We start from the raw sequence: 57671 nt of genomic DNA on the forward strand, positions 1-57671 counted from the left end.
GATACCGAGCACCATGTTCGATCCTGAGCCGCCGGAAGGCCGCCTGGAGCCAAGCCTTTCGAATGATCCGAAGCGGAATGTCCTCGTACCCCGTCGCGAGGAAGGGGGGTGGCGGAGCGTCTCCGGTGATGCGTCCCGGATGTCGGAAATAGTGGAGATCGTGGCTACGACTACGGCACACGGTGAGCGCTAAGGAGAAGGCCTGGCCACGCCGGCCCGCGCGACCGACGCGCTGCTGATAGTTGAAGCGCTGCGGCGGCATGTTGGCCTGATACACGGCCTGGAGAGGCCCGATATCGATGCCGACCTCCATCGTCGTGGTGACGCTCAGCAAGTCGATCTCCTTGGCCAGGCGTGGGAGCTCGCCTGTCGGGTCGGCCCCATCCTCGACCAGGATACCCCTGAAACGACGTAGACGTTCGGCGCCGTCGCGTGTCTGCCCGGTCAGCTCCTCGCTGCGCAGCCGGAAGGGGTCGGTGGAATTGTCTCCCGCGCGCGCGATCCGGTGCGCGAGGAAATTGTGCCGCCACAGCGTCGCGACCTTGCCGGTCGGCGCTTCATCCAAAGGCGTGAAGCAACGGGTACAACGCCGCTGTCCACGATGGAGATGGACGCGGTCACAGGACCGGCAGCGCCAGAAGTCATCGTCCGCCCTGGTTAGACGAACCCCAAGCGCGAATAGGTTGATCAGTCCGCCGGTGTGACCGCGCGCGACGAGGGCCGACAGCGCCGCCTCGAGCACGGAATTCGGATCATTCGGATCGACCGCCTTGGCGAAACGGGCGACACGGTTGGTGTCGCGGACATCGCCGGGGTCGTTCCAGAGTGGCACCTCGCTCGGGTCGACCCAATGCGAGGCGGGAACGCGGTACGCGTCCGCGAACACGCGCAGCCATGCGTCGAGCCGATCGCGCTCAGCCGTTCGCTCGCCTTCGGGGAAGAGCGTCGGATAACCCAAGCCAGCTTCCTCGAAGGAGAAATAGGTCTTGTTGAAGAGCGTGTCATAGATCGCCGCTTCTTGGCCCTTCACGATCTCCTCACGCGCGTCGACCACAGCCTCGCGCGCCCGCGGGTCGGTTGGAGGCTGCCAGAGCATCGTGTCGCCATTCTTCCGGAACAGCGTCCACCAATGGTCATCGTCGGTGACGGTCGCCTCGCTGGGATGAATCCCAAGGCGTGCCATCGCGGCGATGAGCGGCGCGGCGGGTAGAGGAACATCGGTTTGGGTGCCGCGATAGCTCGGGTCGTCCGGATCCTGGCCGATAGAGCGAAGCGTCGCGACCGCCTCGCCTTGCCCGCCAGCGCGCGCGATCTCGCGCTCCAATCGGTCAGCCTCACCCCACTCGCGATTGGCGATCGCCTGCTCCAGCGCGGCGCGCAACGCCTCGAGCGCGTCGGCGCGATAGGCTTGATCCACTCTCTCGCGCAGCAAGCGAACGGTCATATCGCGAATGAGCGCGCGATGGTGGTTCGCCTCGAGATCGATCGCCGATCGAGCCGCGTCCTGCCGGCTATCCGAGAAGACGATGGCCTTGGGTGAATCCAAACCACTCGCGTGCAGCAGTTCGAACAATTCGGTCGCGAGCAACTGGGAGGTCTTTGCGAAACCAGTCCGGAAATTGCGGATCGGGCTGGACCGCCCCTTGTTGCGGAACAGATAGGATGTCCCGCAACAAGGACAGGCCGCCGGCGCGGCCGACCCCCTGTCACCCGGACCCCGACCGCGCGCGTCCTTCGCCGAATCGGTCTCCGAGCGGCGGAAGAGCAGGCCCGGCAAATCGGTTTCGCGCGGCGTGCCCACGCCCGGCGCCAGGACCCGCGCGCCAAAGGGATCCAAGCGCGCGGCGACCCAGGTCGGGACGCTGCCATCCCGCTGCCCGCTAACCTCAGGTTGAACGGCTTGCCCCTGGGTCGTCGGCCAGAAGATCGCGTATTCGCGATAGGCGAGATCCTCGAACTCGGTCCCCGCCGACGAGTACGGGAGAGCCTCCAGATTCTGGCTGCTCGGCAGAAGCTCGATCGGCGCCCCGGAATTGTCGGTCGAGCGCATACCGCCGAGCATGAGCTCGCCGCATGCCTCGCAGTAGAGCACCTCGATCATGCGTTTGGCCGGAGTGTCGGCCGCGTCCTCGCGCGGCGCGAGCCCGGTTCCGCGCTCGATCGAGAGCGCTTCATAGACCGGCGCCCCCTCGGCGTCCTGATCCATGGCCGCGAACAAGCCCTCGAGCGCGCGGAAGAAGATATGCGCTCGGAAAGAGGGGGTGGTTTGGGCGACCCGGGGACCATCGCGATCGTAAAGGCGCAAGGCGTCGCCAAGCCCTCGCGCGAGCAACATTCCGCGCACCGCGACTGGGTTGGGTGTTCCGAACAGCGCTATGCCGAGCTCCGTGATCGAGCGCGCGCGGGGGCCGTCGGCGTCGGTGGCGGCGGCGACCAATCGGCCAGCGGCCGCCTCGGCGAGCGCGCGAACGCGGTCAACCTCGGTAGCGGCATTTTCTCCCGCGAGCGCCGCTAACGCGTCGGTGATCGCCGCGTCGATTCGAGCCAAGGGCGGCGGTTCAAGCACGGCGCCGCCCTCTTCTCCGGCAGCCGCGGTCACCAGCGCCTCGAAAGGTTGAGGATCGAGAGGAGCCGCCGGGCTCGCCGGAATCACGGGATCGCCTCGGACCACGCAACCGCGCCAGAAATCCTGATTCTGGGCACCGGGCGATCCATCTTCGGCGAAAGTGCCTAGTTCACCGAAGAAATCCCAAAGATAGGCGAGCGACGCGGTCGCCGCCGCATCGTCGCCCTCGACGGGAAGCGAGGCGCTCGAGGCGAGAATACGGAGCTTGTGCCGCAGCTCCGGGCGATCCAGCCCGAGACGATTGATCAACATGCGAATCAGGCCCGCCACCTCACCGCCCGACGAGCCGCGTACGAGGTGAAGCTCGTCTATGACCAAGTGGAAATAGGCGTCGGGATCGGAAGCGAGCCAGTCGCGCGTCTGGTCGAAGATCGGCTCCTCGACCTCGCGGGCCAGCATCGCGTTCAACATCGAGGAGTTGGTCACGAGGATGTCGGGCGGCGTCGCCTGCATATCCCAGCGCGTGTTGAGTTCCGCGCCATCCACCGACGGGAACAGGAACCGCGTCTCCTCGACCATGTCCAGATCGCGGTCCCGCGCTAGCTGTTCATCGTAGCGCGTCGCCATCTCCTCGCTATCCCCAAGGCCCCGCAGATACCCCCGCGTCTTCTCGACGGCGCGTTCACGTTTGTCCCGGGTCGCCTTGTCCTGACGAACAGGATGGGTCTCGAACCCCGTGGGCGGCGTGGCACTGTTATAGCGGCCGAAGAAGATGCGGTTGCCCTGGAACCGACGATCGCACACCGCGCGCGCGGCTTCCGAATCCAGCGCCTTTCGCAGACGCGTGAGCTGATCCTCGACGAGCGCGTTCATCGGGTAGAGAATCAGGGCACGGAGCGCTTTCGGTCGGTTTGGATGCTCGAGTCTCCTGGCGAGCCGAAAATCATCGTCTCCTTCCCACCAATCCTCCGTACCGAGCGTGCCGTTCGGGGCGGGCCAGGACACCGCCTCCTCGGCGATCCGCGCGAGGATCGGCAGGAGGAAGGATTCGGTCTTTCCCGAGCCCGTGCCCGAGGTGACGATGCCGGGCTGCCCCGGCCGCACGCCTCTGGCGAGCATCTCGAATTGATGCTGGTACGGCTTGTATTCCGGGATCCGGCTCGGCGTTGCGCCCTCGCCTTGATCAACACCATCGAACAAGCCGGAGGCCGCGAGCTCCACGAAAGCGATCCGCCCCTCCCGTGAGAAAGCCGAGAGCGGCCCCGGGGCGTCGATCAGCGCCTCCAATCCGAATTCGGCGGACTCATAGCGAAGGATCGGTTCGATATAGGGTTCGGCGCACATCCGCCCCGCGGTGGCGAGCAGCGCGCGACGCGCGTCAGCGACATCGCTCCGTCTAATTTTGAAGGCGGTGTCCAAATAGGCGACGAAATAGTCCCGCATGCGCTCGAAGGCGCCGATCGGATCAAGCATTGTTATCCCCCTTACGCATCGTATCCGCGCCGATTCTGAGCGGCGCCGTCAAGCTCGCCTCCTCACTCGGTCGCGCGCCTCCCGCCTTCAGCCACCCCGCCCAAGCGGCGAACTCATTCGCCAGCCGTTCGACATCCTCGGGTCCGAAAACACGCGTCGCCGCCGCGCGGAGCGCTTCGACGCGGTCGCCGACCGCGAGGCCTGTCAGCGGAGGCTGGAGAAGATCGAGCGCCAGCTCGCGCGCCCCCCGATCGGCGATCGGCTTCGGTACGAGAGTGGCGCCGTCGAACCGCATCGGGAAGAGTTCGCCGACTCGGCCATCCGCCAACGCGAAGCGCCCCGCGTCATCCTCGACAAGCGCTACGAGCAAGAGGTTTGTTGGAAGCCGGCCACCCGACGCGCGATTGGCGCGTGCCGCCTCGGCCAGCCAGAACCCTCCGGCCGAGATATCGACATCGTCGAGAAGCGCGAGGACCAAACGATCGGGGTTGGCACGAGCACGTCCGATCGCTCCGGCCAGAGGCGCGGCCCCCGCGCGCCCGCCGCCATCGATCAGATCCGAAAGGCTTAGGATGGAAGGGTCCGAGGCCCCGACCCGCACGGCCAGCGGGCACATCCGCGCGATCCACGCCTCGACGATATCGCGCGCCTTAGGACCGATCGCCACGACCAACTCTCGCGCGCGAATGGCGCTATCCATCACCATGAACCAAGGCTCGGGCGCCTGGATTGGGCTCACCTCCATCAGCGCACGACCAAGTTCCGCTTCCCCGATCGAGACGCCAACCTCGGGAACAGCATCGACCGGCTCGGAGGCCGGGAGGTCGACGCCAGGCGACAATCCGAGCCGGGATAGCCACTCGGCGGCATAAGCCGCCGGTTCACTACGCGCGCGGGCGATCAGACCCTCGAGCGACTTGGTGAAACTCGCGGTCTCGCCACGATGCCGTCGCCTGGCATCCTCGAGCGCGCGTTCGGCCTCGGCGGTCTCCGCCCGTATAACCTCCAGCGCCTCTTGATCCGCGGTAAGCTTTCGCTGAGCCTCCGCCAACTCATCGTCGAGCCGGGCGCGCGCGGCGGACTCCAGCTCCGCGACCGACGCCAGAGCCTGCTCCTCCAACGCCGCGCGGAGACTTTCCCGCTCCGCCGCGATCTCGGCCGCGATCCTCGGCGCCGAGAGCAGCGTCTCGACCAGGCCATCCAGATCCACCCCGGAACGCTCCGCGTCCTCGATCAAGCCCTTCGCCCGATCGAGCGCGGCGCGCGTGTCCGGTGAGCGGAGCGCGGATAACCCATCCAGAACCGGTGCCAGATCCCTCAGCGCGCTCGCGGCGACGGCGGCGCGCGCCTTGTTCGGCGCATGCGGAAACCATTTGCGCAGATCGGTGGCGAGTTGCTCGACCAGCGCGGCCGGGAGGCGCCAATTACGCATCTCGGAACCATGCCCGGAATGCAGGATCGGAAGAGCCCAGCGGCCATCGGCGGTCGATATGCCGGCGATCGTCTCCGGCGTACCGCTCAACACGCGCATATGGCCGAGTTGGCGATCATTGGTGACGCGAAATCGATCGTCGGCGCCGCGCTCGAACTCCGGCGCCAACACCCATTGATTGTCCATCTCGGGAAGCAATAGGCCACCCGAGAGGGGAGCAGCCTCCAGCCCCTCGATTGTCGCCAGCCGCCGCAACGCCTCGGCGTCTTGAGGCGCCATATCGTGCAGGAAGCGCGTGGCCTGTTTGACCTGAATGGTCATGAAGGCGTCCTTGCCATCCTCGGCGACGGCCTGACGCTCATTGGGTTTGACCTGGAATGTCCAGAGGCTGCCGGAGGCGGCGTACCGCAGCTCGGGGGACAAGGAAAAGACGAGGCCCGAGGTCGGGAACCAAGCGCGCTCCACCTGGCCGTCCCAGCGCTTGCCGTCGAGCGAATAAAGAAGCGGCTTGAGGCGCGCGAAATTATGTTGCGCGTACTCGACCTCGCCTAGCAACTGGCATTTCTGAACGTCCACCACGCCTAGATCCCCTCCCGCGCGACCCGCCAGCTCGGCCGGATCTCGCGCTCCCCATTGTTCATTGTCGCCATGGTTCGCCACCGCCGCGACCTCGGAGCGGGCCCGTTGGGGCGCTCACCAGAAGCCGAGGCGAGGATCGCCGGACGCATGACGTGCACGGCCCGCTCGACCGCCGCGTTACACGCATAGCCATAGCCGCCCTCGATTGGTCCCGAGGCCGTGCCCGTGAATAACCGGATCCAGCGCGCGAACCGCATGTGAAGGCGCGCGTCCGTCGCACGCAGCCTACCCTCCGCGATCGTGAACGCTCGCTCGTCCACCTCCGCGTAGGCATCGAGGATCGCGTCCTCGCGGTCGCGCCAATGGCGAAGTCCATCGCGCCCCTCGACCTCCCACATCGAGGCGATATCGATGCGATCGAACGCCACATGCCGCAGGGGCGCGTGACGCCCGGCTAGAGGCACCGACCGGCGTTCGCCGTCCTCCCTAGCACGCCCCAAGGGTTCGCGAACCCGCCAGCGCGATAGCGGATCGGGGCTGGCGCGCAGATAGCCGACCTCAAGCTCCAACATCTCCGCCAGCTCGAACAGCGCGGGCGCTTCCGCCGCCCATACGCACTCGGTCGATGGAGACCAGCCGCTCACCCCCGGGCGCGTCTCCCGTCGCAGATCCAGCCGGGCGCTCGCGGCGTCGAGGCGGGCGAGAAAGGTCTCGCTTAATACGCCCTCCAGCGTGAGCCGCGAGGCCGCGCCCATTCGGACGATCGCGCCGCGCGGCCCCATGGGTAGGACCGACCGACCGCGAATGCCACGCGCCTCGAGCCAGCATAGCATGCCCGCGTCACCCAAGGCTCGGATGACATCCCATGGAGAGGCGTCCGCGCCACCGACCACCTGGCGGGATATCGCGAACAGGTCGGTCAGCGGCATGGCCCCCGTCTTGACCGCGAGCGCCTCGGTGAGATCGAGAAGCGCCTGGGTGGCGGCCTCGCCGCTCGGTTCCGCGCTCGTGGCGATCCCCTCACGCTCGGCGTCGCGAGGCCAGGCCGGTGTCGGAGGCGGATCGGCGTCGAACAGGCGTTCGGGCGGGCCTCGGAAAGTGGGCACCAGGACCGCGCGCCGAAGCCGAAGACGCCGGCGTAGCGGCGGCCCGGTGCGCCGCGGTTCGACGACGATGTCGAGGTCCCCCTCGAGCGGTTCGCGCGGCGTTAACAGCCACCGACCATCCCCGGCGCTCGCGACGTCCAACCGGCTGGCGAGATCGCCCTCCAATCGCAGGCTTTCGACCAAGCCTGTCACCTCAACCACGAAAGGAAGCGCTGGTCGCGCCAATATGCCGCCGTCGACGCGCCAATATTGGCTAGGTGACAGATCGAGCAGACGATCCCGGTCCACACCCTCGCCACGACCGCTCAATCCCTCCAAGTCGTGTATCAGCACCCAACCCGCGGCCCCGGTGACCGTGGCGCGCGCCCGCGTACCGAGACGGGAGCGAAACGCCCGTTCCCGGACGAGCGCCGCCTGAGGGCGTGTGCCAGCGCGCTCGCCGGCCCAGCGCAAGCGACCCCAGTCCCGCTCGACAAGGGGGATCATGTGCCCGCGTGTCGCGATACCAGTGAGGCTTGGGGAAAGGACATGATCGGCGAGCGCTTGTTCAAGGTCGAGAGACGCGCCACTCTCGGGATCGACGAGCTGGTGGACGCCCCATTCGTCGACAAGGATCTCCAAGCCTCCACTCTCGGTGACGGCTCGGAGGTGAGCCGTGACGAGCCGCCATCCTGACCAGAAACGATGGTCGACTAAGGCACGTTCGGCATCCAGCCAAGCGGACCGGAACGACGCGAACGTCTCCTCGAACGTGCCGGAGAAGCCACCGCGCGTCACCAGCGGCTCGAGCCAGTCGAGTACGGCCCGAGGCGATTCCAAATCGAAGTCCCCCGGGCCGAGCTCCGAGATCAGGCGACGCGTGTCATTGCGTGACGGGAAAGTCAGCTCGATCGCATGGCCGATCTGCGTTCGAAACCTAGGATCGGGGAGCTTGAGCGGGCAGGTCAGCGCGGTCTCCGATCGCTTCACCGTCATGCTCGCCAGCCGACGCCACAACCGCGGAAGCGCGTCGCAATGGGTGACGACCCGATTCCAACCCATCAAGTCGCGGAGTCGGCGGCGAAAGTCGTTCTCGTCGCTGTCCGCCGCTTCGCTCGCGGCAAGGCAACAAAGGATGAGCAAGGGCAGCAACGCTTCCTCGGGCTTCTCCGAGCCGGTCAGCCAACGCTGCACACGAAAGCGAGGCGGGAACACGCCGAGAAATAGCGCTCGCGCGGCCTCCGCCTCGAGCATCAAGCCTCCACGCGCGGCGCTCCGGACAAAGAGATCATCGTCGACATGCAGGATCGTCACCGGGCGGCCATCGCCCGTCTCGTCGTCGAACAACTCGCTCCACAGCCAGTCACGCCATTGGGCCATGGTCGTTGTGACCACTCCCGTCCCCCCTCACATAACCAACGTCAACAAATTAAGGCGTCCGCGACCCCCGGGTCCTATATGACTTCACATTTTTCATAAAATCGAGACGCGTATTCCCTCCGAAATGGTTCAAACGCCAGGTTAGTCGCACGAAGTTCTTCTTCGAAGCAGATAAACGCCCGAATTCTGGCATTTCTTGAACGGATTGCGTGGCGCGACCAGAGCTTCTTGAGCTAGTCGCTCCGTTTCAACACGCCCTTGACCCGCTTGCGGATTTCAATGGCGTCCGCGACGGCACGCGGCCGCAAATCGAAATCATCGGGCAGTCGCCAACGTCGTCGATATTCGATCGTTCGCATCGAATGCGTCGACGAAAGATGTTTCTGGAGGTTCCGTACTCGTTTGCCACATTCCAGGCAGCCGACCGTCTCGGGATCGTTGTGCACATGGCCAAGCGGTATGGCGGGCCCATCCGCCAAAGAGCGGCGCCCCCTTCCTTCCGAAGCCTTCTTCGGCGAGGCCATCGGCTTATGAGTTCCCGCGCGCAACTCGACCTTCAGCTGCAAAGCCAAAAGAACCGCCATGACCTTGTCGAACTGACAGGACGGTTTCCCCTTTTCGAGGTCCGCCACGAAATATCTCGACGTTCCCGCCGCATCGCTCGTCTCAACGATCGACCAGCCGAACTCCTTACGTCTTTGATGGACGATCGTACCCAGGTCGGTGATCGACGAGACGACGAAGCGTCGCGATCCAGTCTCCCCCCGACTCGCCGCCATCGAAACACCTCCAAGTTTGTTGGCGATCACCATCAACTTTTACGATTTTGAAAACAAGGAGTTCCAGTGCAAACTGGGGAATATCGAGACGGGGGTGGATGTCAGCGGAAATGATCAAGTGCGACGGCGCTGATAGCCGGCAGGATGCGCTTTTCTCGCATCTGCCGCCAAAGCTGTTCGCGCCGTTGGCATCACCCGCAAGGCGCGCTTACGCCCGTCTCATCCTCGCACTCTACCATCGCTTTTTCGATGGCGAAGCTTTCGGATCCCACCGGAAGGAAGATGTTCTTGCCTTCATCGCGCTCGAGATCGAGCGCAACGCGGATATGGCCAATGAGTTCGCGACTGAAGCGCACAATACGGATCTCAGCCAAAACCCGGCCATGGTTTATAAGAACCTCTTCGAGGCCGGCTGGATCGACGAGCACAAACAAGGCTACGTCGTCGTCGTGGACATCGATGCGTCGGTTTCGATGCTCTACGAAGCGCTCGACGGCATAAACGACGGCGAGGCGATCCACTTCGGAGGCACCCTTGCCGCAATCGAGAGCGTCATCGAGAAGCTCAAGGACGAGCCGGCTGAGCGCGCCTCCACCCTCGCCGACTGCGCCCAACGTGCCCGGCGCTTCCAGCAGCACCTCGCCGCCATAGTGGGTTCGCTTCGCCTGTACGAAAAAGCGATTACGAACCGCCCCGAGCCCGCCCACATTCTCGCGCACTTCTTCGACCAGTTCGTCGAGAAAACCCTCATCGTCGATTATCGGGCTCTCAAGACGCGGAACAACCCGTTCCGACACCGCGACGCCATCATAGCAGCCATCAGCCTTTATGAGAGTGAAGACGCAACAGTCGAAGCTCTGGCGCGCGGATATGCGGAGCAGGGATTAGCCATCACGCCCGAGGACGCGCTGACCAAGGTTCGGCAGCACCTCCATCTGGTCAAGACCATATTCTTGCGTGTGGAAGAACGGCTGGAAGATATCGACGCGTTCCGAATCCGCCTCGAACGCCGGATCGCGCGCACCATCACCTATATGAGCCAGGTTGACGCTTCGATTACTTCGCGGCTGAGCGGCATGATCCAGCACCTCGTCGCCCGTGCGCGCGACTGGTCTGACGAGATTTCGTTCGATACCGATCTGACCGACCATATCCGGTGTTGGGGACCGGACGACCTCAGCACGCCCCGGACCGCAACAACAAAGGTCTCCCCGACGATCATGCCAGTACGGGAGCCCGACCCGCTCATCACGGAATATGATCGCCTTCGCCGCGAATATCTGCTTCGCCTCACTATCACGCCCGAAAAAATCGATGAATATCTGACGAAATCGCTGGCCGGCCGGTCCGGCCTGGAGGCGGCCGATTTTGTCGTCGATGACACAGAACAGGCCCTCATTTTCCAGCGCATGCGGATGATGTCCACACTGCCGAATAGCGACATCGCCCGGCGCTGGCGTGTCACGTTCAAGGATGGCGCGCTTCTGGAAACCCGCTGGACGACCTGCTCCGACTTCACGATCGAAAGACTCGTCGCCGAGGAAGGCCGCCTTCATGCTGTTTGACTTGGAAGAGCTTCTGCAGAAGCCGCAGAATCAGGACGTCGAGGCGTCCGAATTCCGCGTCATAGCCAGTCGCATGCTGCGGCAGCAGACCCTCTACAGGGACGATTGGAATAGCAGGCCGACCTATGATTTCCTCCTGCGTTTCCGGCTCTACTTTTCCGATCTATTCGATGCGCTGGGCCTCGATCTGGTGATCTCCGAGCGCGACCTCACTATCACTTTGAAGCCGCGGGAGAGTCAGGCTCGGGCGCGTCTCTCGCTGGACGAAACGGTACTTCTGCTCTCGCTGCGGGCGGCTTTCGAACAGGGGGTCGCCAGTTTCGATGTAGGCGACCATGGTGAGGTGCGGATCACCTCAATGGAACTGCTCGAGCGTTACGAAGCGACGACTGGGCGCGCCAGGCCGGCATGGCCCCGGGTCCGCGATATCCTGAAGGAGTTTAAGCGGCGCCGCTTCATCGCGCTGGAGGAGGAATTCCCGGAAGAGAGCGGTATCCAGATCGTGGTGCGTCCGTCCATCCGGGAGCTTACCGGCGAGGGTTATCTCGCGCGCATCGACGAGTTCCTGGCCGCGCGCAGCGGGACAGAGGATGAGACTCCGCCCGCCGGCTCCGCTGCGAACGACGAAGATGCCTCCCAGTCAACGAGCCTGGATGATGACGAAGTAGCGCGATCGGAGGGCCGTCAATGATCACGCTCTCGCGCATCGTCCTGGTCAACTGGTATACCTTCTCCACCCAGGACATCGACGTTCGCGGCTCCATCGGCCTCTTCGGCCCGAACGGAGCAGGAAAGTCGTCGATCCTCGACGCTATCCAGGTCGTCCTTACCGGGAATAACAGCAACCACCTTTCCCTGAACGCGAGCAGCAACCAGAATACCGGCCGCCGCAAGACCGAGGAGAAGCGGTCCGTCCGCGACTATTGTCTTGGCAAGGTGCAGGGCGAGGTGCTTCGTCGTACCAGTATCTCCTATGTCGCTCTCGTATTCGAGCGGCCACGAGACGGGCGTGTCTGGACCATCGGCATTGGCCTCAGCGCCCGGGAGCAGGACGTGTCTGAGGAGATCCTCTGCGCGTTCATTGCGCCGGACCAATCGCTGCGAGCAACGGATTTTCTGGGCGAATCTCCCGACGGACGTTACCCACTTTCCCACGAGGATCTTCTGGTCGCGCTGAAACGCGTCGCCGGTTTCGAGAATTTTGGCCATCGGCCGACCAATTTCACCAAGCACATCCTCAGTACGTTGCGCGCCAAGACGGGCTACATCGCCGAGCCCCGGCGCTTCCTTACCGCGATCAAGAACGCGCTGCGCTTCACGGACATGGAAAGCGCCAATCAGTTTGTCCGCACCTTCCTCCTCGATGACGACAAGATAGACATCGAGACCCTTCGCAACTCGGTGGCTACCTGGCGTGGCTTTCAAGAGAAAATCGAGCAGCTCGAGGCGCAGAAGATCCGGGTTAACGCCGCCATCGGCGAATATAGCGAACTGATCGAGAAATTAGAGGACGAGAAGCGGCTTCGCTGGGTCGAAAGAAAGGCGGAGCGTGATCGGGTCGACCATCACCTTTCTTCGCTGCGACGCGAAAATTCCGCCAAGCAGGTAGAGCTAACGGAGCTGGAGGTAAGGCTCGCCAGTACGCGTGGGCGCAAACAAGCTACGAGCGATGAGATCAAGGATATTCGCCGCTCGCTGGCAACGGACCAGAGGGAGCTCGCGATCAAGAGCTTCCAGCTTGATCTCGGCGAAGCCGAGAAGCGTCTTGCTGAGGTTCGATTGCGCCATGCCAGCTACCTAGCCGTGTTGGGTGGTTCGGCCTCAATTCTTGCGCATCTCGTCGCCACCTACGGCAAGGATGAATATGCGCGGGCCAAGGCAGCCTGCGAGGCTCTCGTCTCACGCATGGATTCCGAAACATCCGTCGCTTCCCGCGACATCGACTCTGCGGTCCGCGGCACGGTTGAGCCGCTGGAGGCGTATGTTCAGCTTGTTGACGATGCCTATGTCAGGAGCGTCGGTGAGCGGGCCCAAATCCAGATCGAGCTCGAGCATACCCAAGAACAATTGCGCGACCTCATCGAGGGAAAGGCGCTCATCGGTCGGGCGACACAGTCGCTCGTTGAACGATTGGCAACGGAAGACATCGAGGCGGTCCCGCTCTCGAATCTGGTAGAGGTCATCGACGAGGACTGGCGCGATGCGGTCGAGACCTTCCTCGGTCCAGCGCGCGAAGCGCTGATCGTCGATCCTTCGGACGCGCGCGATGCCACCTCCTATCTGCGAAGGCACCGTCGCGACTTCATCGGTTGTCAGGTCGTCAACACCACCAAGACCCACGAGATCTCGGCACGTGCCCAACCGGACAGCTTGGCTGCGATCCTCGCAACCGAGGATCCTCACGTCCGTGCCTTCCTCAACCGGCGGTTGAACTCTGTCGTGCGCGTAGACACCGAGGAGGAATTGCTTCGCGTCGATCGCGGTATCACCATCGACTGCCTAATGGCAGCAGGCGGCTCAATCGAAGTCCGTCGTCACGCGGATCGACATCTGCTCGGTAAGGACACGCTTGCCCGAAACCGCCCCTTATTGGAGACGAGGATCGCGGAACTCGAGCAGCAACTCGATCACCTGAATCGCAAGGAGACGGACTATCGTAGGCTGCTCGAATCCATTCGAGGCTACCTTGCCGGAATCGCGGCCTCCGATGGGCTCTTTGCCCTGGAGAACGGCCTTAAGGACGCAAACGAGAAGTGTCTCGCTCTAGGCGACAATATCCGCACGCTCGAGTCGGAGCGACCTGCTGAGATTCGGCAGCGGCTGACTGACCTGGAGACCGACCTGAAAGGCCTCGCCGAAGATGAGGTTTCCGATGAGCGGGAGGTTCGCAAAGCCCAGTTCGCTTTGGCCCAGGTGCAAACCAGCCTGAACTCTGTCGAGGAGAATGCGCGCTCCGCCGAGGAGGCATTCGCGGCGGTAGACCATCTGACACAAGCCGAGCATGAGGACTGCGTGCGAGTCTTCGCATCTCTCCTTGGCCAGTTTGAAAACCTTGCCGCCGTCCGCAATGCCGCGCGCGATTCCGCCCTTCTGGCCGGCCGGCGCGCCCAGACGCTGGCCGGCTCCGCACCTCGCCTCGCCGAAATCTATGGCCGCGACTATGAGGTAGCCGGGTGGGATGAAGCCATGTCCCATGGGCAAGCGCTTGCTTGGCTTGCCGACAGCCGCACCGTTGTCGAGAATCATCACCTGACTCAGTATCGCGACAAGGTCGAATCCGCCCGCGTCGCCATGGAAGAAGCGCTGCGCTCCGATCTTCTCCTCAAACTTCACAGCCGGATCGAGAGTGCAAAGGTCCAGATTAAAGGGCTTAGCCGGCAGCTCCGTACCCGCGTCTTCCACCGCGAGCGTTATGAGTTTGACGTAAAGCCAAATCCGGCCTTCCACGATATCGTCCAGGTGGCGAAACGCATCTATGAAAACGCCGCGGATGTCTCCACGCTATTCAAAGCAGATGCGGATCTCGATGGAGACGTCGCGCGCGGCGTCGCCAAAATCAGGGCCATGCTCGAAAGCGGCGACGATGTTTCCGAGATCAGCGACTATCGGAACTATCTCCAGTTCGAGCTGGTCACGCGGCGGATCGAGGATGATGAGATCGCCTCGGAATATTCGAAGCGCCAGGGCACCGGATCCGGCGGGGAGAAGCAGGTCCCCTTTTACATCGCTATTTCCTGCGCGGTCTCCAATGTTTGCCACCACCGCGAAACCCAGCGGGACAATCTGGGCCTCGGCCTGGTCATGTTCGACGAGGCATTCAACAAGTTGGATGGCCCCAACACCGGTGCATGCCTCTCGCTCATGAACGAGTTCAATCTGCAGGCGCTGGTCTCAGCGCCAACGGAAAAACAGCTCACTTTCATGGAGCACATGGACACGATCATCTCGGTCAACCGTATCGGGACCCATTGTCAGATCGACGTTGAATATCCGACCGACTTCGGAAGGGACATGTTCCGACAATCGAACCCGGCCAATGTGCCGCTCGAACAGTTCTTGCTCGAGCGCTCAGGTGCCGTCTCCGATGCGGCCGAGTGATTTCCCCGACAATCCAGCGGTGCGCCTGCTCACCACGCTAAGCGGTCGTTACGATCGCCAAAAGCCGGGTTCGCGAACGCCAAGCATCCGTGTCGACTTCGGTGATGCGACCAGTACTGAAGTTCACATCGCTGAGCGACTGTTGATCGAAGCCGAACGGTTGCACGCCGTCGGTGTCGAGCGCCCGAAGCAGACGCCTCATATCTTGCATCGTATAAGGCTTAAGGATCCAGCGGCGCTCTCGGCGTTTCTTGGCCGTGAGCTCGCCGCAAACAAGGCAAATGCGGCCTTGGATCGGATTGCGCCGTTGCTCGAAGGCGCCGCGATATGGGTCCAGGATGAGCTCGAAGAAGCCTTCACGAAGTGGAACCGCGGGGAGCGTGCGTTCCGCATCGATGCCGACCAGATCGAAAAGATCGAGGACCTGACCAAACTTCTCCTCGCCATCGATCATGGTGTGGACGGTCGCGATCTGCGCACTTTCAGCAACGCAGCCGGGGTCGATAGCAAAGCTTTCGAACGCCACAAGGGGACGATCGTGCAGATCGCCCGCCGTGTTTTCGGATGGGGGCCAGCGCCTGAAGAAGAGGTTCTCTCGCTGCTCGGCTTCAAGCCATTCTTTCAGCTCGTCCAGATCGCCGGGCCAATCGCCATCCCTGCGATGCGGTTGGACGCGTCGGAAGTGTCCCCCTTTATTGGCATCCCGCCCCTTGCCGTTCATGGGATCGATCTCATGCGTGAGATCGAAGTAATCCTAACGATCGAGAACCTGACCTCGTTCAACAGGCATACGCGGGAGGCCATGCAGCCCAATGCCGTCGTACTCTATTCTGGCGGGTTTCCGGCACGCCCGGTCGTCGACACGTTATGCCGCCTTCTGGAGCAGGCGCCAAACGCATCAGTCCACCATTGGGGTGACATCGATGCGGGTGGTGTGCGCATCTTTCGCAACATCGAGGAGCGGATCAGCCGAATGATCAGGCCCCATCTTATGGATCGGCAAATCGCGGAACAACATGGCCACGAAGCATCGCCGGTGAAAGCTCTCACACGCATCGCTGAACAGAACACTGGTATTCGCGACCTCGCGCTCTACCTGGCTGCCGAAGGTGCCAAACAGCTCGAACAGGAAAACGTCTCTCCCTGTGTCGTGCGATAGCGATCACCGCTTGGACACCTCGAAGAACGCCTTTGAACGGTGATGACGGCGTCGGCATGGTCTGGATGGCGGGTTTGCCGGCATCGACAAGGGCGTATTGGCCGGTTCGCTGCCCCTGAGGGTGCCTGATCTGGCGCAAATCCGGTCAAGCAGGCGCAACTCGGGCTTCGAGCCAGGCGAGGCGGCTGAAGTTGTAGGCGAGGTTGACCATGCCGATCTTTACCTTGGCGCGGGCGATGCCGATGGTGCGCACGAACAGCTTCATGCGGTGCTTTTGCCCGGCAAAGACGTGCTCGACGGCCGAGCGGACTGGTGACCTTGCGGCGTTGGCGCGGGCATGATGCGCCGGCAGGTCCTTGTTCTTCGGCTTGCGGAAATGGACCTTCGAGACAAGCCCGCGCTTCGCCATCGCGGCTTCGTTGCGCTTCGAGCGATAGGCGGTGTCGGCCCATACCGGCGATGCGGTGTTCCTCGGATCGAGCAGCCCCTCGAACGGCCGGCTGTCGTGCGCGGCGGCACTGGTCACCTCCCATCGTCGGATCAGGCCATGGCGGCGGTCGATCCCGGCGTGGTTCTTGTAGCCGAAAACCGGCACCGCGATCTCGACACCTTTGGCCTTCATCTCGCTCGCCTCGCTGCGCTTGCGGCGGCCGCGCTTTATCGTCCAACGCGCGTCGGTGTCCTTCTGCCGGCGCTTGGCTGGCGACCAATGTCCCGGCGTGCCGCCGCCCTTGATCGTGACCTTCTCCTCGTCGCTCAGCTTCTGGCGTGGTGCCGCCACGACGGTCGCGTCGATGATCTGCCCTCCCATCGCCAGATAACCCGACCCGTGCAGCGCATCGTCGAAGCCCGCGAACAGCTTCTCGATCGCCTTCGCCTGGACGAGTTGCTCGCGGAACAACCAGATCGTCTTGGCATCGGGCACCCGGTCGCCAAGCCCAAGCCCCAGGAAGCGCATGAACGACAGCCGGTCGCGGATCTGGAACTCGCACGCATCGTCCGACAGGCTGTACAGCGCCTGCAGCACCAGCACCTTGAACATCAGTACCGCGTCATAGGGTGGCCTCCCGCCGCGACTGCGATCCGACCGCGCAAGCGCTGCATCCAGCACCGGCCGGAACAACGCGAAATCAACCACCGCGCTCAGCCGTTCCAGTGGATCCCCCGCCGCCGACAGTGCCGCAAGCCGATCATCAACATCGAAGAAACCGCGTTGTACCATCGCTGCCTCCCGTTCTCACGGGATGCAGTGAATCATCTCACGCCCTCAAACGCCATAGGTTTTTAGAGGCGTCCGCTTGGCAACTTGCGGCCGGCCGCTAATGGGAGCGGCATCTATAAAACAAACAATCAAAGTTCGAGCGACACAACAGCTCGAAGGGCCGCGTTCAGCCTGACAGCTTTCGGGTGCTGGGCGCTATGAAGCGCTCATCCGCTCATCGTCGGGACGGCGGTATTAATCCGAGCAACAGGAGTGCCGGCAGGTGAGTCCGTTGGATCCGACGATAGCTGTTGAGTGGGAGAATGTGGCCAAGCTGGGTCCCACGCATAGATCTTGTAGCCCGCGTCATCGCGCTCGTCAGTGTCCACTACGCCCGCGAAACTCAGCGGCGAGCCGGGAGCGCTCGGGTTATTCCACCGAGCTCGTATGTGGTCCTCGACCGTGCCGGTCTCGCCCGTTCGTGGTCCGAGCCTCGACCTGGAATTGAGATACCGGTCGATCGAACCAGTAGGCCGCCACTCACGCTCGAGCGCCTCAAACCTTATAGGGCCCGCTATGGAGGAGCGAACCGCGAAGCCCATCTGGAATCGGTATATGTTCTCGAATCCATCGAACTGATCCACTCCGCTGCAGCACGCGAAGCCATCGGACAGATACTGGAACTCGTTGTCGGCGCAGCCAAAAGCCAACTTGGCCGATCCGCACACCTCTCGCATCTCAAGAATTGCTCCGAGCTTGAGATGCCGCGGCAGGACATATTCTCGGCCGTCCCGAACAGCGCCTTGCTTCGCATAATCCTCACGTGCGAGCTCGATGAGCTGGTTCTCGGTGCGCTCTAAAGGAACCTTGAGGTGCTCGATCGAAAGATGGCACGCTCCCGTTGAGCGCAGCGAGCGGACATAGGGCTCAATCTCACCTGCGACGCTCGGCAAATAGGGCTGCAAGCGAAACGCGACCTTCACGCCCGCTGAAGTTAGGCGTTCTGCCGCGCGTAGCAGCCGCGACGGCGGCGTCGCGCTTGGCTCGATCAGCGATGCTGCGCGATCATCGACGCTAACCAGCGAAAACTGGACGACGGTGTTGGGATTGCCGGCGAGGATCTCGACATAGGGCTGCTCGGCTGCAAGCTCGCCCTTCGTGCTGATGACGGTCGGATAGCTGCGCCCGCTTAGAGCCCTCAGGAACGCCAGCGAGACCTGATGCCGGCGCTCGGCTGGCTGAAACGGATCGCTCATTCCGCCAAAATGCACCGGCACGCGACGTCGAAGCGCCTGTGCGACGACCGATGTACTGCCCGCCCTTGCCGCGTTGAAGGCGCGCTCGAGCGCGCCAGGATCCGCTGGCAAAACGCGACTCTCCGGAGAGTTCCCACCTCGTACCCGCGCGAAGCAGTAGGCGCAGGAGAAGCCGCAGCCCCGGTAAGAATCGAGCCGGAGCGGGAGCGAGCAATGAGCGAACTGCCCCGACCAAGACAATGGGTTAGTGTAGCGCGTCGTCACTTGGCAGTGCAGCGGGCTGACCGGTGCTTAGGTCGGTCGAATTTGGGCGGTGCTGGCGCCAGCTTTTCCCGGGGATTGATCGGCTGCTCGCATTGCGACCCGACCCGCTCGTGAATCTCGATTACCTTGACCGCCGGATCGACCGATTTACCGCCACCACCAAAGCTAGGAACGATACGCGATAGCGAGCCGTCGATCACAGCGAGCGCCAGGGTTGCGATCACCACGCCCCACCAGCTGAAGCGCCCAGGTATGGTTCTCCAAGCCGTCTTCATATAAGGCCCAACGCCAGCACCACCATGGCGCAGATCGCGCTTCCAATGAATCCGTAGAGCGCGAGATGCGTCAATTGCTGCTCATATTGATCGAGATAGCCCTGATAAACGATAAGTAGGTGGTACTGGATTAGCTCGTTTCGTAGCTCATCCTTCTTGTTTTCCGACACCGTCTCTCGCGATAGGCTGCTCAGGTTCTCGAGATATCGTTCAAGATCTTGCGATAGGCCCCGATCGCGAAATCCCGCTGGAAGATAAAAAGGCCGATAGCTCATTTTCAGGAGCGGCTCGGCGGCGTAATAAAAATATTTCGAACTGTTCCCGAGCTTGTGAAGATAGAGCCAGGGATATCGTGTTCTCGCCTGGGCAAAGAACCAGATCAAGATCAGCAGAGACACAATAGTGACGTTGGCGTACAGTGCCATCAGTGCCAACGAAAACGCACCCAAATTAGCAGGAATTTTCTCGCCGAAGGCAAGCGCGAAGCTTAGGCCCGCCGCACCAAAAGCTACGATCTGCTTGGCGATTCCGACTACCTCCGGGGTGAACTCAGGCTTTACCGTAAGGGAGCCACGCCGCTTTCGCACCTTCTCGATGAGATAGTCGAGGCGGGCCTCGGCCTTTTTCCCATATCCGATGGACACGATGAGGCTGTTGAGCTCCGCCTCGACCCGATCCTCGAGTGATCTTGTTTGCGCCGCCGGGCCCGTCACTATCGAGCCAACCTATTGAAGCGGAGGGCCCACCAGCCAAAATAAGGTCCGCGCGGCATCTATTCTATCCCCCTGACTTTCCAGCAGCCACCGAAAGGCTTTGCCTTCATACAATGGATGGAGCGGAACCCCGCCAAGCTCATAATCTACTCTCGCCTCGTAGCGAAATTCGGGGTGTTGGGCGAGCGGCGCCGCCTCGATGGTCACATTGCGTATCGCCCATGCCGCAGCCTCTGGGTCGAGAATCTCGAGCATCGACAAGATCCAGTTCCGGCGATCCGGTCCGACATTCACCAGAAGCAGGCGGCAAACGCGTCGTTCGCGCGAAAGTCCAAGGAGCACGGACAGTGCGGTCGCGCCACTTCCGCATGCGAGCACTATCGTGTTCAGATGATTGGGGAGGTTTCGAACCTGCGCGCTGCAAAGCGAGTAGAAGAGAGGGTCAGGCGCTGCGGGGCGCATACCAAAGGGCACGATCAGGTCATCAGATCTACAAAGACGCCGCGCCTCGGCGAAGAGAACGGTGTGCCGTCCGCTGGCGCAACGCTTGACCTCGGCGCCGAGCTCTTGCGCAATGCTGATTGGCCGGGTCATCATCTGGCCACCGCAGAAAACTACGCTAGGGATGCCCAGATACCGCGCCACGTCCGCCACTATGGCCGATTGGGGCGAGTGAATAGACGCGGCGGTGATAACGCGTGCCGCGCCCGAGCCGATCACCAGTGCAGCACACTGCCTAAGCTTGCCGCCACGTGTCCGGCCGGAAGGCTCAAGTGAGAACAAATCATCGCGCTTCAACCACCATTCCCCGTGCTGGCGGACAGGTGTCAGGCTCGTTAACAATCGTATGACATCGTCTGGGGGAGCAATCATTTGAGCAAGCCATTGGTTTATCTGGCGGGCCCGATAACTGGGACCGTTGAGGGCGAGGACGATTGGCGAGAGCAATGCGTCAAAGCGCTCGCGCCAACAATCGTGACGTTAAGTCCGACGCGTCAGACCGTCGAACGAATCGACGAGACGGGCGAGCTAACCGACGCGGATCGGCTTCGGCTTATGCAGCACGGGCGGAGCATCGCCGCGCGCGATCGCTTCGATGTCAACCGATGCGACGTTTTGCTTGTGAACCTGCTAGGAGCGAAGTCTGTATCGATCGGTACTGTCGGCGAAATTTTCTGGGCCGACGCGTACCGCAAGCCGATAGTCCTAGTGCGGGAAGCGGGCAACATTCATACCCACGCAATGATGGATGCTCTGGCCAGCTGGATTGTTCCTAGCTTGGATCAGGGCCTTGAGATCATCCGAACATTGCTCGCATCCGAATGAAGGTGCGAATGATCACGGCCGATGAAAAGGAAAATGCTCGACTGCGTCGCGAGAAGATCAGAGCAGCTCAGTTCAGCAGTGCCGAATAGCGCTGATGCTCCTGCGCAACATAGTTGAGCAGGCCGGTCAGGATATAGTGGTGCGTGGGTGAGCAGTCCGCGCCAAGCGCCCTGGCGCGAGCATGGGCTGCTCCCAGCGTTAACCAAGGCGTTTCGGTATAACCATGGCCGAGCATACGGCATGCGAGCTGTCGGGCTACTTCCTGCCGGCGCGGGAACGGCAGCAGTTCGGGAGCGTGATGGAAGATAAGGCGATAGCCGAGCTCGATCAGGCGGACATCCTCGAAGGTTTCGAGCATGGCGGCGCGAGATTGCCAGTCGCCCGCGTGAAAGCGGACCATGCGCGCCTTGTCAGCGTTGTTGCTGAAAGTGCCGTGCATTTGCTGCTCGACATAGGTGGAGGGCGGATAGGGCGGGCGCTCGGCGGCCCGGCAAAGCCGCGCGCAGAGGGTCGTATCAGCTCGAATGTCTTCGCCACGCGCGGCCCATTGCTCTGCAGGGATGCCGCGGAAGTCGCCTAGATCGTAGACATCATGAAGGACGGGTGCCGCATTGAGGCGAACGCGTCGGATCGGTTTGACCTTTTGGTCGAGGCGAAGTCGAAGCTGTTCGTCGGATAGCACGCGAAGCTCGGCCGGATCGACCTCTAGATCATAGCCCAGCATTGTCGCAGGCATCTGAGAGTCAACGCCGAGTTTGGTCAGCGCATATCGATAAGGCATTTCAAAATAGCATTCGGTGGCAACGAAGGCAGAGGCCTCATCTGTAAAGGCAACGGCCGTGGCCTTTTGCGCGAAGCGCAACATCGTCGACCAATGATCGGGTGCGCGGTCAAAGATGCGGCGGCAAAGCTGCACGGTGACTTCGACATCGGCAAGCGCATCGCCGGGATTGGGATGCGCGACACCATTGGCGCGCGCGACCTCGGTTAGGCCGAAGGTCAGCTGACCATAAGCGTCATAGGCTGACGAGAGCGTATCGGGCTGCAGCGCGAGCAAGGCTTGCGCGAGTTTCCTCAGATCGCAGCGACCGCTGCCTGGCGCGTTGGTGAGATAAGGCGGATGGAGGCATTGATAGAGGGCTTGGCGTAAATACTCATCGGCATCGAGCGAGCCCCAGCCGAGAAAGATCGCCGGAGACCAAGCCGTGAGTTGGGCTGCGATTTCGCAAACCACCGAATAATGGGTTGGCAGATGGCTGGCGAGGACGCGCTCCATCGGCAACCCTATGGTCGTCAGCATTTCCGGGGCGGGCACGATATGCGGAAGCAGCCGGCATTGCCGTTCGAAGCGGCCCAGGATGTTCAGATCGGCGTCGGTGTGAATCGCGGCGAACTGGAGGAGTTGGTCAAAGGACTTATCGGTTCCGGTGGTTGCGATGCCGTAAAAGACAAACCCCATCCAAAGCTCCTAATCCGCCACTAGTCTAACGCGGCAATCCTATACTGGAGCGCTGCCAGACTGACGCGGAATTTTCTAGCCAGTTCCATCATCCTAGCCTCATCATTGAAGTCGAATGATTGATCCAGAATGGAGGTAATAAGCGGCTCGGGGATGAGTAGCTCGGAGGCGAAGGTGTTGGCCTGAATCTCGATATCATCGGTGCCGCTTGCGGCCAGCATGTCACGCTTGAGCAGAATAACTTTATCGACGTGCACGCCTTGTTCAAAAATATGCGGGTGCAACACATGATGAGCGATTTCATGCGCGGCGGTAAAGCGCTGTCGATTGGGGTGGTGAAGCGCGTTGATCACGACGAAGCGCTGTCCATCCTTGATGAACGCCATGCCCGACAACTCATCCTCGAGCGGGGCGTAGCGGACCGTGATACCCAGATTTTTTGCGACACGATCGATCGGCACCGGCGCTGCCTTGACGTGCTGCGCAGCCAGCAAATCACGCGCGCGTTGTCGAAGCTGATGCTTCTGGAGCGCGGTGACGGTCATCGTCTGGCGTCCACGTCGTTAAAAATGGCTGCAACCTGCAGCCGGGCGACGTCGCTCAAACCACCCTCGGGTTCGGCAATCGGGACATCGCTCGGCGCAGGCGCTGCCGTCACAAGCAACGGCGGCAGCAAATCAGTCACAGCTGCAAGATCCAGCGCCTCGGTTAACCGATATACCTGATGCAGCGGAAGGTGTTGCTTGCCGCGCTCGATATTGGCGATGGAGGCGCGAGACATGTCAACGCGGTTCCCCAATGTGGCCTGAGTTAGCTTCATCTCGGACCGGCGGGCGGCGATCCGCCGACCAAATTCCCGGTAGAGCGCGGCGTCTTCCATGGGCGCCTTCTGAATCGATGGCCCGCCCGTGTCAATCTCACAAACATGCAAATATCATAAACATAAAATAATGCGTTTGTGAGGATTGCAGATTTTTTCGAGATTTTTTATGAGGTGAGTCGCGGTCGGACATCGGCCGCCCACGGACGCCTTCCCCTGGGCGGTCTTTGGTCCCCGAACAGCTTCAAGTCGCTCCGGCGAGGCGAAGCGGAAGAAAGGCACGAACAATGGTCGAGTATCCGACGCGTCCGATGGTCCCGGAGATTCCGCGGCCGACTCATCCCAACCCCATGCCGCAGCGGCCGTCGCATCCCACGCGGCCGCTCCGTTAATCGACACTAAGTAGAAGGATTAGGAACATGGCACGTCGTCAGGTCACCCGCACCGGCAAGGACGGTAAGGGTAACATCACCTCGTTGTGCAAGCCGGGCGAAGCATGGTCGCCCCGCAGCTCATCGCTGTGCATCAGTGACATCGAGACCGGCACGCACAGCTATTACGTATCGTGGCCCGAGAAGGAGACCGAAATCCGCGTCGTCCAAGGCTCCACGGGCAAGTATCTGCGCACCGATCGCGATACGACCACCCGCAACAATCTCGACGATCTGCCCGACTGCTAAGCCGCGCCAACGGAGTATCTCAAATGGCAAAGAACACTGGATCGAATTTCCGCCGCGGCGCCGTCACGGGCCGCACCCAGTTCCAGCGGCCGGATGGTCACTGGCAGAAGCGCGACGAGCGCAACGGCCAGCTGATGGGCGTGAAGAACGATGGCACCCCGTTCAAGGGCGTCGCCAAGGAACCGGATGGGCGCGACACGCCCAACGCGTGACCCGGCAACTCCGCTCGGGCGACTCATTCCTCAGGAAGCGCCGATTGCCCCAGGCGATCGGCGCTTTCCATTTATTAAGCGCTGCTGCACCCCTCGTTAATCAATGCGGACGGTGCCAAAAGGCAACAAACACGAAGCTACGGGGCCTGGGAATGGCCCTATCATTACTGGCGCCCTCCCCTTTGCGCGAACGATCGTTTTCGGGGTTGTCGGCGAGCGATCACATGACCTCAATCGGGAAGTGAAACCGCCGCTCGTCCCAATTAATGCTTCTTAGGCCGCGGCACTTCGCTCAAGGGCGGCGATATGCTCCTCGCAGACCACTTGCACGGTGCGGCCAAGCTCTTCCACACGCGCGCCGAGCCAAGCTAGCTCCTCCTCGCTGATACGATAGTGCTTCGAGTAGCGTGCCTTCACATAGGCTTCTTTGAGTTTCTCAAAGCGTCCGCGATCGGTGCGGGTATCACGTGGCCAGGCGTCGATCAGACGCGGATCAATGCGCTCCGCCTGCGTGCGCAGGAAACCAAGATTGTGAACGTGCGGCGTGTAGAACGTGCAGACCAGCAGAACGCAATGATACAGACGCTCGACGGTCTGATGGAGGTCGAACGCGGCGTCCTTCAAATTTCCGTGTTCAATATGAAATTTAGCACCGTCGAAGCGCTTGTTTGCCGCCGGAAGCCACTCCGCGAAATACTCCTTGGCCATCGCCAGCGCCTGCTGTGGCGTCTTGGGTTTGGGTTCGTGCAGCTCAGTGCCGTCGCTTTCGTAAAGCGCGATCCCGTCGCGAACGACGTCCATGAAGAAGTAGCGACCGTGCGCCAGCCCATCGTTCACCTCATGCAGCGTATGCACGATGAAGTTGACCGGCGTGCGCAGCGTCTGGGTGATGGCCAGCTCGCGGTTGAGTCGATCCTCGGCCGTGGACCAGAAGGCGCCGCGGTCGGTCAACTTCTCGTGATTGACGATGATCAGCAGGTCGAAATCCGACTGGTAGCCCTTGGCGGTATGCGGCTCGTCGACCCAGCCGCCACGCGCATAGCTGCCGTAGAGGATCACCTTGAGGATGCGCGCCTGACGCTTCCAGTCGACCGTGGCGGTCGCGGTTGCGTCGCGGAATTCCTCGAACAGGATCTGCACCACGCGCTCGAGCTCGCGCTGCTTGGCGGGTGGCAGGTGATCGAGATCGGTGCGCATCGGGGGAATCCTAGAGTGCCGGGGCGGCGATGCAACCGCCGGAGCGCCGATCAAGCGCCATTTCCGAGCGGTCGTCCATCAGCGTCCACCGGCGCCGAGATCGCGGCCGAGCCGCACAAGCGCGCTCGCGAGCAGTCGTTCGACCTCGTCCACGCCGATGCCGAGCCGCTCCGCGATCGCCGGATAGTCCATCCCGTCCACCGCGCACAGCCGGAACGCGGACCGCTCCAGCTCGGGTAGCGCCGCCACCGCGGCGCGCATGTCGCTCTTCAGCCTGGCTTGGTCGTTGGGCATGACTTGCTCCTTCCACCGGCCAGGAGGGGCCGGCGGAGACGCACAGCGGGTGCGAACCAGCGGCGGCCCGCACCGAAGGGCGAAGCGCAGTGGAGCACCCGGCTCGCCCGGGTTGCGGGACGCCGCGGCGCGCCCGACCGGCGGCGTCCGGCCCCGCCGGTGGGACAAGGAATTCCAGCGCCGTCCGCCAGCTGTTGCGCACATCTACGAAGTGACGCAGAGTCGTGCCGCAGCGCGGTTCGAGCCGGCATCCCGCTGCGGACTGACCGCCAGGCATCAAACGCTTCCGGCCATCACGGTCGGCGGTAATCTCCAAGGCACCGCCCGGCACGAGACAGACTCTCGTGCGATTGCTTTTCCATGCCCGCGCGGCGCGCGGCAGCCGTTCGCGGTAACGCGATGCGGCGACCGGACGACGATCCCGACCAATTGCCCGGTGGTGGCGGCACCGGGCAGGCACGTTTCGACGTGCTGTACCGCGAGCAGGCACCGCGTCTGCGCCGCTGGCTCGGTGCGCGCCTGCGCTCGAGCGAGGAAGCCAACGACCTGGTGCAGGATGCCTTTGCGCGGCTGCTCGGATCGGGCGCCCGCGAGAGCCTGCGCCAGCCCGAGGCGTTCCTCAACCGGATCGTGCGCAACCTGCTCATCGACCGATCGCGCCGCGTGTCGAACCGGACGCCGCACGTGCCGATCGACGACGCGCACGCGCCCGCGGCCCGAGCGACCCAGGAGGATGCCATCGAGCTCGCGCAGTTGCGGCAGCGCTACAGGACTGCCGTCGACGCGCTGCCGCCGCGAACCCGCCAGGTGTTCCTGCTGCACCGCAAGGACGGCCTGGGCTACAAGGAGATCGCGACTCAGCTCGGGATCAGCATCCGTACCGTCGAATGGCACGTCGGCGAGGCACTCCTGAGGATCGGCAAGGACCTGGGCCAATGAGCATCCCCGACGGACAGGCGGAAGGCGGCGAGGCGCTCGCCCGCGAGGCGGCGCACTGGTTCGCGAGGCTGCGCAGCCCCGATGCCGAGGCGAGCCGCGACGCGTTCAAAGCCTGGCTGGCCGAGGGGGCGGAGCACCGGGCAGCGTATAATCGTGCCGCCGAGATCTTCGCGATGGGCAAGCTGCTCGCCGAGGTTGACGAACCTGTACCTGTGGCAACGCGGCGGCCCGGAGCGCTGGCGGTGGCCCTTGGTCTCGCGGCTGCCCTTGTCGTCGGCATTGGGGGTTGGGTCGTTTCGCGCCCGGCCACGCCTGCCGCGGACCAGCGGGGTTCCGTGGCCGGAGCGACCGACCATCGCACCCTCTCGACGATCGCGGGTGAAGCCAGTGCAGTACGCTTGGCCGACGGCTCGACCGTCCGCCTCGACCGCGGGACGGTTCTCGATGTCGATATCGGCGGCGGGCAGCGAAACCTGAGGCTGCGGCAAGGTCAGGCGCGGTTCGAGGTCGCGCACGAGCAGCGCCCCTTCATCGTCTTCGCCGGCGGCGGAAGCGTGACCGCGCGCGGCACGATCTTCGAAGTCGCGCTGACGCGCTCGGGCAAGGTCGCTGTCAGGCTGCTCCAGGGTGCGGTCGATGTGGCGCTGCCGCGCCAGGCGCCGATGTCTCCGTCCGCCGTCCGCAAGCTGTCGGTAGGCGAAGGCATCTCGTTCGCGGCGCAGCCGCAGGCGTCGCCGTCCCCGGTCGTGCCGATTGGCGCCACAACCGCGCCTTCGTCCGGCGCACGCGACTTCGAGGCGACGCCAGTCTCGGAGCTGGTCGCCCTGGCGAATCATGGTGCGGCACGTCCGATCCGGATGGCCGGCACCTCGCTTGCAGCTCAGCGCGTCTCCGGACGGTTCCGCATCGACGATACCGAGTTGCTTGCCCGGCGGCTCGCGGCGCTGTTTGGCGGGCATGTGGATGCCAGCGACCCACATGAGCTTGTGCTGATGCCCGCAACGTCCCAGGCGTCCGTTTCCGAAGCGGTGGACGATCGCCATGCCGTGTCGGGTGGCTGACGCTAGGCGGCCTGTCGGCAACCAAGGCGGCTGCAGCCACTTAAGTCGAAAATGGCTTTATCGGCCGTGCAGGGCAGTACGACGCAATATATCTTCTGGAAACAAAGTTGCCTGATAGACGAGTCTGGCCGGGTGGCTGCCACTATGTCCAGGCCTTTTGGCTAAAGGTGGTGGCGCATGTCCAGGGCATGCTTTTCCCGCCCGGCTCGGGCGATCTGCTACACCTGCAGCAAAACAATCGAGTTATATTTGGATTATAATGTTATCATAACTGCCTGCGTGGATATATTGGTCCGGTCATGGCCATGACGTTTCTCATGAATGGAGGAATGCCATGAATCGCGAACACACCATCGAGCTCGGCGTCGTGAGCGCCGACACCAAGGGCAGCACGATCGGCTTCGCCGACGTCGAGACCGGACTGCAGCCCAAGGTCGGCCTCACCGACGACTGATCGGACCTGGCGCGTGCCTTCATCGGCGCGCGCCATTTCGCTGGTGGATTCCATCATGTCGATTATCCTGCGCGCCGGCGTTTCGTGGTGCATCTGCGCACGCCAGGCGGTCTTTCTCGACCTGACGCGCGATCGCTATTTCTGCCTGCCCGAGGCGCTGGACGACATCTTCCAGCGCTGGGTTGCGGGGGAAGCGATCGACGCGACTGCGCGCGACGCTCTGATCGCAGCCGGTGTCGCAGAGTCCGGTTCCGGAAGCCTGCCCATGGCTGCCCGCCATGCAGCGGCGATGCGCGACCTTGCGCTCGGCATGCGCGCCCGATCCATTCGAGATGTTCTCGCTGCGATTGCGGGCCAGCTGCTTGCCCGGCACCGACTGAAGCGCCGGTCACTGGCGAGCATCGTGACGAACGGAATGGCACTTCGCACTGGCCGTGCTGGCGACGTCCGGGACGAAACCGTGCTGCGAAAGGTCGCCGGTGCGTTCGTAACCAGCGGAATGCTCCTGCGCGCCGCCGACCAGTGCCTTCCGCGCGCCATCGCGGCTGGCCGTCTGTGCCGCAGGCATGGACAGGAGGTGGCGCTGATCTTCGGCGTGCGCCTCAACCCGTTCGCGGCCCATAGCTGGGTCCAGTCGGGGGATGCGGTCGTTGTCGGCGACCTCGAACAGGTACGGCTCTACACGCCGATCCTGGTGGTCCAGTGAGGCCGCGCTATCTCCTCCTGGTCGCGCAGCGTCCTGACCTCGCCGCACAAGCGCAGCGCATCGCGGACGGCACGGGTTTGCTGGTGACGCGGTGTACGCCGGCTTTCGCGGTGCTGACGAACGAGGCGTGCAGCTGCCTCGACATCGATGCCGGGGCCATGGTGATCGGCACGCTCTTCCACCGGCATGGACCGCCACGCGCGATCACGGCCTTCAGCGACGCCGAGCGCGCCACGCTGATGCGCGAGGATAGCCGGGCGCTCCTCCAGTCCTATTGGGGCGGCTATATCAGCGTGCGCTCCAGCGGCGACAGCATCGAGATACTCCGCGATCCGTCGGCGGCGCTGCCCTGCTACCGTGCCGAGACCGACTGCATGCGACTGTTCGCGTCGGACATCGCGCTACTAGAGGCGGCGGGCACCGAGAACAGGCGGGTGGCATGGGATGCGCTGGGCCGGATCCTCTATGCCGCGGGCCTTCCCACTACCGAGACCGTGCTCTCCGGCATTACCGAACTGCGCGCCGGAGAAGCAGTCGCACTGCGGGGCCGCTCCGAACGGGGCCTGGCCGGCTGGTCGCCCTGGGACTTTGTGGATCCCGGCGCAGGCAGCAATGAGGTGGCCGAGGAACTGCGGCGCACGATCGAGCAGTGCGTCGCAGCCTGGGCCTCGCGCTGCCGGCGCCCGCTGGTCAGTCTCTCCGGCGGCCTCGATTCCTCGATCGTGGCCGCCTGTCTTGCGCAGTCGCAGAGCCAGGCGGCGTGCCTGACCTTGTTCACCGACGATCTTGCGGGCGACGAGCGCGGCTTCGCGCAGATCGTCTGCGACGCGGTCGGCTTGCCGCTCAGCGAATGCCGCTACGACCTCGAAGCAGTCGATCTCGGCCGCGCGCTGGGTGCGCACCTCCCGCGCCCCGCCGGGCGGATGGAGGCCCAGCCCTATGAAGCCGCGCACCGAGCGCTGGCCGAGCGGGTCGGCGCCGATGCCTTCTTTACCGGCAATGGCGGCGACAATGTCTTCGGCTATTCGCAGTCCGCTGCCGCGCTTGCCGACCGGGCGTTGCACGAGGGACCGGGTGCCGGGGCCTTCGCGACGCTACGTGACATCTGCCACCAGACCGGGGCCGGGCCGCTGCGGGTGACACGTGCGGCGGTGCGCATCGCACGGCAACCTCCAGACTATGGTTGGAAGGCGAACCCGCTCTTTCTGCATCCGGACCTTGTCGCGTCGCTGCGGGAGATGGCCTTCTCTCATCCCTGGCTGGAAGCGCCGCGCTGGGCGCTTCCCGGCAAAGCGGCGCATATCGCCGCACTGGTCCGCGCCCAGCTCACGCTCGAGGCCGACCGCAGTCGCCTCGCGCCGCTGATCAATCCGCTCCTTTCGCAGCCGATCCTCGAAGCGTGCCTCGCAATCCCGAGTTGGCGATGGCGCGAAGGCGGTCGCGATCGCGCCATGGTCCGGACCGCTTTCGCCGGCCGGCTTCCGGACACGATCGTCGATCGCCGGGTGAAGGGCACACCCGACCCATTCTGTGGCGAGATCGTTCGGCGCAAGCGCGAGGCACTGCGCGCGCGCCTGCTGGACGGCCAACTCGCCGCGCACCGAATTCTCGATCCGGGCGCGATCGAGGAGACTCTCCGGCCGGAACGACCGACGACGGGAGAGGAGAATGTGCGCCTGCTCGAGCTGGCGAATGTCGAGGCCTGGCTGGGCGCCAGAGCATCGCATCCGTCCGGCGGCGACCCCGCCATCGGCTCGGGCGCAACTGGTACCACCGACAACACAGGAGAAGAGCAATGAGTATCGAAGACATGAAGGCGATCGAACTCGGAATCGCCAGCACCGACACCCGCGGATCGACGATGGGGTTCTCCGACGGCGAGACGGGCCTGATGTGGCACCCCGGCCTCCACGACGACTGAGCTGAAGCGAGCGGGTGCCTAGGCACCCGCTCTACCCTGCCAATCCGCGGACGCGTGCTCCCGGCCCGGATCGACGGGCCTGAACTCGCACGCAGGAGAAGAACCATGCACTATCGAGATTGGAAGGTGATCGAGCTCGGAGCAATCACCACCGCGACGCGCGGATGGACGATAGGCTTTGCCGAGAACGAATCGGCATGATGGTCCCCGGCGGTCTCTGCGAAGATTGATCCGGGATAGTCAGGGTCCGCTGCGATCCGCAATAGCGGACATCGGCGGCTCGGCCAGCGCCTGGCGCATCGCGTGCCAGCGCGCGATCTCCTCGCGGCGGCCTGGTGCCTCGATGCCGTTCAACCAGAAGTCGAACCAGTCGATCGCGCGGGTATAGGTCGCCAGCCGGTGCGCCGGCTGCCATTTGACGTGATGCTCGTCCGGGAAGACGAACATGTCGATCGGCCGGTCGTGCTCGCGAAGCGCCGTGAAGCTCTGGAGCGCCCCCCAATATTCGTCGTCCGCCACCTGCACCAAGATCGGCGCGCGGATGCTCGCGACATTGGGCGAGATGGCGATCTGGCGCCAGAAAGCCCGAGCCGCCTCGCTGTCGTCGGTCATCCTTGGATAGCCCATGTAGTAGAACAGCTTCGCCGCACCTGGCCCGACGCGGATCGGCATGCTGGTGTCCCAGCAGCAACTGCTCGACGCGAAGGCGGAAAACAGCCTGCTATGCAGCAGCGCGAACTGGACCGTGGATGAGCCATCGCTCAAGCCCGTGATGCCGATACGCGTCGGGTCGACGATGCCACGCGCGATCGCGACGCGGACGGGATCCTCGACCGCCTCGAGCACGCTCCGCCGGTCGGCGAAGTCCTTGAGGTTGATCCGGTCGCCCTCGACATAGTCGGGTGCGGCCTTCGAACCGACCGCGTCGGGCTTGTCGACGCTCAGGACCGCAAAGCCGCGATTGGCGAATGCCTGGATCGGATAGTCGTCGCCGGTCCCGCCGCGCAGGAACCCGCGCGAGACATATTGCACCACCACCAGCGGGTAGCGCCTGCCCGGCTGATACCCGACCGGGAGGACGAGGTCGGCAAAGGATGGCAGGCCGAAGCTGTTGCGCGATCGCAGGCGCTCGACGCTGCCCAAGGTCAGTCCGGCGAATTCCGGGTTCGGGTCGAAGACAATGTCGCGCCTGCCGCTCGCCACATCCAGCCGCTCCAGGCGGCGCGGCTGTAACGCGCCTTCGCGCAGGCAAAGCAGCGAGCCTCCCGAAGGTATGCAGCCCAGGAGCAGGTCCCGCGTCAGATAGAGCCGACGCGGGCGGGCGGCACCCGGCTTCCATTCGTAGATAGCGGTGTCGCTGTTTCTCCAGCCTTCGTGGCGCAGGAAGCGCACTCTGTCGCCCGCCCACCATGGGTAGCTCGCATCGGCGCATTCGGGCGCGCCACAGGATACGGCACGATTGTCGGCATCGAGCACGAGCTGGCCGCGCTCGGGATAGAGGGTTTTGGCCGCGACACGGAGCCTGACCACCGCTCCTGCGGGACCGGCCGCTTCGGTCCAGTCGCCCTCTCGCGCCGATGTCGTGTCGAGCAGCGCGGCTTCCTCCGGCCCGGCCGCGCGTGCTTGACCGCTCGTAAGGTCGAGGAGCCAGGCTTTTCGCGGTAGCGGCGCCGGCGCGAACGGGCGATTGCTCGAGGTAGGCGAGAAGCGGTCGTCATAGTGGAAGCCCGACAGGCCTTCCTTGTCGATCACAGCCAAGGCCTCGCGCATGCCAGGCTTGGTCGCATAGACGACGCCCCGCCCATCGGCGGTGATCCGGAAGTCATCGATGTCCTCGGCGCTGTCGGTGATCGCCTCGCTGCCGCTGCCATCCGCTCCGGCACGCCACAGTTGCACCGCGCCCTTGTCCCGCCTGCGATAGAATATCCATCGTCCGTCGGGCGACCAGCGCGGCGTGATCGTATCGGCGACACCGCTCGGGAAGCTCGCCTTGCCGCGAAAGTCGAAGCGGAAGCGGATGAAGTCCCCACCGCGATCGACCACCAGCGCCTTTCCATTCGGCCGAAGGTCCACCACCACCATCGCCAGGCAATAGCCATTGGCGACAGGATCGCCGTGTCGGAGCTGAAAGGCTGCGTGCGACCCGTCGGGCGACACCGAGAATAGCCCGGCATATTGCTGCATCGGGTCGACCGGCCCGATGTCGCGCAGCCGGACGAGATCGTCCGGGACCAGCCTGCGTTTGGTCTGCGGAGCCGGTGCGGCCGAAGGAACCACATCGGCACAGGCCGGCGCAGCCGCCGCTATTTCAGGCGTCGCGAGGAATATCATCCCGGCGAGGACCGCTGTGGCATTTGCGCTCACCATTGCTTGCTCACCGAGAAGCTGACGAAGCGACCGATCGCCGACTGGTTGGTCGAATCGAAGGGAACATAGGTTGGATCCGACATGCGGATGACGTCGGGCGTCTCGTTCAGCAGGTTCTGGAGACTGAGCCGCAGCTCGAGGTTGCTGAGCAGGCCATGTCCTTCACCGGTTCGGTAGGAGCCACTCAGGTCGAGCGTGGTGAAAGCCCCGATCCGTTTGGTCGCGGGAAGCCGGTTGTCGACTGTGCCGTCGAGATAGTTGAGTGAGACCGACAACTGCACGGCAGAGGTCTCCCAGCTGGCGGAGCCACGCGCACGGAACTTGGGCGGCGTGAAAATCAGGCCCGATCGACCTTCGTAAGGCAGATTGGCCGCTGATCGGCGCTTGGCGTCGAGATAGGTCGCGGCCCCCGCGATAGTGATCCGGCTGTCCGCACTGGTTCGGACGCCGTACTCGACGGCAAGGTCGACGCCGCGGATGCGCTCGCGCGCCGTATTGTGCAGGCTCGAATCGACGACCGCCGCGACCTGGGCAGGATCATAGGGTTGGCCGCTCTGGTTGGAGAGCCCCAGCGGCGCCTCCGCGATCAGCGCCTGCAATTGACTGGCGCTCGGCGAGAACTGGACGAAGTTCGCTGCCGCGGGGTTGGTCAGAGCGGACAGCAGGTCGCTGATTGGCGACGCGATGCGATCGCGATAGTCGATGTCGTACCAGCTCGCCTCGATCCGCAGCCCGTCGAGAAAGCGCGGCTTGAGCTCGACCGACAGGGTCGAGCTGGTCGCCCGCTCGGCATGAAGGTCGGGATTGCCGCCGCCGATAAGCAACACAGTTGCTCCGGCGGGGAGCGGCGGGGTCGGCTGCGGTGCGAACAGATAGGCCGGGAAGAGCACGATCTCGCGCACCTGGTTGACCTGCTGCAATGTCGGGATCTTGAACGAGCGTCCCCAGCTATATTTGAGCGTGATGTCCGGATGTGGTGCATAGACGAGCCCCAGCTTCGGCGTGGCGACGGCGTCGATGCCCTTGTAACTCTCGTAGCGGACCGCGGCGCTGAGGCGCAGCGCATCGATGAATGGCATCCGGTTGGCGGCCCCCACGAGAGGCACCGACAACTCGCCATAGCCGAACAGGCTTTGGCGACGCTCGACGGCATCGCGCGTCACGGTCGTGACGCCCCGGTTGGTCGTGCGGACATCGAAATCGAGCTGGAAACGGCGATAGCCGCCGCCGAGTGCGAGGCGCACATCGCCGCCGGGCAGATGTGCGAGCGGGCCTTCGGCGCTCGCCTCGAAGTTGGTGAGGTGATTGTCATAGGCCGAGCGGCCGACGACGAGGTTGCCGTTGGTGTAGCGGCGCGCGTTGCTGACCGTGGAGCTTTCCCCGTCGGTCATCTCCAGCGTCGCTTCCCAACCACCCCCGGGCCGGAAATGAAGGGACGGCGTCACCGCATAGGAGCGCACGACCGGCAGGCTATCCTGGCCGTAGAAGGTGACCGGAGCGGTCAACGAGAAGGCATTCGTCTTTCGCGCGCGGCGGTCGGCAAGCTGGGCATCCAGCTCGAACGACGCCCAACTGGCAAGATCCTGGTGGCCGGTCAGCACGCCGCTGACCTGACGGCTTCCCGTAGTCAGCATCTGCGCGGCGTTGAGCTGGCGCGTATAGGGCCGGTCGTCGGCGTAGATCGGCGTCGCCTTGCTATAGTCGAGCGCAGCCATGAAGCCTCCGCCAGTCCAGCGCTTGCCGCCGACGCCAGAATATTGCTGCTGGACGTTGCCGCCTTCGGTCGAGGCGCCCACCCGGGCATTGGCCTGGAGACCATCATAATCGCGGCGCAGGATGAGGTTGGCGACACCGCCCACCGCGTCAGAGCCGTAGAGTGCGGAAGCTCCGTCGGTGATCACCTCGATGCGATCAAGCGCCGCCAGCGGGATGATCGAAATGTCGACGCCCTGGTTGACTGCGTCGTAGGGGAGGCGATGACCATTGATGAGCGTCAACGTCGCGTCCGAGCCCAGCCCGCGTAGGTTGAGCGTCGTCGAGTTGTTGACGTTATTGTATCCGCTCTGCTCACCGCCCCCCACGACGCCGGGGTTTTGCCCTCCGGTAAAATTTTGCGGGATGATCCGCGAGACGCTCGCCATGTCCGGCAGGCCCTGCTCCTCTAGACCCCGGCGCATCATCACGATGACCGGCGAGGGACCCGTCGCACCGCGGATGCGCGTGCCGGTCACCGTGATCTCCGTGGCGCCCGCTTCGTCCGCTTGGGGACGCACCCGCACGACGAGCGCCCCGGCGTGCTCCTCGATGATCAGGTCGCTGCCACCGATGGCGAGCCGCACGGCCTGCTCGACCGTGAGGCTGCCCCGGACGGCCGGCGCCCGCAGGCCGCGCACATCCTCGTCCGCGAACAGGATTTCGCGGCCGGCTTGACGCGCCAGCGTGCGCAGCGTCGTGGCAAGGTCCTGTGCCGGCAGCTCGAACGTCACGGCTGCCTCCTGCGCACTGGCCGGCAGGATCACCATGCCGGCAGGCGTCGCCATGGCGCCAAGCAGAGCGCCGCATAGCGCCTTTTTCGAGATCGTCATTCTTCCCTCCCATCGCCGTTGCTCCGGCGTTGGGGGGATTGACGCGGCGCAGGACCGACTACGGGGTCGATGCTGAAATAATTTTCAGCGGCGAGGCCTGGCGCCCCGCGGCGTCACCCACCCGGTGCTGGCGGCCTAGTCACAGAAGCTCTTCGCACTTGGCCCAACTCCGCGCGCGATTCAATTTCGCAAATCAGTCATTTTGTGATAATTTTACGCACATCGTGAACCGTTTGCGCAATCGGGCCATGGCCCGGTGAACATTTTTCGCGGAATTCAGAATGAAAGAGTGGCTTTCACAGCCTGTGATGGAATTTCGCACGCTCCCACTTCCCGAACCTGGGACACCCGTGGGCTATGCGGCGCTGATCGACCGCTACAGCCTGGAAGTGCCTCTATCCGGACGCCTGGCGGCGATCGCAGAGCGCCATCACCCCCGCTCGACCGACGGGTGGTTGATGCTCACGCCCCGCCATGCTCCAGCCCGAGATCTTGCCGGCCAGCTGACCTTTGCCCTTCGCTACGAAGGACTGGACCTTGTGGTGCTGGCGCGGCTCTTTCGCGTCGTGGTTCCCGGTGAGATTGCCGCGATCGTCGAAGCCAGCCCGACCGGCGCCTATGCACGCCGGATCTGGTTTCTCTACGAATGGCTGACCGGTACCCGTCTCGACGTGCCCGATGCCGGCAGAGTGCGCGCGGTGCCCGTCGTCAATCCCAGCCAACAACTCGGGCTCGCCGAAGGCGAGCCTTCGACACGCCACCGGGTGATCAACAACTTGCCGGGCACGCCCGCCTTCTGTCCGATGGTCCGCCGCACGCCCGCGCTCGACGCCTATCGTGATCGCGCTCTCGACGTGCGCGCACGCGAGGCAGCTGGACGGATTCGGCCGGACCTGCTGGCGAGGGCCGCGGCGTTCCTCTTGCTCAACGATTCCAAGTCCTCGTTCGCAATCGAAGGTGAGCGGCCCTCGGGCACGCGCGCGACGCGCTGGGGGCAGGCGATCGCGCAGGCGGGCACGTGCCCGCTCAGTCTCGCCGAGCTCGACCTGCTGCAGCAGGTCGTGATCGGCGACGCCCGCTTCGTGCGGCTGGGCCTGCGAGAAGAGGGCGGCTTCGTTGGGGTCCATGACCGCGACACCAATATGCCGGTGCCCGATCACGTCGGCGCGCGGGCGCAGGACCTCCAATCGCTGCTCCAGGGTCTGATCGACTATTCGGAACGCGCGATCAGCGGGGGTATGGATCCGGTCGCGGCAGCGGCCTGCCTGGCCTTCGGCTTCGTCTACATCCATCCCTATGTCGACGGGAATGGACGGCTCCATCGCTGGCTCTTTCATCATGCGCTGGCGCTGGCGCGCTTCAACCCGCCCGGACTGATCTTTCCGGTGAGCGTGGCGATCTACCGCAGGATCGAGGAGTATCGTCATGTGCTCGAATCCTATTCGGCGCCGCTGCTGCCGCTGATCGAATGGCGTCCGACGCCCGACGGCAATGTCGAGGTGCTGAACGATACGGCGGACTTCTATCGCTATTTCGACGCAACGACGCATGCCGAGTTCCTGTATGCCTGTGTCGAACAGGTCATCGAGCAGGACATGCCGGCGGAAGTCCGCTTCCTCGAGGCGTTCGAGGCGTTCAGCGAACGCATCCAGCAGATCGTCGACATGCCGGCTTCCCAGGTCGAGCTGTTGCGCGGGTTTCTGGCGCAGAATGACGGGCGGCTATCGCAACGAGCCCTGACCCGTGAGTTCGCGGCATTGAATGAGGATGAAGTGGCTGAGGTCGAACGCGCCTATGCGCTGACCTTCATCGAATGACCGGTCAATCCTGATTGGTTGCGGAGCGCGTTGAACCATCCGCTTGGCGACGGCCGTTCGATCCAATCAAATTGATGTACCCGCGCACGTCCGTATGGACATGTCTACGGCAGAATAGTATAGATCAGTTGTCGGCGAAGATAAGAGGAAGGCTGGTAACCGAGAACTCAAACCGCATCCACCTATGCTAGAAAGGGTGTATTTTGCGGGTACAAAATTAGCATCGATTTTGATTAGAGAAATCTTCTCAAATTGATGTCGATATTTGTTGGGTTCTCTTCTGGCACCATTTTCTACCTCTGGATTCGTCCAGAGGTGTCCAGCAAGAGGCTGGTCCCAAAGCAAAATTTCATCAACCATCGCTCGCAACCGTCCGGGTTGATCCAGCTGATTCCAGCAAAAGAGGCTCACTTTGTGTGTGCCGGGCGGACCCGGAGAAAACCGGGATCACGATGATGCTGCCACAACTCCATATCACCTCAGACAGGCCGCAGGCGTAGCCAGACAGACTCGCTGATGGACAAGACCTCGTACTCGTAGGGCCTCGTACTCGTCATCCAGCCCAGTGGCTCGAAGCTCTGGCGCTTCCGCTATGGCTATGGCGGCCGCCATAAGACGCTCCACCTCGGACCCTGGCCGACCACGTCGCTTGCCAACGCTCGCGAGAAATGTCGCGAGACGAGAAAGGCCATCGCCGCCGGCTGGACCCGGCGATCGAGAAGACGCGCGCCAAGGTCACCGCGCGGCTCGCTGTCGCCATCTCTTTCAAGGAAGTGGCGCTCGAGCGGATCGTGAAGTGCGAGCGGGAAGGTCGCGCCGAGATCACATAGGACAAGATTCGCTGGCTGCTTGGCATGGCCTGTCCTTTGATAGGCTCTCATCCGATCAACACGATTACGCCCACCGAAGCGTTGTCCGTTTTGCGGAAGGTCGAGGCGAAAAGGCGATACCAGAGTGCGCGGCGCATGCGCAGCGTGCTCAGTCGGGTAACGGCCGCCCCGAGGGCAGGCGCCATCTGCAGGCGCTCGACATGTCCTGGGCCACGCTCACTCGCCAGGTCTCAAGCGCGTTCGGCAAGTAAGGCCTTCATGGAATCAGCTCGGCCTTCCCTCCAGTGGAAAGGTCGAGATGACTCGCCCAGGGGTCAGGCCGGAATAAACGCGGCGGTCTTGTCCTTGCCCTCTCGAACGGCCGAATCGGCGCCTGACTTTCGATCCCCCTTTTGGTTGCGCGCTATTCGACCCGGACCCGATCGAGCCTCGGGGCGAGGAGATGGACGCAGGCGAGCGCGACGACATAAACGCTTCCCGCCACCGCGAAGATCAGCGTGTAGCTGCCCGTCGCGTCGAGAATATAGCCGACGAACTTGGCCATCATCATCCCGCCGATGGCGCCGGCGGTGCCGCCAATCCCGACCACGGAGCCGACGGCGGCGCGCGGGAACATGTCAGACGGGATAGTGTAGAGATTGGCCGACCAGGCCTGATGCGCCGCAGTCGCAATGCCCAGGATCGCCACCGCGGCCCACAGGCTGGTGACATATTGAGCGAAGAAGATCGGCGTCACCAGGAGGGCACAGCCAAGCATGGTCAGCTTGCGCGCCCGGTTCGCCGTCAGCCCGCGCTTCATCAGCTTCGACGACGTCCATCCGCCGGCGACGCTGCCGAAATCCGAGATGAGATAGATGACGACCAACGGCGGGCCGAACGTCTTCAGGTCGAGATGATAGGTCTTGGCGAGAAAATCCGGCGTCCAGAACAGGAAGAGCCACCAGATCGGATCAGTCAGGAACTTGCCGATCGCAAAGGCCCATGTCTCCCGATAGCGGAGCAGGCGGCCCCATCTGATACGCTCGACGGGGTCGGCCGGGTCGCTTTCGATATAGGCAAGTTCCGCAGTGGAAACGCGCGGCTGCTCGCGCGGACGCCGGTAGATCGCAATCCAGGCGGCCAGCCAGACCAGGCTCGCGAAGCCGGTGATGACGAACGCCATGCGCCAGCCAAACGCGATCGTGATGATCGGGACGATCAGCGGGGTCACGACGGCGCCGATATTGGCACCGGCATTGAAGACCCCGGTCGCGAAGGCACGCTCCCGCGCCGGAAACCATTCCGACACCACCTTGATGCCGGCCGGGAAATTACCTGATTCGCCAATGCCGAGAAGGAAGCGCGCGGCGGAGAACTGGAAGGCGTTACCAGCGAATCCACACAGGGTATGGCCGAGCGTCCAGATCGCGAAAGCGATCGAATAGCCGATGCGCGCGCCGAGCCGGTCAATGACCCAGCCGAAGCTGAGATACCCGATCGCGTAAGCGGCCTGGAACCAGAAGATAATGTCGGCATAGGTCGTTTCGGTCCAGCCGAGCTCGGCCGAAATGGTCGGCTTCAGCACACCGATCATCTGCCGGTCGACATAGTTGATCGCGGTTGCCGCGAACAGCAGCCCGCAGATCAGCCAGCGATAACGCCCGATCCGCCCGGTCGCGTTCTCGACCGCCATGTCGCCGCCGCTCATCGCGCATTTCCCCTCATTGCCTGTCCCTCGGATAGGAGCTCTTCGCTCCCCGGCCCGCTGCCGGTCATACGCTCGATGGCGTACCGCGCCGATCAGGGCGTCAGGCGGGATGTGGCGGCGTATCGCAACGCCAACCTGCCCGTGTCGGATCGAGGATATCTGCCGGGTCCCCATGCCCAATCGGCCCGTGTCAGCAGATCATCCAGTTCCGCCGCCGGCCATTTCAGTTCCTGGTGCGGCCAGTCAGCCTGACGGCCGCGATAGGCAGCCAGGAAGTCGGTCGCCTTGCGCAGGCCCCGCCCCTTGTCGTCGGCATAGTTCCAGAGGTCCAGCCCGAGACAGCCGGCCATTTCAGCGACGTCGTACGCCGGTTCGAGCGCGTAGATAGAATAGTGGAAGCTGCGGGTTCGCGTCAGCTCGGCGGGAAGAGACCCCGAGGGATCGAACTGCGTGGCGATCCGGCGGCCGGGGAATTCAACGATCGCCTTACGGGCAACGGCCGGGCGGCGGGCGAACAGGGCATATTGCGTCAATTGTGCGTCGAACCATATGCCGTGATTGTTCTTCGCCGCCTGCTCCTCGCGCCCCGTCGGGCTGCCAAGCATCCAGTCGACATAGCGGCCGAACCAGATTTCGAGCGCTTTCACCTCGGCATCGCCGAGCGCACCGGACGGGCCGATCAGGCCCACCGCGTCAATCACCGACTGGAAGGCGTTGGTGTCCAGCACTCCCTCGGCGCGGCCATTTTCGCGGCCCGGCACGGCCTGGGCGAAGGTTGCATTGGGGTTCATCGCGGTGGCGGGATCAAGGAACCAGGTGCGGACGATCTGCGCGGTCTTGTCGGCATATTTGCGCTCGCCGCCGTAGAAATACGCCAGCGACAGGGTTTCGGCATCGGCACTCATCCTGCCGATCGCCGTGCGGTCATAGGATGCGGTGTCGCGCTGCGGATTCACCTCGCCATCGCGGCGCACATAGGGACCCGAGGCGCTGGCCGGATCTGGCCACCAATAGGGCGCGATGCTGAGATAGTCGTGGCGGTCGCCGGACAGGGGAAGGGTCGTCTTATCCATGACTGATCCCGGCTTGTGCCGGAGCGCCGCCTCGGCGCGCTCAATGAGGACGGCATAGGCCCGCGCCACCGCAGGGTCGCTGTCGCGGACGGCCTTGATCCTGTTGAGCTGATCCGGCTTGAGATAGAAGGTCCGGCGACCGTCGAACGCCGGTGCATATCCTTCCTCCGCGGCGCACCGTGATGGCGTCGCTGGTGGGCGCAGTGAAGAATCCGCCGTTGCCAAGGCTGGCCCCGCAGCGGTTAGACCGAAACAAACAAGCAGGACAGCCGCGATGCTGCGATCGGCCCGGTCCTTCATCTTCCTCTCCCGTTGGTCGCAAGGCACGATCTAGATTCGATCGGCTGCTACCGGTGTCATGACTGGCAAGGATGTTCTCATCTTCGCCTGGCAGCTTGTCAATAGTTGTATGACAACGACCAGCCGAGCCGGATGGGGCCCGCCCGCGGGACCGCCGTTCTCGCGCACCGTATGACAGTACGGAAGGCGCCGGTCGGGGCCTGATACGCCTGGCCTGGAGCAGGAATGCCCGTGCACTCGCCGACACCGCTGACGTTGAAGCTGCGAACCTCTCCCCGATTGAAGCTGATCGCCGTCAGGCCTGAAGGCGTCGCGCCGTCCGAGAATGTCGCGAATTCCATGTCGATCCGCGCGATCCGTGCCCTGTTCCCGCCGGTCACGACATCATTGCGGGTGATCCTGCCCGGCGCGAAGACATAGCGCGTCTCGATCGCGAGCCGATCGTCGCGGCGTGCGTCGCTCGCCCCGATCAGGTCGAGCGCATCCTGGCGCCACCGCACCTCGGTTACCGCACCGAGCCGTGTCACCGTGACATGCCTGAACCAGGCCAGCGGCATCAGGACACTGCCGTCCGTCAGGGTGATGCGCGGCACGAGGTTGGGATAGCGCGCATCGGCCGAGCCCTGCAGCATGCCGGGCGAGAAGGGGACCGGGTAATAAGCGTTGTTCATGTGCTGTCCGGCAGCACCGTTGATGATCGGCAGGCCGATCACGTGCCCGCGGTCGCGGACCGTGACGAGCGCGCGGTCGTAATCCCCGCGCGCGAACCAGGTGGTCGTCGACGCGGGCAGGCCACCGAGCCAGCGCGCATAGTCGGACGAGGGCGCCGTGTCGCGATAGCCGAGATCGTTCCAGATCGCATCGGTATAGATATATTGCCGGGCAAGGCTCAGATTCTCGCCGAAGATCCGGTGCTTGCCGCGATAAGTGTCGGTTCGCCGGCCCTGGCCCCACATGTCGACCGAGCCGGTTGCCGGATCAACCCAGAAATCCATATACCGCGCCGCGATCCGCGACGAGAACGCATAGGCCATGCGCTGCTCGACCGGGCCCAGCAGCTTGAACCGGGCGGCGGCCGTCAGCACCTCAAGAAAGGCCGTCTCGCCATAGGCACCGATGCTCCGGCCATATTCGAAGCCTTCGCCGCGCAGGTTGAAGCGCGGCAGCATCAGGTCGACCGAGCGCCGCAGCCATGTCTTCACCTCGGGCGTCGGCTCCATCCCGGCCTCGACGAGGCGTTGGGCGATCTCGCCGATCAGGAGCACGCTGTAGCGGTCGAATCGCCCCTCCCCTTCGGTCTCGTCGGCAAAACCATAATGACCGGAATAGCGACGGTAATGATCGAGCATCTTCGCGAGCAATGCCTCGCTCGCGCCTGCATCCTCCCAGCCCATCAGGAAACGGAGCCGGGCGATGCTGAAAGCGACGCCGTAATAATTGTTGGGCAGATTGATGAGCGTGAGGTCCGGCCGGACGAAGCGCCGCCAGTCGAGATCTGTCCGCAGCCGTGCCAGAGTCGCCGGGCGCACAGCGCGATCAAGCACCCCCGCGTCCTTCAGATGGTGGAGCGCCGAGATATAATAATAGATGCCCCAGCTGTCGTTCGGGTCACCGACGGTGAGGTCAGCGATATCGGCGTAGTCGACAAGCCGCTGGTCGAGGCGCGGATCGCCGCGCGGCAGATCAAGCACATGATAGGTCATCGCGGCGGCGATCTTGCCGGGCAGGAACTTGTCGCCGCTTTCGAAAACCCGCACGCCACCCAGGGTCATATCGCGGCGCTCGCGCAGCAACTGCCCCAGCAACCCTTCCAGCTGGGGCATCAACCGCTGCTTCACGGTCTGATGCATCGGCGGCGCGACCGCATAGATCGGCCCGCGCGGCTGGTCGGCCCAGCGATTGCGCACGGCGGGCTCACCCGATGCGACGAGGAGCGGTACCGCGAGCAACACGGCCAGACTGGTTTTCACCGGCGTACCTTGTGCCGCGCCAGATCGTACATCGCACTTCCCGCCAGCAGGAAGGCGCCCGCGCCATAGAATTGGGTCTCGCCTTGGGCAACCGAATCGGGCCGGTCGCTGACCTGCTGAACCCAGCCGAGCATGCCGTCGGGCTGGACCGCGCGTTGCAGCGCCGCCCAGCCGCGGATGACAGCGGGACGATAGGTGGCTGCGTCGAGCAGACCCGCCTCAATGCCCCAGGCAAGAGCATAGACGAAAAAGGCGGTGCCGCTCGATTCGGGCTGGGTCTTCGGGCCGTCATCGAGCAGCGACGGCGCCCAATAGCCGTCCGGCTTCTGGATCGCCACGGCCCGCGCCGCCATCTCGCGGAACAGCCGGACATAGTAAGCGCGCATCGGATCGGCCCGGTCGAGCTGCGGGATGATCCGCGCGAGGCCGCCCATCACCCACCCATTGCCCCGGCTCCAGAACAGCTTGCGGCCCGCCGCATCGCGCTGCTCGAAGAAGCGGCTGTCGCGGAAGAACAGGTGATCCGCGGGGTCGTAGAGATAGTCCCTGGTGGCGCCATATTCCTCATGTGCGAATGCGGCGTAGCGTTTGTCACCCGTCGACCGGGAGATCGCCAACAGGCTTGGCGGGGCCATGAACAGGGCATCGCACCAGCACCACCGGGTTGTGCAGGTCGGGTCGCCGGGCGCAAGCGGGGGCGTGAAACGCAGGTCGTTTGTTGGGCGATTGGCCAGAATATGATCGAAATAGCCGATCATCGGCTTGACCGCCGCCTGCCCCGCGCCGTGCCGCGATGCCCATAACCACGCCTGGGCGATGAGCTGGTCATCGGCATGGAACGGCCGGTCTCCCAGGCGCCAGCCGGCATTCTTCCCGATCTCCATGATCGCGGCGGCGTAGCGCGGATCGCGGGTCCGGTCGGCAAGCTCGGTCAGCCCCACCCAGAAGGTCGCCTGCTGCCAGCCGCGCGGATCGTGCGTGCTCTGGCTGGCCGAGGGCATCCGGTCGAAACTGTCACGGTGCGCGAGCTGCCAGTCGGCGACCCGGCGTGTCGCGGCCAGGATATCGGCGTGACGCGGCATGGCAACGTCGATGGCGGCTGGCGCGGCGAGCACGACAGCGCTTGCCGCAACGGGAAGGATCACGACCATGGTTTTCTCCCAGATACCCGGATCATTGGTGACCTGAAGGGCGGTGGGGGGCTAGCAAGGGTGATGGCGCGCCGGTCTCCCGCCCGCAGGGCGCGGCATCCGGCCGTTTTCGCCGTTTAGTCCGAACCAGCATCCTTGCTTCCCCTTTTCCCGCCCCGGTTTTCTGACACCGGTAACAGAATCATCTTTCCTTTTTTTGCAGCCCTGTCAATGAAGTTGTATGACAAGTATCGTGGGAGCGAGAGGAACCTGATGCCGAAGATCACAGATGCGCGTGTTATCGTGAGTTGCCCCGGGCGTAATTTCGTGACGCTGAAGATCGAGACAGAAGAGGGGGTGTACGGCCTTGGCGACGCGACGCTGAACGGTCGGGAGCTGAGCGTTGCGAGCTATCTGGAGGATCATGTGGTGCCGTGCCTGATCGGGCGGGATGCGCACCGGATCGAGGATGTGTGGCAGTTCCTGTACAAGGGGGCGTATTGGCGGCGGGGTCCGGTGACGATGTCGGCGATTGCCGCGGTGGATACGGCGCTGTGGGACATCAAGGGCAAGATCGCGGGGCTGCCGGTCTATCAGCTTCTCGGCGGGGCGAGCCGTGAAGGCGTGATGGTGTACGGCCATGCCAATGGCGCGACGATCGAGGAGACGATCGACAACGCGCTTCATTACCAGTCGCTCGGCTACAAGGCGATCAGGCTCCAGTCCGGCGTGCCGGGCCTTGCCTCGACCTATGGGGTGTCGAAGGATCGCTATTTCTACGAGCCGGCCGATGCCGATCTGCCGACCGAGAATGCCTGGTCGAGCGAGAAGTATCTGCGTTCGGTGCCGCCGCTGTTCGAGAAGGCGCGCGAGGCGCTTGGCTGGGACGTTCACCTGCTGCACGACATCCACCACCGGCTGACCCCGATCGAGGCTGGTCGGCTGGGCAAGGACCTCGAGCAATACCGGCCCTTCTGGCTCGAGGATGCGACGCCGGCGGAGAACCAGGCGAACTTCCGCCTGATCCGCCAGCACACCACCACGCCGCTGGCCGTGGGCGAGATCTTCAACTCGATCTGGGACTGCAAGCAGCTGATCGAGGAGCAGCTGATCGACTATATCCGGGCGACCGTGGTCCATGCCGGGGGCATCACCCATCTGCGCCGGATCGCAAGCTTCGCGGACCTGCACAATGTCCGCACCGGCTGCCATGGCGCGACCGACCTGTCGCCGGTGTGCATGGCGGCGGCGCTTCATTTCGACCTGTCGGTGCCGAACTTCGGGGTTCAGGAATATATGCGCCACACCGACGAGACCGATGCGGTGTTCCCGCACGCCTGTAGCTTCGACAACGGCCTGATGCACCCGGGCGACAAGCCCGGCCTCGGCGTTGAGCTCGATGAGATCCTCGCCGCGAAATACGAATATAGCCGCGCCTATCTCCCGGTGAACCGTCTCGAAGACGGCACCATGACCAACTGGTGAGGAATCGCCACGAACGCCGACCCCTTGCCTGCCGCGACCACACCCCTTTCACCACGAGGAAACAGCATGTTCGACCGGACCTATTACGCGACGCATCCTGACATGATGGAGTGCGTGTCGAACGACGAGTTGCGGGACCGGTATCTGATCGAGGGGTTGTTCCGGGCAGGGGAATGCGTGCTGAACTACACCCATGCCGACCGGTTCGTGATCGGCGGGGTCGAGGTGGCCGATGCGCCTGTGAGGCTGCCCGACCAGACCGAGCCGGCTTCCGCCATGGGACATCCGTTCCTTGAGCGGCGCGAGCTGGCGATCGTCAATGTCGGCAGGGCGGACGGCGTGGTGGTGGTCGACGGTGAGAGCTTCGCGCTCGGCAACAAGGACTGCCTCTATGTCACCATGGGGGCGAAGGACGTTACCTTCTCCGGCACGGGTGCGCGCTTCTACCTCGCCTCCTGCCCGGCGCATAAGGGCTTCACCACACGCAAGCTCTCGATCGCCGATGCCAATGCGCTTGAACGCGGCAGCCTCGAGGAATCCAACGAGCGCACCATCTTCCAGCTCGTTATCCCCGGCGTGTGCGACTCGGCCCAGCTCGTCATGGGCCTCACCGTGCTCAAGCCGGGCAGCGTGTGGAACACCATGCCGCCCCATGTCCACGAACGCCGCAGCGAGATCTATTTCTACTTCGACCTCGACGGCCCCAATGACCGCGTCATGCACTTCATGGGCGAAGGCGACGCCATGCGCCACATCGTCGTCGCCAACGAACAATCGGTGATCAGCCCGCCATGGTCGATCCATATGGGATCAGGCACCAAAGCCTATGCCTTCATCTGGGCCATGGCCGGCGAAAACCAGGATTATACCGACATGAACGTCCTCGATATCTGCCAGCTGCAATAGCGGCGCGGGAAGCAATCGAAAGACAATCGCAGGAGGGCGTGATGAGGACCATATCGACCATGGCGGCGCTTCTGGCGCTGACCGCGACAGGCACACTGGCGGCGCAGGACAACCCGAAGAGCCCGCATCCGCTTACGGCCACGTCAGTGCTGCCACCGCCTTCCGCGACGGATCGCGAGCGCCGCGCCGCGGTCACGCCGGCCCCCTATCGCTATGACGACATCCTCTGGGAGAATGACCGCATCGCCCACCGCCTCTACGGGCGGGCGCTCGAAGCGGTCGAACCGCCATCGGGATCGGGCATCGATGTCTGGGCGAAGAATGTGCGATGGCCCTTCATGGACCGGCAGCTCCGCACCACCCGCCAGCATGACTATCAGGGCGAAGGCCTCGACTTCTACAATGTCCGCGGCGGGCGCGGCGCCGGCGGACTGGGCATCTGGTTCGATAACAAATTGTGGGTGTCGCGCAATTACGCCCGGTCCCGGATCCTGAAGAACGAACCGGACGTCGCATCGTTCGAGATCCAATATGATCCCTGGCCGGTCGATGTAGCGCGCAAGGTATGGGAGACCCGCAGCTTTACCCTGCCAGCGGGCACCAACTTCACGCGTATGGTGTCGACCCTCAACTCGGACCGGCCGGGCTCCCTCATCGTCGGCATCGGGATCAGCAAGCGCCCCACCAGCGAGACGAAGCTCGGTACGTTCACCGCCGATAAGACGACCGGCCGGGTTTCCTGGTGGGGGCCGTCCGACCCGGCCGACGGCACGATGGCGGTCGCGCTCATGGTCGATCCAAAGACACTGGTCGGCATGACAGAGGATTATGACAATTACCTGGTGCTGGTGCGTGTCCAGCCGGGCATGCCCTTCGTCTATTATATGGGTGCGGCATGGGACAAGGGACTGGATTTCCACAACCAGGCCGAATGGGATCGCTATGTCGCCGAACAGAAGCCGGATTTTGACACAGCGCATCGATAATCTCTGGCCGCGCTGTCCCCTTTCGTATCTTGGCCCCGGCTCGCATGTTACTCCGATATCGGGAACCGATACTGTGGCGGATGATCTGTACCCCGCCCTCTGCTAGAGACATGGCATGACCACCAAAGCCGCATCGCTTGCCGACGACCTGGTAAAACAATTCGAACGTCGCATCGACGCCGGTGACATGCCACCCGGCTCGCGCTTCCCCACCGAAAAGGCGATTACTGACAGTTTCGGCGTCAGCCGCACGGTCGTGCGCGAGGCCTTTGCCCGGCTCGCCGCGCGGGGATTGCTTGAATCCAGGCGCGGTTCCGGCGCCTATGTCGCCGAAAGCGCGCGGTATCAGGCATTCCAGGTCACGCCGGAAGAAATGGGCGGCATGGACGATGTCCTGAAGCTGCTCGAAATGCGCATGGCGCTCGAAACCGAGATTGCTGGCCTCGCCGCCAGCCGTCGAACCGACGACGACCTGGCCGAGATGCGCCAATGGCTCGAGCGGATGCGGGCCAGCAGCGATATCGACGAGGCGGTCGCCGCCGACATGGCGTTCCATCGCGCGATCGCCACAGCCTCCTGCAACGAATATTATCTCCGCTTCATGGATTTTCTCGGCATTCGCCTCGTGCCGCCCCGCCGGCTTTTCCTGAGGGATCGCGCCGATACCGAGCACCGTGCCTATGCCCGGGAAATCTACCGCGATCATGAGGCAATCCTGCTTGCCATCACCGCGCAGGACGCCGGCCGGGCGCGACTGGCCGCGCGGCGCCATATGAAGAAGAGCCTGGAGCGACACCGCCGGGTGCACCTCGTGGCGAAGCAGGAACACCCGTAACAGGTCGCGCGCGTTCGCCCGGGGCCTCGGCGACCCATTCCCGCCAGCCGTCGATGCACGCCGTTCATCTTCGAACCAGACACCGGAGGGGGCAGTTCCCGGCGCGCAAGTTAATTTGTCATACAAGTTTTCAGACTTGTCATACAAATTTTACGATTCCGGTTGACACGCGCTTTTTTTCGGCGATGACTAAGCTCTGACACCGGTAGCAATGCACTCGCGAGAGTCGATCCAAGCAACCGGGCAGCAGATGGGGGATGCCATGAAGAAAGTTGGACTGCGCACCGGCGCGGCTGTTTGCGCTCTTCTTGTTACGCTTTCGGCCCGGGCGCAGGAAGCGCCTGCTCCGGCCCCGGCGAACGCGCCGGAGGCATCCGATGACACCGATAGACCGCAAGGCGATATCGTCGTTACCGGCTTCCGCCAGTCCTATGCCGACGCGCTCAGGACCAAGCGCGATTCGGCCCAGATCACCGATTCGATCTCCTCGGACGGCCTTGGCCGGTTTCCCGACCTGAATGTCGGCGAGGCGATTCAGCGCCTGCCCGGCGTGCAGATCAACCGCGAAGCCGACTCGCGCAACGCGACGATCAGCCTGCGCGGCCTGCCCGGAACCTTCGCCCGGACCACCTTGAACGGCGTCGGGTTCGCCGATCCGATCCTGTCGAGCGCGACGAACACCGCGTCGACCCCGCTCGGCGCCTTCAATTCCGACATCTTCTCAGCGATCACGGTGATCAAATCGCCCGACGCGTCCGACCTGGCCGGCGGGCTATCGGGCAATATCGATCTTCGGATCGCCTCCGCCCTGTCACGCAAGGCGGGTGGTTTCATCAAGGCGTCCTACGAATATAACGACCTGGGCGGACTCGGCAGCCCGCAATTCTCGGGCGGCTACAATGCCCATATCACTGACAATTTCGCTGTCTTCGGCGTGCTGGCCTACAAGGTCGAGAAGTTCCGCCGCGATTCCATCTCGGTCAACACCTGGGCCAATCGCCTTGGGTCGATCCAAGTCGGCAACCAGCGCACCCCCGGACTCAACCCGACCTATGACGCACTGATGGCCCAGTATCCGGGCGGGGTCTATTATCCCAGCCAGATGCGTCAGTTCGTCAGGTTCAACAAAGGCCATCTGCTGACGGGCACCGGTGGCTTCGAATGGCAGGCATCCGACAAATTCAAGGTCGGCGTGACCGGCTTCTATACCGAGCGAAACCTGTCGGAGGGGACCAACCAGCTCCTCTATGTCGACACATCGGCGGGCAATAATACCAATAGCGCGTTGAGCGCGACGTCGGCGGTGGCGCATTTCACCAGCCTCGGCACGCCCTATGTGGTCAACACCTCGAACGGTCCACGCGCCTATATCAATCAGTTCTCCGCCGAGAATCTGCAAACCTATGACTCGATCCGGTCGGAGCCGGCCAAGCAGAAGACCTGGGCGATCACCCCGACCGCCGAATTCAAGGGCGACCAGTGGCGGATCGAACTCCAGGGCACGATCTCCCGGGCTGAGGTGCTGGCGAACCAGATCGAACTCGACATCATCGAGAATCCGTATCGCAATCTGGGTCCGGCGGGTCTCAACGGCATCACCGCAAGCGTCTATACCGGCGGCAGGGACCTATCCAATTTTAACATCGGGCTTAAAACGCCCAACGCATCCCACATCCCGGTCGGAGGCTATACACTGCCGTCCGCCGCCAACCAGGCGAGCCAGGCAGGCGCGCCGATGCCCGGCCAGGCAGCCAACATCCAGGGCGACCGTTTCGGCGTCACGGGCACCAACGGGCTTGGCCTGAACGACCTCAACGCAGCGCAGTTCGATATCGAGCGGACTTTCGAGGGCTCGTTCCTGTCAGGACTCCAGGCCGGCCTGCGGTACGAGAACAACAAATATACCTCGAGCGGCTCGCGCAATACGTCGTTCGGCGCCAATACCGGGAACGTCACGCCCGGCATGTCGCTGGTGAATCCCTATCTGTCCGATTTCTTCGGCGGCACCGCCGGAGGCTATACCAGCGCCTGGCGCTCCCTCGATGTCGGCCAGGTTCTGGGTGCGATCACCCCGGTCAATACCCAGCCACGCACCACGGCCAATCCCAACGGCCTGCCCGGCCAGTTCGTCATCGCACCAGGCTCGGGCGTCTTCCTGACGCCCTATGGCCTGGTCAACAACTATTGGGACCCGAACTATTGGAACAATAATTTCACCAATCGCAACAACATCTTCTCAGCCTATGGCATGGCGAAATTCGATGGCGACATCCTTGGCATCCGCGTCCGCGGCAATGCCGGCCTGCGCTACGAGCATATCGACAACAAGATCGTCGCGCTCGACTGCCAGAACTGCTCGAGCGCCCTGTCGGTGGTGACCGGGCCGATCAATCACCGCGTGGCTGAGCGGACCTACAAGAACGACTACAGCTATCTGCTGCCGTCATTCATGTTCGCCGCCGACCTGAGCAGCAAGTTGTTGCTGCGCGGCGCCTATTACAAGACCTATGTTCGTCCGCAGCCGCGCGACACCGTGCCGATCACCTCGGTACTTCTGCCCGAAGCGCTGACGCCCCCGGTCGACCCGATTTACACGGTGACGATCGGCGCCACCAACATCAAACCCTATACCGCCGATTCGTTCGACATCTCGATGGAATGGTACAATCGTCCGGGCGGCCTGTTCGCGATTGCCGTCTATCAGAAGAATGTGAAAGGCTATATCGGCCCGATCACCGACCAGAACATCCTGTGTCCCGCCAACGGCCGAATCAACGGCTCCGACTACGGCCTCGGCACCCTGACCGTGGTCGGCCCGAACTGCATCAGTTCGAACACGTTCAACGGGGCCGCGGGAACCCCGGTCAATGCCCGGGTGCTGATCAGCGGCGTCACCAACCAGCAGCCGCTCCGGGTCCGCGGCGTCGAATTCGCCGTCCAGCAGAATCTGGATTTCCTGCCCGGTTTCCTCAAGAATTTCGGCGGCGCGGCCAACTATACCTACACCACCATCTCCGGGAAGGATCTGGCCGGCAACCCGATCACGCTGCCAAGTGTGTCGAAGGACAATGTGAACCTGATCGGCTATTACGAAAGCAAGCTGTTCGGCCTTCGCCTCGTCTATAATTGGCGCGGCAAATATGATCTGGCGGCGGGCAACAGCTTTGTCGGCGATGCCCGAACGGTCAAGGCGCGCAGCCAGCTCGACGCCTCGGCATCGGTCAACATCACGAAGAACATCTCGCTCTCGTTCGATGCCTTCAACCTGACCAACGCGACACGATCCGAATATGAGTCCGATCCGATGCTCCCACGTCGCATCGATTATGACGGCCGGACGTTCCAGGGCACCCTGCGTGCCTCCTTCTAGCGCACCTGCCGCCTTCACCCGCCAGTCCGGCCGTTCTCCCGCTCGGCCGGGCGCCGATCCCCGCCCTGTCGAGCGGCGCAATCGTCCGCGCCAAGGATAATATGCCAATGCTCCCGATCCTGCTCGCACCCACGATCGTGCTGGCCCAGCCGGCACCCCAGCCTGTGCCGGCGCCGGACTTTGCGCTGCTCGGCCCGGGCTTCGCGGCGGGTAGGGCCGACAGCGAGGCTGCCAGGACGACGATCGCCCGGGCACGCGCGGCACTGACCCGCCCGCCCGGCGCCATCCCGAAGCTGCATACCGAGGGCACCTTGCCGGGCAAGGGCATCCGCGAGATCAGCCTCATCGCCAAACGCGACCAGGCGATCGTGCTCGACCTGGCAATGGCATGGCGATTGACCGGAGACCGCGCGTTCCTCGACCAGGCCGGCCGCTATCTCGATGCCTGGGCGCGTGTCTATCAGCTGTCGTTCAATCCGATCGACGAGACCGGATTCGACCTGATGGCGATGGCCAGCGACCTGACCGAGGCGGATCTGCCGGCCGGAACGCAGGCCCGGATCGACCGGTTCTGGCGCCGGATGGCGACCGGTTATCTCGATGCGATGGATGGCAATCCCGGCCATGCCAATACCAACTGGCAGAGCCACCGGGTCAAGCTGGCAACGATGGCCGCGTTCCGGACCGGCGAGCGGGCGTTGATCGAGCGGGCGCGGGCCGCATATCGCAGGCAGATCGCGGTCAATCTGCGGCCCGACGGCTCGACCTTCGACTTCGAGGAGCGCGATGCGCTCCATTATGTCACCTATAATCTCGATCCGCTGATGATGGCCGCGCTCGCCGCGAAGGTCCATGGCGAGGACTGGTACGACTGGAGCGCGCCGGGCGGCGCCAGCCTGCCGCGCTCGCTCGACTGGCTTGCCGAATTCGCCCGCGGTGCGCGGACGCATATCGAATTCGCCAAATCGAAAATCCAGTTCGATCGCGACCGGGCGGCTGCCGGTCAGGCTGAATACGCCCCGCACGCCTGGCAGCCGGACAATGCGCTCGACACCTTCAAGATCGCCAGCCTGCTCGACCCGCGTTTCGTCGACCTGGCTACGGTGCTGGCGGCACAAAGCCAGCGTGGGCCGGCCCGGTGGATCGCCCTCTTCTGAACCATGCAACACGAGAAGACCGATATGGGTAAAGAGGGACCAGACGCTGAATCCGGCATGCGGACGGCGCGCTGGCGGTCAATCGCCGAGCGTTTCGTGATGGCGCGTCGGAACGCCCACGCGCTCGCCGCCTATCCCGGCGCCGTGCCGCAGTCGCTGGACGAGGCCTATGCGATCCAGACTCATGCTATCGCGCTGCGCGGGGGAAGGGTGGGCGGCTGGAAGATCGGCCGCATCAACCCGCCCGCCGATGCCCATTGGCGCGCGAACCGCCTGGCGGGACCGATCTTCACCGATCAGATCGTCGAGGCACCGGCCGGCGCACCGGCCAGGATGCCCGTCATCACCGCCGGGTTCGCCGCCGCGGAAGCTGAATTCCTTGTCCGCATCGGCGCTGCGGCCGAGCCCGGCAAAGATGAATGGTCGTTCGCCGAAGCGCGCGCGCTGGCCGACCGGGTGGCCATCGGCATCGAGATCGCAAGTTCGCCGCTGACGGCGATCAACGATCTGGGCGCCGCCGTGACCGCATCGGATTTCGGCAATAACTACGGCCTGCTGGTCGGCCCCGACCTGCCCGACTGGGACACGACCGACCTCGATTCCGTGCCGGTCTCCCTCTCGATCAACGGCATGCCGACCGGCACCGGCACCACGGCGACGATGCTCGATGGGCCTTGGGGCGCGGTACGCTTCATCGCCGGACACGCCGCCAGACGCGGCATGCCACTGATGCCGGGCCAGTGGATCTCGACCGGCGCCATCACCGGTGTTCACCGCGTCGCGGCGGGCGACCGGGTTGAGACGATCTTCGGAGGCACCCTTCTCGGATGCACGATCGTCGCCGCGGAGAAATCAGGTCGGTGACGGCGGGCAAGCCGGCCGCACGATATCGCCTCAGGCAGAGGCGATCTGGATGATCGCATCGATCTCCACGGCGGCACCGAGCGGGAGCACGGGCACGCCCACCGCGCTACGGGCATGGCGACCGGCTTCGCCGAACAGCTCGAACATCAGGTCCGACGCCCCGTTCGCAACCTTCGCCTGATCGGTAAAATCACCGGCGGAACTGACGAACACGCCGAGCTTCAGGATCCGTTCGACCCGGTGCAGACCGCCCAGCGCCGCCTTCACCTGCGCGACGATCATCAGCGCGCAACGCTGCGCCGCCTCCTGTCCGAAGGCCAGATCGACATCCTCGCCGAGCCGCCCGGTCATCACCCCACCATCCCTGAAGGGAAGCTGGCCCGAGACATAGAGCACGCCGTCCGATTCGACCGCCGGCACATAGGAGGCGATGGGGGCTGCGGGCGCGGGAAGGGCAAGGCCGAGTTGCGCAAGCTTGCGGTCGATTCGGTCGGTCATGAGCAGGGCTTCCGTTCGTGCTGGGCTTCGTTCCGGTGTCGGATGAAGGAAAGACGGGCCCGCGACAAGCGCAGCCGGACAGGGTGTCTAGGCGGCCGGCAGCCCCGCGGCGAATCGCGCCGCGATCCAGGCTTCGGCCTCGCGCCAGTCATCGATCCGCGCATGCGCCGCGAGCGCCCTGGGTACGTTGGGCGCCAGCGCCGGTTCCGACACCATGTGCAGCCGGTGGACCTGCGGCGCGTGCTTCGCGACCGATTCGTGATGCACGCCCAGATCATCGACGAAGACCGTGACGGGGTCGCCATGTTCGGCGACCAGCCGCGCCACCGGGCCGCCCTTGCCGCCCTGGTTGCATTCGACCCGGTGCTCGATCCCGAACTTCGCCAGCTGTTCGATCCGCGGCTGCCGGCAGGTTTCGCCCAGATTGGTGAGAATCACGATGTCGGCGGTTCCGGCCAGCGCCGCCAGCGCCTCGCGGGCGTGCGGCACCAATGTCTGCCGGTCCATCTCGGCGGGGAAGAACTGATCCAGCATCCCCCACATCTCCTCGCGGCTCGGCGCGGGCGTGCCGTCGCGACGCTTCATGCTCGTCGCGAAATCGGCGCCATTGGGGGTGAAGTCGATATCGTGGGTCTCGCCCAGCCACACGCCGAAATGACGGACCATGTGGAGCAGGACTTCGTCGCAGTCGCAGATCAGCAGGGGCTTCATTCGGACTCCAGGACATGTCGTGCCGCGACGATCGCTTCGGGCTTCACCTGGAGGTCAGCGGCGCAGGCGACAAGGTCGGGCTCATAGGCTTCGAGAAAAATGAGCGCCGCCGCCAGCACGGCCGGATCGGCCGCCCGGGCGCGCAGTTCGGCCGGGTCGAGCCCGGTCGTGTCCAGCAGCCGCTCAGCCCGTGCCGGTTCGCCAAGCGTCCAGACGAGCGCTTGCAGCGCAAGCGCGGCGGCATCGTGATTTGTCTCTGGCGCGCGCATTGCCTATCAGCGATCCGGAACAGTGGGGAATGCGTGGACGTGGCAAAGAAGGTGCTCGTTGTCGAGGACAACGAACTCAACCTGAAGCTTTTCTGCGACCTGCTCCGCGCGCACGAATATGCCGCCGAACCGGTCCGCGACGGGCGCGAGGCGGTGGCCCGCGCCCGGGATTTCATGCCCGACCTGATCGTGATGGATATCCAGCTGCCTCATGTCAGCGGTTTCGAGCTGATCGGCCAATTGAAGGCCGACCTAGCCTTGCGGGCGATCCCGATCATGGCGGTGACCGCCTATGCCGGGCGCGAGGACGAGGAGCGCATCCGCGCGGCGGGGGCCGATGCCTATGTGTCCAAGCCGATCTCGCTGGTCCGCTTCGTCGATGCCGTGGCGGCGCTTCTGTAAGCCACGCACGGAAAAAGCCGCGAAGGCACCCCTCGCGGCTCAGGATCCCGGCCCGTGCCGGGATGACCGTTCGGCGGCTTACGCCGCCGGCAAGATCACTTGATCTTGGTTTCCTTGAACTCGACATGCTTGCGCACGACGGGATCATACTTCTTGAAGCTGAGCTTCTCGGTCTTCGTGCGCGGGTTCTTCTTCGTGACGTAGAAGAAGCCGGTGTCTGCCGAGCTGAGCAGCTTGATCTTGACGGTGGTCGGCTTTGCCATGACCTGAAATCCTGTATGCTGAAAAAGCAAAAGCGGCGAACAAGCCGCCGCTCTCAAGCGCTGCCCGATGGCGAAGAGTCGCCCTTATGTCAACCCTGAGAGGCCAGTTAACGCGCTGTTTACCGTGGAGGGCGCAGCTTTCTCGCGCAGGCGGGAGATGAGAACATGGCAAAGGCACAGGTCTCGATCGATCGGATACAGTCCGAACTGGCGGCGCGAATCGGCTTGATCGGCGCGCGAGCGGGCGGACAACGCATCGGCGACATCGCCATGGAGATCGATTCGATCCGGCGAATCGCCCATCGCCACGGCCTGTTTCCAGCGGTCGCCGTGACACAGGCACTCGAATCCGCCCTGGCGCGCGGCGAGCGCGGCGCGCTGCTCCAGGGCTGGCTTTCGATTCTCGGCGACGCGGTCGGGTGCGACCGGCACGACCGCGCTGCCTGCGAGACCTTCGCCGCTGCCTGCTCCGTGCGGCTCCAAAGCTAGAATCGGCCGATGGATGCGCTGATGGCCGCTTTCGTCGCGGCGATCCTCGCGCAGGCGAGCGACCGGACCCCCTGGCTGACCGCCATCCTGTCGACGCGATTCGCCCGGCCCGGCGCGGTGATCGCCGGCACTGCCATCGCCCTGGCGATCATCAACGCGATCGGCGCGATCGGCGGCGCGATCATCGGCCCGCGCATGGTGCCCAACGCCCAGACATTGCTGCTGGCGCTCGCGCTGATCCTCGCCGGCGGATCGGCGTTGTTCCCGATCAAGCCGCCCGACCGCCTGTCGGGCTGGCGGATCGGCGCCTTCCTGACCAGCCTGGTCGGCGTCGCGATCCTGGGGTTCGGCGACCGGACCCAGTTCATCACCGCGGCGCTTGCCGCACGCAGCCCGACACCGGCCCTGGCAGCGGTCGGGGCGACGATCGGGGCGATCGTCGTCAATGTGGCCGCGATCCTCACCGGCGAGGAAGCGCGCGGGAAGCTGCCGCTGGCGGCGATCCGAATCACGATCGGCATCCTGTTCCTGGTCGTCGGCGCGATCCTGGGATTCTCGGCGCTGCGTCTTATCTAGCGGCTCGATTGCGGTGATCGGGACAAATCCCGAAGCGATGACGGAGCCTTTGCGCTATCGAACCGTTATCGCAACGAAACCAACCCGAGGACTTGCACCATGGCCGATCCAGCCGCACCGTTGAAGACCCCCACCGACATCAAGACCAACGCAGCGAAGACGGTCGCCCAGGCGCTGAACGGCATCCTCGCCGATTCGTTCGCGATC

General features: G+C 63.9%; 50 protein-coding genes and 2 pseudogenes (2 of these 52 only partly in view). 28 read left to right on the forward strand and 24 right to left on the reverse strand.

The features are described from left to right. The 4 genes from NDN01_RS20355 to NDN01_RS20370 form a co-directional block, all read right to left on the reverse strand. Positions 1-4039: the 5' portion of a DEAD/DEAH box helicase gene (locus NDN01_RS20355; RefSeq protein WP_272623665.1), read on the reverse strand. It extends 1856 nt beyond the left edge of the window; 4039 of the gene's 5895 nt are visible here — the first part of the coding sequence; it begins with the start codon at positions 4037-4039; its stop codon lies off the left edge, out of view. Further along, positions 4032-6050 (reverse strand): hypothetical protein, encoded by a 2019-nt coding sequence (locus tag NDN01_RS20360; RefSeq protein WP_272623666.1) that lies wholly within the window; start codon positions 6048-6050, stop codon positions 4032-4034. The genes NDN01_RS20355 and NDN01_RS20360 overlap by 8 nt, the downstream gene beginning before the upstream one ends. A 2-nt stretch (positions 6051-6052) precedes the next feature. Further along, entirely contained in the window at positions 6053-8482 is a 2430-nt protein-coding gene (locus NDN01_RS20365; protein ID WP_272623667.1) for a hypothetical protein, read from the reverse strand. A 266-nt stretch (positions 8483-8748) separates the two neighbouring features. Beyond that, the gene (locus NDN01_RS20370; RefSeq protein ID WP_272623668.1) at positions 8749-9327 is read right to left on the reverse strand and encodes a MucR family transcriptional regulator; all 579 of its coding nucleotides are present in this window, start codon (positions 9325-9327) and stop codon (positions 8749-8751) included. A 77-nt stretch (positions 9328-9404) separates the two neighbouring features. Between NDN01_RS20370 and NDN01_RS20375 the strand changes: the two genes are divergently transcribed. Genes NDN01_RS20375 through NDN01_RS20390 form a run of 4 tightly spaced genes read left to right on the forward strand, consistent with a single transcriptional unit; the run spans position 9405 to position 16116 of the window. After that, positions 9405-10859 carry a Wadjet anti-phage system protein JetA family protein gene (locus NDN01_RS20375; protein WP_272623669.1) on the forward strand — a complete coding sequence of 485 codons (1455 nt, stop codon included), beginning with the start codon at positions 9405-9407 and terminating at the stop codon, positions 10857-10859. Continuing rightward, positions 10849-11550, forward strand: coding sequence for a DUF4194 domain-containing protein (locus NDN01_RS20380; protein ID WP_272623670.1), 702 nt, complete (start codon positions 10849-10851; stop codon positions 11548-11550). The genes NDN01_RS20375 and NDN01_RS20380 overlap by 11 nt, the downstream gene beginning before the upstream one ends. After that, positions 11547-14957: an SbcC/MukB-like Walker B domain-containing protein gene (locus NDN01_RS20385; RefSeq protein ID WP_272623671.1), complete on the forward strand. Its 3411-nt coding sequence runs from the start codon at positions 11547-11549 to the stop codon at positions 14955-14957. Before NDN01_RS20380 ends, NDN01_RS20385 begins: the two co-directional genes overlap by 4 nt. 19 nt (positions 14958-14976) lie before the next feature. Next, positions 14977-16116: a Wadjet anti-phage system protein JetD domain-containing protein gene (locus tag NDN01_RS20390; RefSeq protein ID WP_272623672.1), complete on the forward strand. Its 1140-nt coding sequence runs from the start codon at positions 14977-14979 to the stop codon at positions 16114-16116. Positions 16117-16261: 145 nt separating this feature from the next. On the opposite strand, the gene NDN01_RS20395 is transcribed toward NDN01_RS20390, so the two are convergent. The 5 genes from NDN01_RS20395 to NDN01_RS20415 form a co-directional block, all read right to left on the reverse strand. Next, positions 16262-17338 carry an IS5 family transposase gene (locus tag NDN01_RS20395; protein WP_272621981.1) on the reverse strand — a complete coding sequence of 359 codons (1077 nt, stop codon included), beginning with the start codon at positions 17336-17338 and terminating at the stop codon, positions 16262-16264. Positions 17339-17544: 206 nt separating this feature from the next. Then, on the reverse strand, positions 17545-18684 hold the full coding sequence (locus tag NDN01_RS20400; protein ID WP_272623673.1) for a hypothetical protein: 1140 nt from the start codon (positions 18682-18684) through the stop codon (positions 17545-17547). A gap of 149 nt (positions 18685-18833) precedes the next feature. After that, positions 18834-19061 (reverse strand): hypothetical protein, encoded by a 228-nt coding sequence (locus NDN01_RS20405; protein ID WP_272623674.1) that lies wholly within the window; start codon positions 19059-19061, stop codon positions 18834-18836. A gap of 47 nt (positions 19062-19108) precedes the next feature. Next, positions 19109-19825 (reverse strand): hypothetical protein, encoded by a 717-nt coding sequence (locus tag NDN01_RS20410; RefSeq protein ID WP_272623675.1) that lies wholly within the window; start codon positions 19823-19825, stop codon positions 19109-19111. Positions 19826-19837: 12 nt separating this feature from the next. After that, positions 19838-20623 (reverse strand): hypothetical protein, encoded by a 786-nt coding sequence (locus NDN01_RS20415; protein ID WP_272623676.1) that lies wholly within the window; start codon positions 20621-20623, stop codon positions 19838-19840. A gap of 75 nt (positions 20624-20698) precedes the next feature. Between NDN01_RS20415 and NDN01_RS20420 the strand changes: the two genes are divergently transcribed. Further along, positions 20699-21151 (forward strand): nucleoside 2-deoxyribosyltransferase, encoded by a 453-nt coding sequence (locus tag NDN01_RS20420; RefSeq protein ID WP_272623677.1) that lies wholly within the window; start codon positions 20699-20701, stop codon positions 21149-21151. A 67-nt stretch (positions 21152-21218) separates the two neighbouring features. On the opposite strand, the gene NDN01_RS20425 is transcribed toward NDN01_RS20420, so the two are convergent. The 3 genes from NDN01_RS20425 to NDN01_RS20435 are packed head-to-tail and all read right to left on the reverse strand — an operon-like array spanning position 21219 to position 23490. After that, complete coding sequence (locus NDN01_RS20425; protein ID WP_272623678.1) at positions 21219-22610, reverse strand: hypothetical protein; 1392 nt, start codon at positions 22608-22610, stop codon at positions 21219-21221. Positions 22611-22630: 20 nt separating this feature from the next. After that, positions 22631-23155 carry an ImmA/IrrE family metallo-endopeptidase gene (locus NDN01_RS20430; protein ID WP_272623679.1) on the reverse strand — a complete coding sequence of 175 codons (525 nt, stop codon included), beginning with the start codon at positions 23153-23155 and terminating at the stop codon, positions 22631-22633. Then, the gene (locus NDN01_RS20435) at positions 23152-23490 is read right to left on the reverse strand and encodes a helix-turn-helix transcriptional regulator (RefSeq protein ID WP_272623680.1); all 339 of its coding nucleotides are present in this window, start codon (positions 23488-23490) and stop codon (positions 23152-23154) included. Before NDN01_RS20435 ends, NDN01_RS20430 begins: the two co-directional genes overlap by 4 nt. Positions 23491-23849: 359 nt before the next feature. Here NDN01_RS20435 and NDN01_RS20440 point away from each other — a divergent pair, with 359 nt between their 5' ends. After that, entirely contained in the window at positions 23850-24110 is a 261-nt protein-coding gene (locus NDN01_RS20440; protein WP_272623681.1) for a DUF3892 domain-containing protein, read from the forward strand. 23 nt (positions 24111-24133) lie between these two features. Further along, the gene (locus tag NDN01_RS20445; RefSeq protein ID WP_272623682.1) at positions 24134-24322 is read left to right on the forward strand and encodes a hypothetical protein; all 189 of its coding nucleotides are present in this window, start codon (positions 24134-24136) and stop codon (positions 24320-24322) included. Positions 24323-24595: 273 nt separating this feature from the next. On the opposite strand, the gene NDN01_RS20450 is transcribed toward NDN01_RS20445, so the two are convergent. Both NDN01_RS20450 and NDN01_RS20455 read right to left on the reverse strand, forming a co-directional pair. After that, positions 24596-25519: a HEPN domain-containing protein gene (locus tag NDN01_RS20450; protein WP_272623683.1), complete on the reverse strand. Its 924-nt coding sequence runs from the start codon at positions 25517-25519 to the stop codon at positions 24596-24598. A 78-nt stretch (positions 25520-25597) separates the two neighbouring features. Continuing rightward, the gene (locus NDN01_RS20455; protein ID WP_272623684.1) at positions 25598-25813 is read right to left on the reverse strand and encodes an RNA polymerase sigma factor; all 216 of its coding nucleotides are present in this window, start codon (positions 25811-25813) and stop codon (positions 25598-25600) included. A gap of 399 nt (positions 25814-26212) precedes the next feature. Between NDN01_RS20455 and NDN01_RS20460 the strand changes: the two genes are divergently transcribed. From NDN01_RS20460 to NDN01_RS20480, 6 genes are all read left to right on the forward strand, one after another. Further along, positions 26213-26752, forward strand: a complete 540-nt coding sequence (locus tag NDN01_RS20460) for an RNA polymerase sigma factor (protein ID WP_272623685.1) — start codon at positions 26213-26215, stop codon at positions 26750-26752. After that, positions 26749-27813 (forward strand): FecR family protein, encoded by a 1065-nt coding sequence (locus tag NDN01_RS20465; RefSeq protein WP_272623686.1) that lies wholly within the window; start codon positions 26749-26751, stop codon positions 27811-27813. Before NDN01_RS20460 ends, NDN01_RS20465 begins: the two co-directional genes overlap by 4 nt. A 334-nt stretch (positions 27814-28147) precedes the next feature. Beyond that, positions 28148-28267: a hypothetical protein gene (locus NDN01_RS26030; RefSeq protein WP_443025151.1), complete on the forward strand. Its 120-nt coding sequence runs from the start codon at positions 28148-28150 to the stop codon at positions 28265-28267. A gap of 55 nt (positions 28268-28322) precedes the next feature. Next, positions 28323-28973, forward strand: a complete 651-nt coding sequence (locus NDN01_RS20470; protein ID WP_272623687.1) for a lasso peptide biosynthesis B2 protein — start codon at positions 28323-28325, stop codon at positions 28971-28973. Next, entirely contained in the window at positions 28970-30772 is a 1803-nt protein-coding gene (locus NDN01_RS20475) for an asparagine synthase-related protein (RefSeq protein WP_272623688.1), read from the forward strand. The genes NDN01_RS20470 and NDN01_RS20475 overlap by 4 nt, the downstream gene beginning before the upstream one ends. Next, positions 30769-30894 (forward strand): hypothetical protein, encoded by a 126-nt coding sequence (locus NDN01_RS20480; RefSeq protein ID WP_272623689.1) that lies wholly within the window; start codon positions 30769-30771, stop codon positions 30892-30894. Before NDN01_RS20475 ends, NDN01_RS20480 begins: the two co-directional genes overlap by 4 nt. Before the next feature lie 240 nt (positions 30895-31134). Here NDN01_RS20480 and NDN01_RS20485 read toward each other — a convergent pair whose 3' ends face one another. Further along, positions 31135-33261: an Atxe2 family lasso peptide isopeptidase gene (locus NDN01_RS20485; RefSeq protein WP_272623690.1), complete on the reverse strand. Its 2127-nt coding sequence runs from the start codon at positions 33259-33261 to the stop codon at positions 31135-31137. Beyond that, a complete protein-coding gene (locus NDN01_RS20490) occupies positions 33255-35846 on the reverse strand; it encodes a TonB-dependent receptor (protein ID WP_272623691.1) in 2592 nt (863 codons plus the stop codon). The genes NDN01_RS20485 and NDN01_RS20490 overlap by 7 nt, the downstream gene beginning before the upstream one ends. 308 nt (positions 35847-36154) lie before the next feature. Here NDN01_RS20490 and NDN01_RS20495 point away from each other — a divergent pair, with 308 nt between their 5' ends. The 4 genes and pseudogenes from NDN01_RS20495 to NDN01_RS26035 form a co-directional block, all read left to right on the forward strand. Further along, a complete protein-coding gene (locus NDN01_RS20495; protein WP_272623692.1) occupies positions 36155-37663 on the forward strand; it encodes a Fic family protein in 1509 nt (502 codons plus the stop codon). Positions 37664-38218: 555 nt separating this feature from the next. Beyond that, positions 38219-38311 (forward strand): annotated as a pseudogene (locus NDN01_RS20500) (Arm DNA-binding domain-containing protein); the annotation flags it as partial. 20 nt (positions 38312-38331) lie between these two features. Next, positions 38332-38493: a hypothetical protein gene (locus tag NDN01_RS20505; protein ID WP_272623693.1), complete on the forward strand. Its 162-nt coding sequence runs from the start codon at positions 38332-38334 to the stop codon at positions 38491-38493. A 24-nt stretch (positions 38494-38517) separates the two neighbouring features. Next, positions 38518-38610: pseudogene (locus NDN01_RS26035) on the forward strand (hypothetical protein); the annotation flags it as partial. A gap of 286 nt (positions 38611-38896) precedes the next feature. Here NDN01_RS26035 and NDN01_RS20510 read toward each other — a convergent pair. The 4 genes from NDN01_RS20510 to NDN01_RS20525 form a co-directional block, all read right to left on the reverse strand. Further along, on the reverse strand, positions 38897-40180 hold the full coding sequence (locus NDN01_RS20510) for an MFS transporter (protein WP_272623694.1): 1284 nt from the start codon (positions 40178-40180) through the stop codon (positions 38897-38899). A gap of 92 nt (positions 40181-40272) precedes the next feature. Then, positions 40273-41553: an alginate lyase family protein gene (locus NDN01_RS20515; protein WP_272623695.1), complete on the reverse strand. Its 1281-nt coding sequence runs from the start codon at positions 41551-41553 to the stop codon at positions 40273-40275. A 98-nt stretch (positions 41554-41651) separates the two neighbouring features. After that, positions 41652-43523 carry a hypothetical protein gene (locus NDN01_RS20520; protein WP_272623696.1) on the reverse strand — a complete coding sequence of 624 codons (1872 nt, stop codon included), beginning with the start codon at positions 43521-43523 and terminating at the stop codon, positions 41652-41654. Beyond that, positions 43520-44674 (reverse strand): glycoside hydrolase family 88/105 protein, encoded by a 1155-nt coding sequence (locus NDN01_RS20525; protein ID WP_272623697.1) that lies wholly within the window; start codon positions 44672-44674, stop codon positions 43520-43522. Before NDN01_RS20525 ends, NDN01_RS20520 begins: the two co-directional genes overlap by 4 nt. A 252-nt stretch (positions 44675-44926) precedes the next feature. Here NDN01_RS20525 and manD point away from each other — a divergent pair, with 252 nt between their 5' ends. From manD to NDN01_RS20560, 7 genes are all read left to right on the forward strand, one after another. Further along, positions 44927-46138 (forward strand): D-mannonate dehydratase ManD, encoded by a 1212-nt coding sequence (gene manD / locus NDN01_RS20530; RefSeq protein ID WP_272623698.1) that lies wholly within the window; start codon positions 44927-44929, stop codon positions 46136-46138. Positions 46139-46204: 66 nt separating this feature from the next. Beyond that, the gene (gene kduI / locus NDN01_RS20535) at positions 46205-47044 is read left to right on the forward strand and encodes a 5-dehydro-4-deoxy-D-glucuronate isomerase (RefSeq protein ID WP_272623699.1); all 840 of its coding nucleotides are present in this window, start codon (positions 46205-46207) and stop codon (positions 47042-47044) included. Between the two features lie 41 nt (positions 47045-47085). Beyond that, a complete protein-coding gene (locus NDN01_RS20540; protein ID WP_272623700.1) occupies positions 47086-48030 on the forward strand; it encodes a DUF4861 family protein in 945 nt (314 codons plus the stop codon). A 115-nt stretch (positions 48031-48145) separates the two neighbouring features. After that, positions 48146-48865, forward strand: a complete 720-nt coding sequence (locus NDN01_RS20545; RefSeq protein ID WP_272623701.1) for a FadR/GntR family transcriptional regulator — start codon at positions 48146-48148, stop codon at positions 48863-48865. Between the two features lie 262 nt (positions 48866-49127). Next, positions 49128-52235: a TonB-dependent receptor gene (locus NDN01_RS20550; RefSeq protein WP_272623702.1), complete on the forward strand. Its 3108-nt coding sequence runs from the start codon at positions 49128-49130 to the stop codon at positions 52233-52235. Between the two features lie 101 nt (positions 52236-52336). Then, positions 52337-53392 carry an alginate lyase family protein gene (locus tag NDN01_RS20555; protein WP_272623703.1) on the forward strand — a complete coding sequence of 352 codons (1056 nt, stop codon included), beginning with the start codon at positions 52337-52339 and terminating at the stop codon, positions 53390-53392. A gap of 24 nt (positions 53393-53416) precedes the next feature. Next, the gene (locus NDN01_RS20560) at positions 53417-54256 is read left to right on the forward strand and encodes a 2-keto-4-pentenoate hydratase (protein WP_272623704.1); all 840 of its coding nucleotides are present in this window, start codon (positions 53417-53419) and stop codon (positions 54254-54256) included. Between the two features lie 30 nt (positions 54257-54286). Here NDN01_RS20560 and NDN01_RS20565 read toward each other — a convergent pair whose 3' ends face one another. The 3 genes from NDN01_RS20565 to NDN01_RS20575 all read right to left on the reverse strand — a co-directional run bounded on the left by NDN01_RS20565 (position 54287) and on the right by NDN01_RS20575 (position 55734). Continuing rightward, on the reverse strand, positions 54287-54754 hold the full coding sequence (locus NDN01_RS20565; protein ID WP_272623705.1) for a RidA family protein: 468 nt from the start codon (positions 54752-54754) through the stop codon (positions 54287-54289). 87 nt (positions 54755-54841) lie between these two features. Then, on the reverse strand, positions 54842-55465 hold the full coding sequence (locus NDN01_RS20570) for an HAD family hydrolase (RefSeq protein WP_272623706.1): 624 nt from the start codon (positions 55463-55465) through the stop codon (positions 54842-54844). Further along, on the reverse strand, positions 55462-55734 hold the full coding sequence (locus tag NDN01_RS20575) for a DUF3572 family protein (protein ID WP_272623707.1): 273 nt from the start codon (positions 55732-55734) through the stop codon (positions 55462-55464). The genes NDN01_RS20570 and NDN01_RS20575 overlap by 4 nt, the downstream gene beginning before the upstream one ends. A 39-nt stretch (positions 55735-55773) precedes the next feature. Here NDN01_RS20575 and NDN01_RS20580 point away from each other — a divergent pair, with 39 nt between their 5' ends. Beyond that, complete coding sequence (locus tag NDN01_RS20580; protein ID WP_272623708.1) at positions 55774-56136, forward strand: response regulator; 363 nt, start codon at positions 55774-55776, stop codon at positions 56134-56136. A gap of 95 nt (positions 56137-56231) precedes the next feature. On the opposite strand, the gene rpmG is transcribed toward NDN01_RS20580, so the two are convergent. Continuing rightward, on the reverse strand, positions 56232-56399 hold the full coding sequence (gene rpmG, locus NDN01_RS20585) for a 50S ribosomal protein L33 (protein WP_034157855.1): 168 nt from the start codon (positions 56397-56399) through the stop codon (positions 56232-56234). Between the two features lie 165 nt (positions 56400-56564). Here rpmG and NDN01_RS20590 point away from each other — a divergent pair, with 165 nt between their 5' ends. From NDN01_RS20590 to NDN01_RS20600, 3 genes are all read left to right on the forward strand, one after another. After that, on the forward strand, positions 56565-56888 hold the full coding sequence (locus tag NDN01_RS20590; protein ID WP_272623709.1) for a hypothetical protein: 324 nt from the start codon (positions 56565-56567) through the stop codon (positions 56886-56888). Positions 56889-56909: 21 nt separating this feature from the next. After that, positions 56910-57464 carry a TMEM165/GDT1 family protein gene (locus tag NDN01_RS20595; RefSeq protein WP_272623710.1) on the forward strand — a complete coding sequence of 185 codons (555 nt, stop codon included), beginning with the start codon at positions 56910-56912 and terminating at the stop codon, positions 57462-57464. Between the two features lie 99 nt (positions 57465-57563). Beyond that, positions 57564-57671, forward strand: partial view of a Dps family protein gene (locus tag NDN01_RS20600; RefSeq protein ID WP_272623711.1) — the 5' end (the start) only. 390 nt of this gene lie beyond the right edge of the window; only the first 108 of its 498 coding nucleotides appear in the window; it begins with the start codon at positions 57564-57566; the stop codon falls past the right edge of the window.

The sequence above is a fragment of the Sphingomonas sp. QA11 genome (assembly GCF_028473665.1).
GTDB classification, from domain to species: domain Bacteria; phylum Pseudomonadota; class Alphaproteobacteria; order Sphingomonadales; family Sphingomonadaceae; genus Sphingomonas; species Sphingomonas phytovorans.

Bases quoted from the DNA above. Each gene is read 5' to 3' on its own strand.
- NDN01_RS20510 (WP_272623694.1), bottom strand. From the start codon at position 40,180: ATGAGCGGCGGCGACATGGCGGTCGAGAACGCGACCGGGCGGATCGGG.
- NDN01_RS20490 (WP_272623691.1), bottom strand. From the start codon at position 35,846: ATGACGATCTCGAAAAAGGCGCTATGCGGCGCTCTGCTTGGCGCCATG.
- NDN01_RS20380 (WP_272623670.1), top strand. From the start codon at position 10,849: ATGCTGTTTGACTTGGAAGAGCTTCTGCAGAAGCCGCAGAATCAGGAC.
- NDN01_RS20480 (WP_272623689.1), top strand. From the start codon at position 30,769: ATGAGTATCGAAGACATGAAGGCGATCGAACTCGGAATCGCCAGCACC.
- NDN01_RS20430 (WP_272623679.1), bottom strand. From the start codon at position 23,155: ATGACCGTCACCGCGCTCCAGAAGCATCAGCTTCGACAACGCGCGCGT.
- NDN01_RS20465 (WP_272623686.1), top strand. From the start codon at position 26,749: ATGAGCATCCCCGACGGACAGGCGGAAGGCGGCGAGGCGCTCGCCCGC.
- NDN01_RS20515 (WP_272623695.1), bottom strand. From the start codon at position 41,553: ATGAAGGACCGGGCCGATCGCAGCATCGCGGCTGTCCTGCTTGTTTGT.
- NDN01_RS20440 (WP_272623681.1), top strand. From the start codon at position 23,850: ATGGCACGTCGTCAGGTCACCCGCACCGGCAAGGACGGTAAGGGTAAC.
- NDN01_RS20595 (WP_272623710.1), top strand. From the start codon at position 56,910: ATGGCCGCTTTCGTCGCGGCGATCCTCGCGCAGGCGAGCGACCGGACC.
- NDN01_RS20495 (WP_272623692.1), top strand. From the start codon at position 36,155: ATGGAATTTCGCACGCTCCCACTTCCCGAACCTGGGACACCCGTGGGC.
- manD (WP_272623698.1), top strand. From the start codon at position 44,927: ATGCCGAAGATCACAGATGCGCGTGTTATCGTGAGTTGCCCCGGGCGT.
- NDN01_RS20460 (WP_272623685.1), top strand. From the start codon at position 26,213: ATGCGGCGACCGGACGACGATCCCGACCAATTGCCCGGTGGTGGCGGC.
- NDN01_RS20435 (WP_272623680.1), bottom strand. From the start codon at position 23,490: ATGGAAGACGCCGCGCTCTACCGGGAATTTGGTCGGCGGATCGCCGCC.
- NDN01_RS20590 (WP_272623709.1), top strand. From the start codon at position 56,565: ATGGCAAAGGCACAGGTCTCGATCGATCGGATACAGTCCGAACTGGCG.
- NDN01_RS20385 (WP_272623671.1), top strand. From the start codon at position 11,547: ATGATCACGCTCTCGCGCATCGTCCTGGTCAACTGGTATACCTTCTCC.
- NDN01_RS20485 (WP_272623690.1), bottom strand. From the start codon at position 33,261: ATGGTGAGCGCAAATGCCACAGCGGTCCTCGCCGGGATGATATTCCTC.
- NDN01_RS26030 (WP_443025151.1), top strand. From the start codon at position 28,148: ATGAATCGCGAACACACCATCGAGCTCGGCGTCGTGAGCGCCGACACC.
- NDN01_RS20560 (WP_272623704.1), top strand. From the start codon at position 53,417: ATGGGTAAAGAGGGACCAGACGCTGAATCCGGCATGCGGACGGCGCGC.
- NDN01_RS20555 (WP_272623703.1), top strand. From the start codon at position 52,337: ATGCCAATGCTCCCGATCCTGCTCGCACCCACGATCGTGCTGGCCCAG.
- NDN01_RS20455 (WP_272623684.1), bottom strand. From the start codon at position 25,813: ATGCCCAACGACCAAGCCAGGCTGAAGAGCGACATGCGCGCCGCGGTG.
- NDN01_RS20570 (WP_272623706.1), bottom strand. From the start codon at position 55,465: ATGAAGCCCCTGCTGATCTGCGACTGCGACGAAGTCCTGCTCCACATG.
- NDN01_RS20525 (WP_272623697.1), bottom strand. From the start codon at position 44,674: ATGGTCGTGATCCTTCCCGTTGCGGCAAGCGCTGTCGTGCTCGCCGCG.
- NDN01_RS20545 (WP_272623701.1), top strand. From the start codon at position 48,146: ATGACCACCAAAGCCGCATCGCTTGCCGACGACCTGGTAAAACAATTC.
- NDN01_RS20370 (WP_272623668.1), bottom strand. From the start codon at position 9,327: ATGGTGATCGCCAACAAACTTGGAGGTGTTTCGATGGCGGCGAGTCGG.
- rpmG (WP_034157855.1), bottom strand. From the start codon at position 56,399: ATGGCAAAGCCGACCACCGTCAAGATCAAGCTGCTCAGCTCGGCAGAC.
- NDN01_RS20540 (WP_272623700.1), top strand. From the start codon at position 47,086: ATGAGGACCATATCGACCATGGCGGCGCTTCTGGCGCTGACCGCGACA.
- NDN01_RS20425 (WP_272623678.1), bottom strand. From the start codon at position 22,610: ATGGGGTTTGTCTTTTACGGCATCGCAACCACCGGAACCGATAAGTCC.
- NDN01_RS20565 (WP_272623705.1), bottom strand. From the start codon at position 54,754: ATGACCGACCGAATCGACCGCAAGCTTGCGCAACTCGGCCTTGCCCTT.
- NDN01_RS20445 (WP_272623682.1), top strand. From the start codon at position 24,134: ATGGCAAAGAACACTGGATCGAATTTCCGCCGCGGCGCCGTCACGGGC.
- NDN01_RS20505 (WP_272623693.1), top strand. From the start codon at position 38,332: ATGTCGCGAGACGAGAAAGGCCATCGCCGCCGGCTGGACCCGGCGATC.
- NDN01_RS20450 (WP_272623683.1), bottom strand. From the start codon at position 25,519: ATGCGCACCGATCTCGATCACCTGCCACCCGCCAAGCAGCGCGAGCTC.
- kduI (WP_272623699.1), top strand. From the start codon at position 46,205: ATGTTCGACCGGACCTATTACGCGACGCATCCTGACATGATGGAGTGC.
- NDN01_RS20470 (WP_272623687.1), top strand. From the start codon at position 28,323: ATGTCGATTATCCTGCGCGCCGGCGTTTCGTGGTGCATCTGCGCACGC.
- NDN01_RS20550 (WP_272623702.1), top strand. From the start codon at position 49,128: ATGAAGAAAGTTGGACTGCGCACCGGCGCGGCTGTTTGCGCTCTTCTT.
- NDN01_RS20575 (WP_272623707.1), bottom strand. From the start codon at position 55,734: ATGCGCGCGCCAGAGACAAATCACGATGCCGCCGCGCTTGCGCTGCAA.
- NDN01_RS20395 (WP_272621981.1), bottom strand. From the start codon at position 17,338: ATGGTACAACGCGGTTTCTTCGATGTTGATGATCGGCTTGCGGCACTG.
- NDN01_RS20375 (WP_272623669.1), top strand. From the start codon at position 9,405: ATGATCAAGTGCGACGGCGCTGATAGCCGGCAGGATGCGCTTTTCTCG.